The sequence below is a fragment of the Sporosarcina newyorkensis genome, from assembly GCF_900167515.1.
Classification (GTDB): Bacteria; Bacillota; Bacilli; order Bacillales_A; family Planococcaceae; genus Sporosarcina; species Sporosarcina newyorkensis.
In genome coordinates, this window is the sequence record NZ_FUYJ01000002.1 from 173,015 (window position 1) to 230,685 (window position 57,671).

Sequence of the window (57,671 nt, forward strand, 5' to 3'; positions counted from 1 at the left end):
TTATGATCGCTTGGGGTGTATGTATGAGCGACTGAGGGGCAGATATGATCGACCGTGGGGATTTATGAGCGTGTAAAGTTGTTTTATGATCGCGGGCAATCGAATGAGACAATAAATGTAGCTTTCGAGATGCAATTTTGTATAAATCCTAGACCTACGCGGGAAGTAGGTAGTTACGAATCAAGTGAAACAAGAAGTACTGGCATCATTTGTCATTACCAATTAACTAACAACGCTCACCTGAAATCGTTTATACTAGATAGAAGAAGGGGGAGTTTACCTTGAAAGCAATAAAAATACTCATCACAACAGTCGTCCTTATAGCTGCGATCGGCTATGGTGTATATTATTTCGGCAGCAAGCTCGTCGCGGATGAAGTGATGGATCAAGTGGAAGCAGAACTAGAAAGTAATGGTCAACTCGAAGCGATTAAGCAGGAAGTACGGAATGATCCCGAGCTCCAAGCATTTATCGCGGAAGGAAAAAATATAGATGATCGCAATTTGCCTTTTAAAACCAAAGATCAGGCGGTGCGTGTTTTAGTAAAGAAATTTAGTGTGAGCGAACTCGCTGAACTCCAATCCAAGATGAAAAGTGGCTTATCTGCGGAGGAAAAGCAAGAGTTGCTCTCTCGGTATGAAGATAGACTTTCCGAAGATGAATTATTGGCTTTGAAAGTGTTGGCTTACAAAGAGCTGGCGAATGAATAGTTTTAAATAGACCCCGACTTTGAAAGAGTTGGGGATTTTTTGTGCAAAATAATTGGATTTGTCGTTTGATGGTTGGGTATCCTGTTTTGAAGATTGTCGATTTGTTTTGGGCAGTTGAGTGTAGGTTATGACCGCAAAGTTGTAGAAGAGTTAAGAAGGTTCAAAGCTCTACATTTTACCTTAAACAACTTTAATGTTAAAATACTTTACGACGAAAAAAGATGGAAGAAGTGAGTGTAAATGAAACTGACTAAAAAAATGATCCTGACGAACACCTTACTATTCATCTTCATCCTTGGATTTGTTCTCGGTTTTGGTGCAGTGTTCGGCAGTGAAAATATTTTAATTGGTGTGTCGACGATTACCGCGATGTTGATGTTGCTGGAAAGAGATTTGACGAGCCATCCGATTAGAAATACCATGAAATTTGTTGTATTGAACCTTTTCATCGGTATAGCCGCATTCTTAACAGGTTTCAATATGTGGCTGGCGATTCCAATCAACTTCATAGCGATGTTTGTCATTAGCTATTCGTTGTTGTTTAATTTGAAAAATCCTCTCTACTTTCCTTTCTCCCTTCAATATGTATTCATTTTAGCCATGCCGGTAGCTGCAGATCAAATGCCTCTTCGACTGGCTTCTCTCGCTTTTGGTGCGCTTGCGATCATGGGTATGCAAATGCTGGCGAACAAAAACAGAATCACGAAGAGTGGCGATCAAAAAGTCCAGACGATCTGTACAGCCTTGATTGAAAAGATGAGGCTCTTGCAAAAAGGTGAACCGCTCGAAGAAATTACTGAACAAATCACCAGTGATATTAGCGGTTTGCGAGGTATTGTGTACGATAAAAGAGAAGAAAATTACTTTTTGACTGAAGAGGGACGTTTGAAATTAAATATTTCCGTTGCACTGGAAAAAATTGATATTCTGCTCGATGAAATTTCCGAGGAAGAAATGCGGGAAGTTATGCTGCAAGATATCATACAGTGTCTTGAATTGGCTATCGATGGCTTGCAAGATAAAGAAACGATGACTTTATTGGAAGATACCTTTGACCAAATGCTGCATAAATATAAAGCGGAACGTAATCATAATATAGTTGTGTTGCGCATGCTCAATCATATTGGTTTCTTAAAAGACAATTTGGCTGAATTAAGTAACTTAGGCAAAGAGCACTATAACGTTGTCAAAAGGTTAGAACAAATTCCGCAGAAATTCCAAAAGTTAACGATTAGTGAAACGCCAAGTCATACGAATTCAATCAAGCTGTCGTACGCGATTCGAATGGCGGTTGGAATCAGTCTTACAGGATTTATGATAGACTTTTTTGATCTAGTGGAAGGTCGCTGGATGATGTTCACGGTATTGTCTGTTATTATCCCTCTGTATGAACAATCTCAAAAGAAGATGCGCGACCGTATATTTGCGACGACAATTGGAGCTGTTGCCGTCACTATTTTATTTATGATATTTCAAAGCTATACAGCTCGTTCCGTCTTGCTTATGATGGCAGGTTACTTGATGAGCTATGTTAAAGCGTATCGATATAACACAATCCTCGTTACATTCTCTGCAATCGGCGCAGTGGCTTTGGTCACGGGTACGACAGAGGTGTTGACGTTGGAACGAGTTGCGTTCGTAGTGGCAGGAGTTATTTTGGCCTTGCTTATCAATAAGTTTATTCTGCCGTATAAACTGGAGGACGCGAATCGTGATTTATGGTCAATGTACAATGATACGGTCCATGAAATGTTAGTGGAAGCAAAAGAAAAAGTGAAGGGGGGCGGTGATCAGCATGCCATCAAAAATTTATTATTAATCACTACGATGGTTGAGGATCGACTGAAGCTGAATAATCAAGATACCCAAAGTACAGATGGAGTTGCATGGCTAAAGCATCAGCGGCGGGTTGCAAATACTCTTTATGAACTATATGGATGGATCGACCAACATGGCTTGCAGGAATCCAATATCCCAGCCGTCAATATGGGTCTGCAGGTCCTTTTAGAGGAGTCGATCCAGGAGACTGGTCTTCGACAGGCAATTGTAGAAATGGAACAAGTGATTCACTCCACTCCAAGAATAGAAGATCGAATGGTGCTGAGCATGATTTTGGAAGTGATGGAGGAAAAGTACTCCGCTATGCTGACAAGGTCAATAGTTTTACAATGTTTATAAACTTTTCTAACATCGAATTGAATGAAAATCCCCCGGCGTAAACAGTTCATCTGTCCATGCCGGGGGATTTTATTTTGCTTATTACTCTTTCAAATCTTCAATTGAATCAATTTCCATATAGGTTGGTACGACTAGACCGATTTTCACATCTTCCATGCTTACACCGATATCGTCCAGTTTGTCTTCAAACTTTTCCATATATGTTGCATGTGTGATTGGCAACCAGCCTGCAAGCAATACATCTGCACTGCCATCAGCAACTGCTGTGTACATTGGACCTGCTTCGACTTGTGACATTTCAACTTTATAACCCAAGTCTTCCAATACAAGAGCCATCATATTCGTGCTTGCAACTGTACTGTCCCAAGCTACGTATACAAATTTAATCGTATCGCCGTCTACTTTTTCTACACCGTCTGTCCACTCAGCAACTTTGTCTTCATTGGCATCGATCCAGTTTTGAGCTGCTACTTTTGGATCTTCTCCGTCAATGATTTCCACCATGATTTCAGCCATATCTTCTTCTGTCCAGTGGAAGTTTTTCAGAACTTGGTAAGCTTCCGGTAAGTCTTCTTCTAGACCAAGACGTCCGATTGTGTGAATTTCTTCCGCCCCACCGTAAGAACCTTCTGGATCTTCAAGGTATTTAAGATCATATTTTGCAAATTTCCAGTGTGGAGACCATCCTGTTACGATGATTGGCTCTTCTTTGTCATACGCTTTTTTCAATGCTGCCGTCATGGCTGCGCCTGAACCTGTAACAACGTCCCACTTTTCTAAGTTGTAATCTTCAAGTGCACGGTCCGTTGCTTCCATGATTCCCGCGCCTGGGTCGATTCCTGTAATCTTGTAGTCTACTGCTTTACCGATGGATTCTGTTGCGCCTGTTGCGTCTTTGTCTCCGTCAGTTTTTGATGTGTCCTCATTTTTGTCGCCGCCACATGCAGCAAGACCTACTGCTAATAGAGCGACTGAGCTGAATCCTAGAACTTTCTTTTTAAATGACACGATACAGTTCCTCCTTGTATTTGGTTGCAAGTGAGATGGACGTTTTGTTGTCCAACGTCTGTATAGTATGTACAACCTTTTTGTTTCCGCTATCATAGCGAACCTTTACTAGTATAACTGTAATATGTTTGCAATACAACCGTTTTACCTATATTTATTGTATGTACAGTTTTTACTGTACAAAGTGTCTGATCTATTTAATCGAAAAATTCATTCGTCAAATCACCATTCATTCCGATCGCTGCCGCGCTGCCTGTGCCCGCTGCAATAATTAATTGAGATGGGACAATATGTGCTGCGTCGCCTGCTGCATAGACGTTCCATACACTGGTGCGTCCATATTCATCGGTTGAAATTCCTCCATATTCATTACGCTCACAGCCTAGTTCTGCTGCAAATTGGTTAGGGTGGCTCCAGAGTGGGGAGGCGAATCCGCCGGTGCGGTCGATGAGTGTGCCGTCTTCCAGTCGAATGCTTTCAAGTTGTCCGTTTTTTCCTTCCAGTCCTGCGATCATGTCGTCTATGATTTGTATTCCTTTCGCATTAAGTTTTTTGCATTCTTCCGCTGTAAGCTGACCTTCGCCGTTTGTAAAGACGATCAAATCACGGCTCCATGTATAGACTTCTGCTGCAATTTTGAAGACATTCTTATCCGCAATAACGGCAAGAGGCTGATCGCGAAGTTCCCAGCCGTCACAGTAAGGGCAGCTGAATATGGATGTTCCGTAGAAGCGTTCAATATCCGGGATATTTGGTTGTTCGTCCTGTAAACCGACTGCCAATAAAATTTTCTGACTGCGAAAGATTTTTCCGCCCGCCGTCCTTAATTCATAATGTGTCTCGTTTATTCTCTCAATAGAAGCAATTCGCTCATTGTGAAACTCAACGGAAGGGTAATTCGCAATTTCCTCTCGGGCGAGTTGTCTTAATTCAGCAGGCTGGATGCCGTCTCTTGTTAAAAAACCATGTGCTTCCCGTGTCACTCGATTCCGCGCATGGTCGTCATCAAATATAACCGTTTTTCGTCTCGCCCGACCGAGTACCAGGGCTGCGCTCAATCCAGCGGGTCCACCGCCAATAATTGCACATTCATAAAGCATATCGTCACTCATTCCTTTTCTTGTCATTATGCTTCTTTAATTCCCCGATATACATGCAGCAAACTAAGAGAGGTGGATGGAGGTACTGCATTTCTCAATGAAGGGGTCAAATGATAGGTAATGTTCAGTGGGCATTCAGGCACTTTCGATAAATTAGGAAAACGCTATACTATGAGAAAACTGGTTTAGGAGGAAGAAGAATGAAAAGTATTAGTAGATTACTGATGTTAGTTCTTTCCGCCATCGTACTCAGCGCTTGTGCTGAATCGGCAGATAACCTGACGATGCAAGAAGTCCAAACACGTCTGGATCAATCACCGGAAGAATTGAAGAGTTATGAAATCGACATGGCGTTGACGGTGCTTGCGAAAGATATGGCAAAGGGAGAGCAGAAACAGGTTAACAAAGGGAAAATACAATACGTCGACAAGGAGTCGCCTGATTTCCATGCATCGTACGTAACAACAACGGATGGTCAGCCGAACGATACGAAAGCAGAAGTTTATAAAAAAGCAGAAGTTGTATTGGCTAATGAAAACGGAGGAAGGTGGGAAGATGTTTCAGGTCAATATACAGAAGAAGAATTGTTAAATGTCCAATACGAAAAAGTGATCGATCGACTCGGAGAAGTCAAAGAAGAATTGGCAATGAAAGAGAAGGACAATGAATATATTTTTACATACGACGGAAATGACCAAGACTTTTATAAAGTATTTCAGGAACTATTTAATATGTCGTTTAAAGGTGTCGATTCATCGAATATCGCTTCAAAGCTCGAAGTAAAGATTGCGAAAGATCATATGAGATTAAAAGAGTTTCATTATGAAGCAGAAGGGAAAAATCCTACGCAGTCTGTAACGATTTCCGTGGATTTGAATTATGGGAAGGTGAATGAGGCGGAGGAAATCATGCTGCCTGAGGTGGAGTAAATGGGATATTGAACAAGTAGCTTTTGCTTCCTACACCACATGATATGTATAAAGGAGTGATTAAGCATTCCACTTACCATAAAACGGTAGTGGAATGCTTTTTATTATTTGAAAACCGCAAAAGCCTAAGCTCTCACGGTCATTTACCCTCTTGTATATCGTCTTTTCGTGGTACCAGATCAAAAATATCATGATCTTCAAATGCATCGACCAGACGATCTAGCCATTCATAATAATCTTGAACGTATCGAAGCTTCTCTATGTCTCTTTCTACCATTAGTTTCAAATCATCTGTAATGGATGGATCGGCTGCCAGCTTGTTTAACTCGTTCAATGACTTACGGATGGTGGTGGAATAAAGAGAGATGGAGCGCCGCCATTTGATAGAGAATAAGTCGATGAAGCTTTGATACCAATCGTCTTTGACTTGGTATAAGTCTTTACGGACGCCTCGTTTCCATGCGCGTTCCACTAACTTCAAATCAGATAGGGCGCGGACGGATGTACTCATGCTGGTTTTACTCATCCCGAGTTCTTCTGTCATGTCATCCAATGTCAACGGATCGTCATGGAAAAACATCGTGCCATATTGTCTGCCTGCAGATGGAGTCAGGCCGTATAGATGTATGTTTTGCGCGATTGTTTCGATAATTCGCTCGCGTGATTTTTCAAGTTGTTCTTTACCGTCCATAAAGTGTACCTCCATTAAAATACTGGGGATGGATTTCTCCCCGATTGCTAATATAGCGTATTATATTTGACGTGTAAAAGCAATATTTAGATGAAAGTTTGTACAGTTTTTACTGTATAAACAATTAATTTAGGTTAAACTGTTGTATTGCAAAACTGTTACGTCTATAATAATAAAGTCAAGTTTTTAGAAAGCTAGGGAGTTGTCCACATGAGTGATCAAGAAATGACAAAGAAAATTGAAGTACAAGGTACGACGAAAATATTCGGAAAGAATACGAAACGTGCCGCGCAATTACTGAACGAGGGGAAGTCCAAGAAGGAAATTTTACAAGCGACTGGCGCGACGGTCGGTGTAAAAAATGCTTCATTTGACGTCTATGATGGAGAAATCTTCGTTATCATGGGCTTGTCAGGAAGTGGGAAATCGACACTTGTACGCATGTTGAATCGTTTGATCGATCCGACGATGGGGAAGATATTGATCGATGGAAAAGATATTGTGGAGATGAATAAGGAGCAGTTGCGTGAAGTTCGCAGGAAAAAAATCGGCATGGTGTTCCAGAACTTTGCATTGTTTCCGCATAAGACGATACAGGAAAATACAGAATATGGATTAGAAATTCAAGGCATCGCAAAGGAGACGCGACAAGAAAAGGCGAAAGAATCCTTGCGATTGGTAGGTTTGGCAGGTTATGAAGAACAATATCCGAATCAACTCAGTGGCGGGATGCAGCAACGGGTAGGTCTAGCTCGTGCGCTTGCAAATGACCCGGACGTATTGCTAATGGACGAAGCGTTTAGTGCGCTTGATCCGTTGATTCGTAAAGATATGCAAGACGAATTGTTGCAACTTCACCATGACATGGGGAAAACGATTATTTTCATTACGCATGATTTGGATGAAGCGTTGCGAATTGGAGATCGAATCGCACTCATGAAAGACGGCGATATCGTCCAGATCGGAACGCCGGAAGAAATTTTGATGAGTCCGTCCAATGAATATGTCGAGCGTTTTGTCGAAGACGTCGATTTATCGAAGGTATTGACAGCATGGCATATTATGAAGAAAGCGGACACAGTGCAAGTCGATCGAGGTGCCCGTGTAGCCTTGCGCTTGATGAAAAAGTTAAGCATTTCTTCTATTTATGTAGTGGATAAAGGGAACCGTTTGCTTGGTGCTGTCACTGCACAAGATGCACTTACAGCGACAGAAGAAGGAAAGCTCCTAGAAGATGTACTCATTCGCGACATTACGAAGGTTTCACAAGATACAGTATTGACAGATTTATTCGATACGGTTTCGACTGCCTCCGTTCCAGTTGCGGTAGTGGATGAAAGAGAACATCTGCAAGGAATCATTATCCGAGGTGCGTTAATTGGCGCGCTTGCTGGAAATGGACAGTTTATTAATAACGATCCTGTTGCAACGGGAGTAAACGAGGTGACGGATCATGAATAATTTATTACCAAGATTACCATTTGCTGATTGGATCGATGACGGAGTAGATTGGTTGGTCGACACGTTCGGCACAGTATTTGATGGTATTTCTGCTTTCCTAAAAGGTACCGTTGAAGGTGCGGTTACGCTAATGGATTTAGTACCTTCCATTTTGCTGGCAGTCATCTTTGCAGTGATTGCTTATTTCTTGTCGACACGTGGTATCGCGTTGTTTACATTGATTGGTTTGTTGTTCATTGACTATTTAGGTTACTGGTATCCAATGCTTCAAATGCTCGCTCTCGTTCTGACTTCGGTCGCGATTGCGTTACTCATCGGGATTCCGTTAGGTATTTGGGGTTCTCAACAAGCAACGGTGAAGAAAATCATCAATCCGATTCTCGACTTGATGCAGACAATGCCGGCATTCGTTTATTTATTGCCAGCGATTTTCTTCTTTAATATCGGTGTCGTGCCCGGGGTTGTGGCATCTGTCATTTTCTCCATGCCGCCGACAATTCGTTTGACGATGCTCGGAATCGAACAAGTGCCAAAAGATTTGATCGAAGCAACAGAAGCATTCGGTTCCAAAACATCACAGCGTTTACTGAAAGTGCAGATCCCATTGGCTAAATCTACGATCATGGCAGGAGTCAACCAAAGTATCATGTTGTCTCTATCGATGGTCGTCATCGCGTCCATGGTTGGTGCACCGGGTCTCGGAGAAGAAGTGTATCGTTCCGTTACTCAGTTGAAAACCGGTAAAGGTTTCGAAACAGGATTGTCAATCGTCATTGTTGCGATCATCCTGGACCGGATTACCCAACACGCAGGTAATCGGAAGAATAAAAAAGTAGCGAAATAATATGTGAGAATAGCTGTCCGGAAAGTCTTTGAAACAAGACTTTCTGTGGCAGCTTTTTTCATGTCTAGTTTTTGCTCATCGATCAAACGGCGTTAAGCTCGAAACAGGAAGTGTTTGGCTCGTTGCAGGCACTTAGTATTTAAATTGAGACTTGCTAGCTTCGAACTAATCTAGTATACTCTGAATTAATATTCTGAACATACCAACTGGTCAGTATAGAAAGGGAGGCAAGACTCAATGAATTTTTCGTATTCAGAAAAAGTAGTACAGCTGCAGGAACAAGTGAGTCAATTCATGGAGGACTATATTTATCCAAATGAACATGTGTTTCGGAGTCAGCTTGTTGGTCAATCCAATAGATGGAGTGCAGTCCCACCTATAGTGGAAGAATTAAAAGTGAATGCTAAGGAGCAGGGCTTGTGGAATCTGTTTCTTCCAGATCACGAACAAGGTGCGGGTCTGACCAATTTGGAATACGCTCCGCTGTGTGAAATTATGGGAAGGTCTTTTTTAGCGCCTGAAATTTTTAATTGCAGTGCACCTGACACAGGCAATATGGAAGTGTTGGCGCGCTATGGTTCGGATGAGCAAAAGAAGCAGTGGCTGGAACCTTTATTGACAGGGGAAATTCGTTCTGCCTTCGCAATGACGGAAAAAGAAGTTGCTTCGAGTGATGCGACGAATATTGAGTCACGAATTGAGCGAGACGGCGATCAGTATATTTTAAGCGGAAGAAAATGGTGGACATCAGGTGCAGGTGATCCACGTTGTAAAGTGATGATTTTTATGGGGAAAAGTAATCCGGATGCCCCTAAGCATGAACAGCAGTCAATGATTTTAGTGCCAATGGATGCAGAAGGTGTAACTGTCAAAAGAATGCTTCCTGTTTTTGGTTACGATGATGCACCGCATGGTCACGCTGAAATTCATTTTGATAATGTCAGGGTCCCCGTAACGAATATGTTGTGGGGGGAAGGAAAAGGATTCGCTATTGCGCAGGGCAGATTGGGACCAGGCAGAATCCATCATTGCATGCGTTTGATCGGAGCAGCTGAACGCGCAATTGAATTAATGTGTAAACGGGCGTCAGAACGAGAAACGTTTGGCAGAAAGATTGCCGACCATGGTGTAGTGCAACAATGGATTGCGGAATCCCGTATGGATATTGAGCAGGCACGTTTGTTGACGTTAAAGGCGGCTTATATGATGGATACGGTTGGAAACAAAGTCGCAAAAGCAGAGATTGCCATGATCAAAGTGGTAGCGCCAAATATGGCTTTGCGAGTCATCGATCGTGCGATTCAAGCATTTGGCGGAGCAGGAGTCAGTGATGATTTCCCGCTCGCTTACCAGTATGCGGGTGCGCGAACACTGCGGATCGCAGACGGTCCGGATGAAGTGCATGCGCGACAGATTGCACGATTGGAATTGAAAAAGTACAGACAAAGGGGAGAAGAACTATGAGCATTTTGGATTTATTCGCATTGACAGGTAAAACAGCGATTGTCACTGGAGGAGCTCGCGGGTTAGGCGCCCAGATTGCAGAGGCATTTGCAGAAGCGGGAGCTAATGTGATCATTTGTTCACGTAACGCCGAAGCGTGTGATGAGATGAGTAAGAAGTTAAAAGGGATGGGCGTCGATTCCATCGCGTTGCCGTGCGATGTGACACAGCCTGAAGATGTAAAGAGAGTAGTGGAGCAGACTGTCAGACATTTTGGCACGATTGATATTCTGGTTAATAATAGCGGGGCAAGCTGGGCGGCACCGACTGAGGATATGCCGTTGGAAGCTTGGCGAAAGGTGATGGATGTTAATGTCACAGGAACTTTCCTGATGAGTCAAGAAGTGGGGAAAGTCATGATTGGTCAGCGAAGTGGAAAAATTATTAATATCGCTTCGATTGCAGGGTTTGGAGGAACGCCGCCGTTTATGCAGACGATTGGTTATAATACGAGTAAAGGCGCGATCATGACGCTGACGAAAGATATGGCGGTCAAATGGGGACAGCATCAAGTGAATGTCAATGCGATCGCACCAGGGTTTTTCCCGACAAAAATGTCGAAGGTTTTGATTGAGCATGGAGAGAAAATGATCATGCAAAGTACGCCACTCGGCAGGCTTGGAAATGATTCAGACTTAAAAGGTGCTGCACTGTTTCTGGCATCCAAAGCGTCTGATTATGTAACGGGCGATATTTTGACAGTTGATGGCGGAGCACATGCTTTTTGACTTTTATCCTCATTCGCCCCGTCCCGATAAAGGAAGATTTGCATCAAAATAATGTGCTATAGTATGTAAAAACGACATTATGAGGACTGGGGAATTGAAATGAAAGAAAAAATTACGCAAGCAAGTATTTTATTATTTGAGCAAAAAGGATTCAGCCAAACGTCGATTCAAGACATTGTGGATTCGATCGGTGTGACAAAAGGAACGTTCTACTACTATTTTACAAGTAAAGAACAATTATTGATGGAAATTCATTTAGATTATATTTCAGACTTGTTGAATCGGCAACAGTCGATCATGGAAAATGAGAAATTAACCTACCAAGAGAAATTAGAAAAAGTGATCGTTTTATTGATCGCAGATATTCAAGATAAAGGTCCGAGCGGGCGGGTCTTTTTCCGTGAGATGCGGCATCTTGTAGAAGAAAATGTAGAAACGATTGACAAACAGCGGGATTTATTTCGCTTGAATATTGAACAGTTGGTTGCGAATGGGATACAAGCCGGTGAATTCCGTCCAGAGTTACGCGCAGATATTGTGGCATTCGGAGTTCTTGGGATGGCGAATTATAGTTATAACTGGTTTAATCCTTCGGGCGAAATTTCCGCAGAGCAACTGAGCAAACTCTTTTCAATGATTTTATTCGATGGGATTAAGAAACCCTAAGCTGATTCTGTCAGCATGTAAGTAACATACCTACTGGTTAGTATGGAGGAGGAGTTAGTATGAGCGATGCTACTACAATTGAAGTTCGAACAGGGGAAGAATTGAACAGGGAATTGCTGCAGACATTTATTCAACAGCAAATTCCACAGGCTCCAAAAGGAGAGTTACAGATTCGCCAATTCAGTGCAGGGCATTCCAACTTAACGTATCTCCTGCAAATTGCGGATTGGGAAGCCGTGTTAAGAAGGCCGCCACTAGGACCGGTAGCACCGAAAGCTCATGATATGGAAAGGGAGTATACGATTTTATCCAGCTTGCATCCGTACTTCCAGCCAGCACCAAAGCCTTATCTGTTTTCAGATGATGAAAGTATTGTCGGCAGCCCGTTCTTCATCATGGAACGTAGGAAAGGAATCGTCCTGGATACCAAGTTTCCGAATGAGGTAACGTATACTCCTGAGCTCGGACGGAAAATATCACAACTCATGGTGGAACAGCTCGTTCATTTGCATCAAGTAGATTACAAGAAGACGAAACTTGCAGACATGGTGAAACCAGAAGGCTTTATGCAACGCCAATTGTCGGGGTGGATCGGACGGTATGAGCGAGCGAAAACAGATGAGGTTCGAGGTGTTGCGGAGTTGACGGACTACTTGACGAAAAATGTACCGAACTCTGCTGCACCGACAATTATTCACTATGATTATAAATTGAACAATGCGATGTTTTCGCACGACTTTTCAGAGATGACCGGGTTGTTTGATTGGGAAATGACAACGGTTGGTGATCCATTGGCAGATGTCGGTGCAGCGATGAGTTATTGGATTCAGCCAAACGATCCTGATCTTTTGAAGAAGGGGCTGGGGGCTCCTCCCGTTACTGTGCTGGATGGATTCTTTACGAGAGATGAGTTTATTCAAATGTATGCAGATAAAAGTGGCAGAGATGTGGGGTCGATCGACTATTACTTGACGTTCGCTTATTTCAAGTTGGCGGTGATTTGTCAGCAGATTTATTACAGGTACCGTAAAGGGCAGACGACTGATCAGCGCTTCGCCAAGTTTAATGTTTTTGTCGAGAATTTAATTCAGTATGCGCTGATCACTGCGAAAAAATAAGGGGCGAAATAGTGAAAGTTCACGTACTTTTGAAGAAGGAAGAACTGGACGAAGCGCTACTAGATGCTTCAAAAACAGTCGTCGTGTTCGATATTTTATTGGCAACATCCACGATATCTGCCTGTCTGTCTTTTGGCGCGCGTGCTGTCGTTCCCGCTGAAACAGCTGAAGAGGCGCAGCTGATTGCACAAAAACGACAAGATGAAGCGGTTTGTTTGGCCGGTGAATCGAACGGCTTACCGATTACAGGATTTGTCTACCCGCTTCCGCTGGCGCTTCAGCACGAAGTAAAAGGGAAAACGCTTATTTTAGTAACTACTAACGGAACGGTCGCGATTCGAAAAGCCGCGAAGGCGGGGAAAGTTTGGATTGCATCTTTGCTGAACAGTGAAACAGTGGCACGAAAAGTATCGGAAGAATACAAAGACGAAACAATTTTGCTCGTTTGTGCAGGGTCAAATAATAAGTTTTGTTTGGAGGACTTTTACGGTGCGGGTTATTTTCTGTCGCAGTTAGCCGTGAAAACGGGAGGAGCAGCACTTGAATTGACCGACAGTGCGCGGGCTGCAAATTTATTCTACGAAAGTCAAAGCAGCAATAGCCTGTCCATATTGAAAAACACCCGCGTTGGAGAGTCGTTGATGAATATGGAGTTCGAAAGGGAACTTCATTTCGTCAGTCAGAAGAGCCTGATAGAAACAGCACCTTATTTATTTGAAAATGAAATAGTTTGCGAAAGTTTTGTAAGCGCATACAGATCTTGAGGAGTGAAAAGAATGAAACATACCGCGCATTTTGACTATTGGCCGAAAAGAGTTGCGAAGACACTTACAGTTCCCGAGTCGACAATTTACGATAATTTGGCGATCACAGCGAAGAAGTATCCGAACAAATCAGCCTATGAATTTTATGGCGGATCTGCAACGTACGGTGAATTATTAGGTGAAGTGGATCAAGTCGCCGGTTATTTGGAACATCACTGCCAAGTAAAAAAAGGGGATCGGGTATTGCTGCTTATGCAAAATTCCCCTCAATTTCTGATCAGCCTATTTGCCATCCTGCGGGTACGGGCAGTCGCTGTGGCGATCAATCCGATGAGCACGACGGAAGATCTGCAGTTTTTCTTGGAAGACGGAGAAATCCATTTGGCGTTCGTCGGGCAAGAACTTTATCCGAAAATCGAGCCGCTTATCGGCACAACGATGCTTAAAACTGTGATAAGTACAGCCTACTCGGAGTATATAATAGAAGAAAGAGCCTTGGGTATCATCCCGGACGTGGTGAAGGCACCCGTACAGCAATTAGCGAAGACCATCTCCTGGAAAGCCGCATTGAATTCCGGAAGCACACCGTCAGCTTACAAGGGGAAAAGTGACGATATGGCGATGATCCCTTACACATCCGGAACGACGGGTACACCAAAAGGATGTATCCATACCAATCGTACCATTCAGGCTAATACGACGGGTTCTTATCACTGGATGACGATGAGCCCTGATACTGTGACGTTGACCAGTTTGCCTCTATTCCATGTCACGGGACTTACGCACAGTGCTTTGAATCCTATTTTAGCAGGCAGTGAGATGATTATTCTGACGAGATGGGACCGTGACTATGCAATCAAAGCCATGGAGCATTTCAAAATTAGTCACTGGATTAATATCAGTACGATGCTCATCGATTTCCTTGCGAATCCGAAGCTAGCGGAATATGATATTTCGTCATTGGAATTGGTTGGCGGGGGAGGAGCCACGCTGCCTGTTGCTGTCGGAGAAAAATTGCGGCAATGGACCGGGCTTGACTATGTGGAGGGGTATGGATTATCCGAGACCATGTCGCACACGCATTTTAATCCTCCAAACCGGCCGAAACTTCAGTGTCTTGGCATCCCTGCATTTGGGGTCGATGCCCGAATTATTGATCCGGCAACCGGTGCCGAACTCGGGGCAGACGAAGAAGGCGAGCTGGTGGTCAATGCACCTCAGTTATTTAAAGGTTATTATCACAGGAAGGAAGAGACAAAAGCCAGCCACATAGAGCTTGGCGGCCAACAGTTTTTCCGTACAGGCGATATTGTGCGTATGGACGACGAAGGCTACTTCTATATGGTAGATCGAGTCAAGCGGATGATTAACGCGGCAGGTTATAAAGTATGGCCCACGGAAGTAGAATCCATCCTCTACAAGCATCCGGCGATTCAACAGGCATGTGTAGTCCGCTATCCGGATGAAGTGCGCGGTGAAACAGTCAAGGCGTTGATCATTCTTAACGAAGAATACAAAGGAAAAGTCACGGACGATGAAATCATTGAGTGGTCAAAAACTCAGATGGCAAGCTATAAGTATCCGCGAATTATTGAATTCCGCGACAGCTTCCCTACCACAAGCAGCGGAAAAATTTTATGGAGACAGCTGCAGGAAGCGTGAGTATTATTGAAGAATTGTTGATATATTTTCAGGCCAGCCCCCAATCAAAAATTTGATTGGGGGCTGCTTTCATTGAAGCTGAATTGAAAAAGTAGACTGAGCCAAACCCGTGTCAGTCTAAGCCAAACACATATCATACCAAACCAACTTCGCACATCTATGCCACTCACCTAACAAATCCTGCAACTGACATTCAAAAATGTACCACTCACCCAAATCCGGCTGACGTTTTATTCGCCAGTTCGTATACTAAAAGTACAAAGAGTGAACGAATGGAGGAAAACATAATGACTGTGGTCGAGGCGCAAGACGTTCGAAAATCATTTGGATCATATGACGTATTGAAGGGAGTAGACTTTCAGGCAAATGAAGGGGAAATTGTGGCGGTCATTGGGAAAAACGGAGCGGGGAAGTCGACTTTTTTAGAGATGCTTATGACGATTCAAACACCGGACGCAGGAGGCATTCATCTATTCGGCAAGGAGTTGCATTGTCTTTCCATCAATGAAAAAGAGCAGCTGAGAAAACAAATTTCTGTCGTACTGCAGCCAACACAGTTTTATAAAACGATGAAAGTCTATGAACTGCTGAAACTATTTCAGTCCTATTATGATTCCACTAAAGATGTCAATCAGGTATTGGCGGAGTTTCATCTTGAACCGTATCGTCGAACCTATTTCGATAAGCTTTCGGGTGGGTGGAAGCAAATTGTCAGTTTGGCGATTGCGTTCATGTCGCAGCCTAGGCTGTTGATTTTGGATGAACCGACAACAGGGTTGGACCCTCATATGCGCAATATGCTGTGGAATTACATTACGGACTACAATAAAAGGATGGGTGGAACGGTCATTTTAACAACTCATAATATGGATGAAGTGGAGTTGTACTGTGATAAGGTGATGTTGCTTAACAATGGCATAGCAGAGGTGCTTGATACCACGGAACGGATTTTGGAGCGCGGTTATCGCTCAATTCATGAGTTTTATTTACAAAATGTGACGGTTTAAGGGGGAGATTAGACATGTTAGCTACACAACTAAAATACGATTTATTAATGTTTTGGAGAGAAATTTTCTATGTGGTGTTTACGATTGTCGTGCCGCCCGTATCGTATCTTTTCATGGGACAGTTATTCGGAGAAGCTACTTATGATGGAAGTTTGAATTATGCGGAGACTTATACACCATCATTCATTCTACTCATCGCGTTTGGAGTTATTTTTTTCGCTTTCGGATTTGAACAAGTAACGCACCGGACAACAGGCATCGAAAAGCGGATTACACTGACACCCGTGCCGAAGCGTATGCTTTTGTTGTCTGCTATTTTGAAATCCATTATTTTAACGAGTCTCGGCTATTTCCTTGTATTTTCTATTGGCGCATTGGTATATGATCTGCAATTTCATTTGATAGGCTTTCTTGCTTCTTATGGATTTTTCATTGCAATGAACGCAGTACTTCTCGTCTTATCTTCAGCTATTTATTCATTTTTCACAAATCAAAATAGTGCACTTGTCTTCTCTATCGTTATTTTTCAACTAGTCATGATTTCAGGAGGCTTTACGATGCCGATAGAGTTGATGCCGAAATTCGTGCAAACAATTGCAGATTTCAATGTGATCTATCATATGAATCAACTTTTTATTGCGATATGGAATGGGCAGCTGGAATGGACAGGGGAAACGATTCTATCAGGTAGCTTCATTGCCATTGTCTTCGTACTCAGCTTGTGTATTCTTCGTCTGCAGCAATCGAAATAGTACAGACAATTTGGAAAGAAACGTTTACACTATTGTCGGGAGGGGTTTCTCGAAATGAAAGTTTTCTTGAATATCGATAGTGCAAATAAAGGGACAACAGTCACCATTGAATGCGAAGAAATGAATCAATCGATCCAAGAAGTTTTGGACTTTTTAAAAGGACAGGAACTGGATTTTATCATAGGTAAGGATGGAGAGATGCAGCATATCTTAAAGCCGGCGGACATCCATTATTTTCACGCAACGTCATCTGGAGTTGCTGCCGTCACTGCAAATGGTTCCTTTCTAGTGAAAGAAAAACTATATGAATTGGAAGCCGTTTTACCATCAAGTCGTTTTATTCGGCTCTCTAAATCGGTCATTGCCAATCTCCATGAATTGAGCCGTTTCGAAGCTTCTTTTAACGGGACACTGGCAGTATACTTTAAATCTGGGACGAAAGAATATGTTTCAAGAACATACGTCAACGGGATCAAGGAAGCGCTTAAAATGAAAAGGAGGAGTAAGGAATGAACTCTTTTTTATTCCGCAGTATGATTGGTATTTTCTTTGGTGGTTTCCTGGCAGTCGTCATTACAAGTTTGGCCATATATGCAAGCGATCTTGAAACACTAAAAGCAGATGTGTTCGTCAAGAACGCTCTAGGCACAATTTTTTGTGGCTGGTTTTTCAGTGTCACCCCACTTTATTTTGAAAATGAAAGTTGGTCACTGCTGAAACAGACTTTGTATCACTTCATTACCGTGCTGATTCTTTACTTTATCACTGCTTTCGGTATCGGCTGGTTTACTTTTACGGCTAAGAGCTTTTTGACATTTACAGGTCTGTTTTTAGGACTGTACATTGCCAGCTGGATTGGATTTTATTTGTATTATGCAAATGAAGCGAAAAAGCTGAATGAAGAGTTGAAAGAGTGGTAAGCGTCTAATGAGCTGGTCTATGCTAAAATAATGGAAAATCGGTAGAAGGAGCGACTTATGAATATTTATCAATTCGAAGAGCATGTGAATCAGAAGATTGTGACCCGTGGTTGGAACTATTTTTGTGATGGTCGTGTCAGTTCTTCCCGTAAACGACAAGAAGGAACGTATACTTTCTTTATTTAGGGCAGTGAAAAATATGAAGTAACTGTAACCATAGGTGATGAGGGAACGATTTTGTTTTCATCATGCAACTGTCCGTATGACTATAGTTCTGTTTGTAAGCATGAGGTGGCAGCTTATTTTGAGCTGGCGGAACAATTGGATGGTAAGACTCCGCCTTCTGCCACACAATGGGTGGAAGTGACGGATGATCCTTTCACAGAAATGCTTCAGACGTTATCGAATGAAGTATTGATTGAGATCGTGAGAGATTTAACAGAACGAGATGAGGTATTGAAACGACGCTTATTGGCTGTTTATTCGAAGGGAGAGGGAGACGTCTAAGAGGGATTAAACAATTAGTGGATTCAATTATTGAGTTGTATGCGGGATGATCCAACGGCTCGGCGGGATAGCAAGCAACCTGAAAAACAAGCACTAATCCAAGACCTACTTATAATATATCCGAATAAACCAGCTTTTGAAGCCGAGTTAAGCAAGATTATATAACTTTAAATTCGGAATTATTAGTGCAATACATAATCTTATAATGATATACTATTCTTCATGACAAAGAAAAAGGGGTGTGTCATTTGCCGAATGGAATGGAAGAAATCAAGATTTCAGCGCCGGTGGATAGAGTGTGGAGATTTTTGGATGATATGAATCAATGGGCTCCGCTAATCCCGGGGTATATCGAACACGAAGTAGCCAATGAAAAGCAGTTCACCTGGAAGTTTCGTGCGGACCTTGGGATGATCCAAAAAAATATCGAGATGCAGGTTGATATTGCGGAACGGTCAGAGAACTCAAAAGTTGCTTTTAAACTCGAAGGACTGAATGAAAACTTGGAAGGCAACGGCTACTTTCAGCTGAATGAAGTTGATCGAGAGACGACAGATCTTATAGGCTACCTTGATATTTCGGGCAAGGGTATGATGGGGTCGGTTATGAATTCGATGATGAAAAGCTATGTGCCGCAAACTGTGCGCGATTTGACGGTGGCTGTAGGGGAAAAACTGCAAAATAGTTAACGATGATAGAAGAGGTTGTTGTGAAAGTCAGTGGCATCTGACTTTTATGACGACCTTTTTCTTTTAAGGGGGATCGTTGGTCTTAACCGCATCATAGCGTATCGGGGCAAATTATCATCTTGACCTTTACGTTAACGTAAATGCTACTATTTAGAAAATGATAGAAAGGAGGAGGTGAAGTGAAAACGATTCGGGAGACAGCGGATCTGTTTGATGTATCCACGCGGACGATCCGATACTACGAAGAGATTGGTTTGCTTTCGCCTGCCCGGTCAGAAGGAAATCAGCGCCTATATCCAGCTTCTGAACTTGTCAAATTAAAATTGATTGTTCGTGGAAAGAAATATGGCTTTTCATTGGAAGAGATTAAAGAAATGGTGTTGTTATTCGATAAAGACCGAACCGGGCGCAAACAGTTGGAACGGACAATTCAATACGGTAGACGGCGAATCGAAGAAGTTGAGTTGAAAATTCAGGAATTGGAAGAAATGAAGCGCGAAATGGAGCAGCTGCTTGTTGTATTCAATAGCAAATTGGAAAAATCGAAAGGGGATGAAGGGAATGAATAGTTCACAATTATTGTCTCGTAATGCACGGAAGTATCCGAAACACGAGGCAGTTGTCAGTAGGGAAAAGCAAATTACGTACAAAGAGCTGGATCGGCTTGTTAATCAATTTGGGAATGCGTTGCGGACACAAGGCGTAAAGAAAGGAGAAAAAGTAGCGTTGTTTTTACCGAACGTAGAAGAATTTGTGATCTCGTATTTTGCAGCACAGCGAATCGAGGCGATTGTAGTGCCGATTAACGTGAAGTTGACAGCACGGGAATTGGAATACATTCTTGAGCACGCGGACGTAAAAGTATTGATTGCACATGATTTAGTGTTTGAAGCAGCAAGTAAAATGAAAGCGCCTTCACTGAAGATTAAGACAGGTGGCGCAGTGGATGGTTGGTTTGATTTTCAAGATGTGCTGTCTCAAGGGGAAGAAACTACAATTTCGTGTAATTTGAAAGAAGACGATGAGTCCACCATTTTATATACATCCGGGACGACAGGTAGCCCGAAAGGTGTGTTATTTAGCTACCGAAATATCTTGACAGTTGCTTCAATGATTGCTGTGGAAATGGAATTCAAACCGGAGAGTCGCATCTTGCTGATGATGCCGCTCAGTCACTCAGCACCGCTTCACTTGTTTTTGATGGCAGGTATGCTTGTGGGATCCACACTTGTTATAACACCGACATTTACTCCGGATTTATTGATTGAAATGGTGGAACGAGAACGAACAACACACTTTTTTGGTGCACCTGTTGCATATATACTGACCGCAAGCAATCCAAAATTACAAGATGCAGACCTATCATCCATGAAATGGTGGGTATATGGTGGGGCTCCGCTGTCGGCTGAAGAAGTGAAAAAAGTGAAAATTGCATTCCGCTCGGACAATCTGGTCTGTGTTTATGGACTGACAGAGGCGGGACCGAGCGGGGCATTACTGCTGGCTGCTGAACATGATGCGAAGGCGGGAAGTATCGGGCGGCGTGCTCCGCTGCACACAGAGCTGCGAATTGTAGATGAATCAGGAAAAGATGTAATACCAGGTGAAGTAGGTGAGATCGTTCTCTTTGGTGAAGGAAATATGCTTGGCTATTACAAAAATGAGGAAGCGATACGGGAGACCTATTTTGACGGCTGGTTGCGGACTGGTGATATGGCGATGGAAGATGAAGATGGATTTTATTGGATTATTGGTCGAAAGAAAGATGTGATTTTATCAGGCGGGGTCAACATCTATCCGCAAGAAATTGAAGAACAAATCGTTCAATTTCCTAATATGAAGGAAGTTGCGGTAGTTGGTGTACCGCATCCTGAGTGGGGTGAGACGGTGAAGGTCGTATTTGCCGCTTCTGAAAGAATTGATGAGGAAGCGCTTAAAGGTTATTTGAAAGAACATTTGGCTTCATTCAAAATTCCGCGGATTTATGAACAAGTCGATGCGCTGCCTCGAAATGCTTCTGGGAAGATTCTAAAACAACCGTTGCGAGAAGGAGGAACTGTCGGATGAGAGTATTGGAGGAAACTGAACGTTATGAAGTGGAAAACTTTTTTGTTGGTGATGAAACATTGGAACTAATTTTACGTGAGCGACTGGATGGTCCGTTTCTTAAGTATGCATTACGTGAACTTCATTCATTCGGTGAAGCATGTGCGAATGATATTGAGCGAAGAGCTGTGCATACGGACAGAGAAGGGGAACCGCGTCTAATTCGTTACAATAAGTTTGGTGAAGAAGTATCGGAAGTGTGGGTCAATGAAGGGTATCGACAAACCGTACAGGAAACGTATGATACAGGGATTGTCGGCTATGTCCATAAAGAGATTCCCGAACTTGGACATAAGGGGAATTATACGTATAGCTTTGCACAAGGATTTCTGTTGTCTCATGCAGAGCCTGGTTTCTATTGTCCTGTAACGCTGACGATGGCAACTGCGTATTTATTGGATCATTTCGCGGATGACGAGGTAAAACAACTGTTTTTACCCCGTGTTTGCGCAACGGGTGAAATGCCTTTATTCGAAGGTGCTACATTTTTGACGGAGCGGCAAGGTGGGTCCGATTTAGGTGCAAATGTTGTCCGCGCGGTGAAAGAAGGAGAGCAATATCGATTGTATGGAGAAAAGTATTTTGCTTCGAATGCCGGAATGGCAGGCGTGGTGATGGTCTTGGCTCGTATGGAAGGTACGCCTGAAGGGTCAAAAGGTTTGACGTTGTTTGCGGTACCTTGGCGCAAGAAAAACGGGGAGTTAAACGGAGTTCGTATTCGCAGACTCAAAGATAAACTGGGTGTGCGCGCTGTGCCGTCAGGTGAGGTGGAATTTGACGGGGCGATTGCCTATGTTGTAGGTGATCCGACGAAAGGTTTGGCTTATATGCTCGAAGCGCTTAATTTATCAAGAATCTGCAATGCGATTGCATCTCTAGGCATCATGCGCAGAGCATTGCTGGAATCCAAGAGCTATGCAAGTCGTAGAAATGCATTCGGTCAACGTTTGACGGGTTATCCAATGGTGCGTGATACATTAGGAAAAATGTCGGCAAAATTACATGCGGAAACAATAACCGTTTTTGATTTCATTAAACTATATGAAAAAGTTACAGATGGAGAAGCGGATGAACGCGAGCAAGTGCTGAATCGACTTTTTATTGCATTGATTAAAAAGGAAACAGCGGAACAGGCAATTCACTTCTCTCATGAAGCAATCGAAATGCACGGCGGCAATGGCTATATAGAAGATTTTGTTACGCCGAGATTGCTACGGGATGCACAAGTGTTAACCGTTTGGGAAGGGACGGCAAATATTTTAGCGTTGGAATTGATTCGTTTGGTCACGAAATTCAAAGCTCATGACTTGTTTGTCGATGAGATGAAGAACCGTTTGTCTGCATTAGAGGAATGCGGATTGACGCAAGTACTAGATAGAGAAATTGATAGTGTGCAGGAAGGATTGACTGCCTTTGCTTCCTATGATTATTCTTTGCAAACATTTGAAGCGAAAAGATGGATGAAACGCATGTCGGACGTATATGAAAGCGTCGTGAGTTTGGAGTGGGCTGCAAAGTATGGTAGGAAGTATGAGAAGTTAGCAGAGGTGTTCATGGAAGATACATGGGGGTTGCGTAAGTCAGGCGAACCGATGAAAACAGTGGAATGCTTTGAGGAATTAATCTGAAAAGCAAGACTGTATAAATGGAGGGCTGTCCAGGGAGTGATCTCCTGAACTGCCCTTCTTCCATGTGCGTCATTTTGCTGTTGAAGATCATAAAGTGTCTATACGCGATCATAAAGGGGTTTCTTATGGTGATTTAGGAGAGTGAAAGGTGGAATAATCTCTTATGGCTGCTAGTTTTAGTCTCATCGAACGACACCGTGTTGGATTCTGAAATTCCTTGTATCAGCTATATCTTATCGTGCAAATGTCAGCCAAGGCGAATTCTTGGACATCTGCATCTCCGAACGGTTGAAAATGGATAACTCGATTGTTTTTGTTGAATTCTAAGTAATAGCCATTATGCTGAATATTTTTTGAGTGTTTCAAGGTGATTTCGATAGGATCTCCCATCATTAAATCGACGAGTATATGAATTAATTTCTTTTCGTCATAACATCTAGTCTCCCGATTCGATACATGAGAAGAGTCACAGCCGCTGCAAGGTCTAAACTTTCTTGATGACATAAAATATGCACCTCCTTCTCTCTTAGTGTATGTCGAAAAACGTGAGAGAACTGTGCCGTTTCATTTGATGAATTCAACGCAAAGGAGGTGCTATCTAATATACGCTTGATCTACAAATCAACCATGCAAAAAGTCAGGAAATGACTCTATCAATCCATCACCAATCCGCCATCCACTACGAGATTTTGTCCTGTGACGGCACGGCTGGAAGGAGAAGCGAAGAAGACAACCACATCAGCTACTTCTTCTGGAGTGACGACTCGCCCAATCGGTGTGTTGGCTTTAATGATATCGAACACAGCATCCGGCGTTGCGGCGCTAGCATCTGTTTTCAGTAAAAGCCCACCTGACACCATATTGACGGTGATACCATCAGGTCCTAATTCTTTTGCCATGCTCCGCGTCATACCGAGCAAAGCGGCCTTGCTCGTATTGTAATCGTGATAAGGTACGACAGGATTCTGCACCAAGTTTGTTCCGATATTGATGATTCGACCAAACTGCAATTGTGTCATGCCTTCCCGAGCTGCTTGAAGCGTATTTAGCGTTGCCCCCACAGAACCTTCCAGCTGTTTATGATAATCCTGCCATTCAATCGCATTCAACTGTTTCCGATCATCACCATTGAATGAAAAGTCGATTAACGCATTGTTGACGATTGTCGTAATTGGCTGTCCGAAATGGTGGTTAGCCTGTTCTACTAATAACTGCAGGTCATCTGGATTCCGCACGTCTGCCCGCAGTGCTATGGCCCGGTCACTGCCGATTTCATTCACAACTTGCTGAGCTTTATCGCTATTTTGAAAGTAATTTACGATAACTTTTGCACCTGCTTCGCCAAAAGCCTTCGCAGTTGCCGCGCCCAACCCTCTGCTTGCACCAGTCACCAATACTACTTGATCTTTCAATTCCAATCCATCCAGCTCCTTTTTTCATAGGTTTATACAAAAAAAGACCACTGAAAGTTAGTGGCCGCTGAAAAAAATGCCACTTCCCTCCGTCGGTATCAACCGAATCAGGTTCAAAGGGTCGGAGTTTTCTCCTCTCAGCCAATAGGCACCCCCAGTGATTTTGTTATGTATGTGTCTGTGAAGTATAGCATTAGGGACATTTTAATACTATGAATTACCATTCTTTTTCATAGTTTCATGCAAATATCTGAATCATTTGTTAAAATAAAATAAGGGTGAAGCACTGGCAAAGAACAGGAGGAGAAACGTATGAAAACGATCTACTCAACAAATTTGCAAGCGGTTTCAACTATTCAAGATGGAGCGACGTTAATGGTTGGCGGATTCGGACTGGTTGGGATACCTGAGCAGCTGATTCTGGCATTGGCGGAAACTGAAGTGAAAGATTTAACGATCATATCAAATAATTGTGGCGTGGATAATTGGGGACTTGGCTTGTTGCTGCAAAAGAAGCAGATCAAGAAAATGATTGGATCGTATGTTGGGGAGAATAAGGAATTTGAACGCCAGGTATTGGCAGGGGAAATTGAAGTCGAGCTGACACCGCAAGGAACGTTGGCTGAAAAGATACGTGCAGGCGGCGCGGGGATACCGGCTTTCTATACGCCTGCTGGAGTCGGGACACAGATTGCAGAAGGAAAAGAAGTGCGGGTCTTTGATGGCAAGGAGTATTTATTGGAGGAAGCTTTGAATGCAGATTTCGCATTGATTCGCGCAGCGAAAGCCGATCAATTGGGAAACTTGATCTACAATAAAACGGCACAAAACTTTAACCCACTTATGGCGGCGGCAGCTAAATTTACAATTGCTGAGGCGGAAGAGATTGTAGATGTTGGAGAACTAGATCCTGCCCACATTCATACCCCAAGCATTTATGTGCAAGGCTTATTGGAGGCAAAACAAGAAAAACGAATTGAGCGGCTGACGACTCGGCAGAAAGGGGAGGGAGCTTAATGAAACCAATTCATTTTAGAGAGCGCATTGCGAAAAGGGCAGGGCAGGAAATTAAAGACGGCAACTATGTCAATTTAGGAATTGGTATGCCAACGCTTGTAGCGAACTATATTTCAGCTGATAAAACAGTCATTTTACAGTCGGAAAATGGATTATTGGGCATTGGGCCGTATCCTTTAGAAGAAGATGTCGACCCTGATTTGATCAATGCTGGAAAAGAAACGGTCACAACGGTTCCCGGCTCTGCTTTCTTCTCGAGTGCCGAATCATTTGCGATGATTCGCGGCGGCCATGTGGATGTCGCGATTTTAGGGGCAATGGAAGTGTCTGAAACAGGAGACTTGGCCAATTGGATGATTCCAGGGAAAGTGATCAAAGGGATGGGTGGCGCGATGGATTTAGTGCACGGTGCCAAAAAAGTGATCGTCATAATGGACCATGTTTCGAAAACCGGTGAACCAAAAATTAAAAAGCGCTGTACGCTGCCGCTTACCGGAAAAGGAGTTGTCGATAAGATCATTACCGAAAGAGCATTAATTGAAGTGACTCCAAAAGGTTTAGTGCTGAAAGAAGTATTTGACGGCTTTACGGCAGAGGAAGTTATTGAATCAACAGAAGCTGATTTGATTCGGGGAGACAATTGAATGTAGAGTATATGGCTCTGTCATAAGTAGACAGAGCTTTTTTGTGTGATTTTACATAAGAGTGAGTCTTTTATAGTGATTTTTATGGTATTATTTAACGTATACATAGTTGCATATAACTAACAATATTAGGTGCTAATAGAAGGGGGAGTGAATTGCATGTTCTGTTCAAAATGCGGTCATAAAAATACAGACAATGGGAAGTTTTGTGCGGGCTGCGGCACGGAAATGAGTAAATCGTCTGGCAGTAAATGGGTACCTGCTATTGTTCTTACCTGCTTCATTGTCTTGGCAGGGACAGGTGGAGTATTTGGCTATGCGACAGACTGGAGTTTTAAAATTCCGAAGAAGACTAATGCATTGCCTGATACAGAAGCGGTGGCTGCAGCGGAAGGTGAAAATGGCATTAAAATCCAAACTACTCCTGCGGTTGCAAAGCAGTCGAAGCAACAGTCGAAAGACAAAACCGTACTTATAAAAGAGTCATTACCCAGCGTGTTTACAGTCTTGACCGGTTCGGGCTCTGGTTCAGGTTTTCTTTATAAAAAGGGCGGATATATTGTTACGAATGCTCACGTGGTAGTAGGCTATACAGATGTGGTTGTCCGAAATTCCAAAGGGGAAGATATGGGAGGCAGAGTTGTAGGGATTTCCGATAAATATGATATAGCCTTGATTAAATCCGAAGCAAATAAAAATGTGAAGCCATTCGTGATCGAGCAAAAAGAAACGCCGATCGGTACGGAAGTCATCGCGATTGGCAGTCCGAACGGCTTTGAAAATACCGCGTCAATCGGCTATTTGACTGGATTGAACCGTGACATGCAAAAAGATTTCATCTATGAAAAAGTCTATCAGATCGATGCGCAAATTGACCACGGCAGCAGCGGAGGCCCTCTTCTCGATGCTAATACGGGTTATGTCATCGGCATTAATTCCTTACTATATAAAGATAACACCGTGTTTGGCTTCTCGATTCCGATGTACAGTATGCAAAATCTAGTCGATAAATGGATCAATCAGCCGATGAGCGGCAAACAAGTAGCGGCGCTGTTCGATGTCTACGATGACTATATCCCAGAACAATACTATAATCAGGATGAACACTCTGAGGACTACGAGGAATTCTATCAAGAAACACCGGACGAGTATGATACGGAAGAAGCAGAAGTCACGGATGAAGAAGTCGTAGATTTTATAAAAGAATTCCGCAATCAATACGAAGTTGCCTTGACCAATGAAGATTACAGTTACATCGATCACTATGTCGCTTCTGGCAGCTCAGCCGGAACCGAACTTCTTGACTACATGGACGACATGTCGGGGCACAATGTCTACTTCGAATTCATCGAAAACACTGTAACGGATGTTATCTACTACGAAGACTCCTTAGAGGCCTACACCTACGAAACATTCTATTTTACCGACATCAGCGGAAACAGAGACTTTATAGAAAAGAGAAAAATTTATTCGATCATAGTGGATGAGTATGGAAATTATCAAATCATAAAAATAGCGAATCAATGATTAGAAGCCTCTTGAGCAAAACTGCTTGAGAGGTTTTGTCTTGACCTTGACCTTACCTTTGTTTAGTAACTCAGTCAGTGAATGATGCCAATTTTGTACTCTGACTGTGAAGACCCTTCTTAGATCTTGAAAAGCTACACTAAGTTCTATATGTTCTTTTATGTGCTAACTAAGGATTGGAGCGGAAGACGGTCGACTCCTGGGGGATCAGCGTGCGTCTTGAGACCCCGCAGGAGCGAAGCGAACGAGGAGGCTCAAGGCCACGCCCCCCGGAAAGCGTACCGTCTGGAGCGGAAATCCCGGACCACTTACTACGTGCTCTCTCAACGCAATTCCCATAATATAATGCTACAATACATAACAACAATGCATCGAGGTGAACGACAAATGAAAATATTGCTCCTTATAAAAGACCCATTAGAAGCACAAGGCTTAAAATGGCTGCTGACATCACAATGGAACGACGTGGCGGTCGAAATAACAGACCAACCAAACGTACTGCGCACATTTCAAGACGCTTACTTATACATCATCGACATGGACTTCATCAGCAAAGAAGACGTCGACTTGCCTGCTCATGCACTCTGGCTTGGCATTTCTTCAGACCGCACATTTCAGACGGTCTATCAGGCACTTACGCTAAAAGCCGAAGACGTGCTGTTCCGTCCGTTCCCACCTGAACGCCTGCTGAAACAAGTCCAGCAAATCCGTTTTCATTGGCGCAATGAAAAAACGGATCGTGAACAGCCGCTTGCACAGCAGCAAAACAGTGTATCCTATGAGGATTTACTCATCCGAGACACGATACCACAACAGCCGATTTGTATGAGCCTGCTTGCGATATCCGATTTAGAAGCGTTGGATATCCTCGTTGAAAAATTGAAGCGCTATGATTTTCCGGCGGCATTTCAAGTGTTTCCGTTTTCGGATCATGTACTGGTCATTCATCGGTTGAGCGAAATGCAGCCATTGCATGAAGCGTATCGAGTGTTTTTTTCACAATGGAAGGGTCAATCGGAAGCTTTGCTGACGATTTATCTATATATAGCGGATGAAGAAATAAGCTATCGTGCGTTCTACAAAAAAATGCGCCTGTTCCATGAGCGAATTTTCTATGACGGCTATGATATTCTTACGCAAGTTGAAGAAGATTTTCAATGGAAGGAACTCGACCCATTTTTGTCGCCGATTGATCAGCAAAAGTGGATTGAAATGCTGGAGAAGCAGCAACTGACGAATATTCGTGAATGGTTGGAGTACGACTTTCTGACTTTGGAACCGCCATATCCGAACCCTGGGATGGTGCGCGTGCGGCTAACGAGTATTTTAGCGCAGATGCGTCGGTATATGATGGCGAACTCCTTACAGTCTTCAAAATTAGAACAGGCATATCATGCTCTGTTTAATAAAACGATTCAAGAACCGGTTATGTATCATATTATTCAATCCTTCATTACGTTTAGCGGCGAATTGATTCGGACATCCAGTGACCTGTACACTTCTCAAGACTTCGATGAGAAGGTAAGAGAGCGGATTTTAATGAATTATTGGGATTCTTCTTGGAACTTAGCTGCCTGCGCGGAAGAAATGAAAATCCATAAAAGTACGCTCAGCCGGAAATATGCGAAAGAAGCAGGACAGTCGTTCCGAGATACATTGCTTGGCATCCGAATTGAACAAGCGCAGCGTTTATTGAAAGAAACGGATTTAACCATCTCTGAAGTAGCGGAAACATCAGGCTTTTCTCATCCTGCTTACTTTAGTAAACGTTTTAAAGAAGCGGTAGGCCGAACGCCTAATGAATACCGCCAATCATAGGAATGCTCAAAGAATATTGAAAATTAATTATATGAGGCAACAATAAAATGCAATTGAAAACGGTTTCCTTTAAATATTGTAAATATAATATAAAATAATCAATAAAATATAACGTAATTAACGTTTTACAGCTAGTATACTAAGAGTAACTTATGAGGAGGTATTTAAAATGACAAGTACACAAACAAATATAGCAGCAGAAAAAGTGATTCAATATACAGGTACTGAACTTAATACGAAAGGATGGCAGCAAGAGGCAGCTCTTCGCATGCTGATGAACAACTTGCACCCAGATGTGGCAGAACATCCCGACAAATTGGTCGTTTACGGAGGAATCGGTAAAGCGGCGCGTAACTGGGAGAGCTTTGATGCGATCGTTCGTTCATTGAAAGAATTAGAGAATGACGAAACGTTGCTTGTTCAATCAGGTAAGCCTGTAGTTGTTTTCAAAACTCATGAAAATGCACCTCGCGTATTGATCGCAAACTCTAATATCGTACCAGCGTATGCAAACTGGGATACATTCCACGAGCTAGATAAAAAAGGCTTGATGATGTATGGACAGATGACAGCGGGCAGCTGGATTTATATTGGTTCTCAAGGAATTGTTCAAGGAACATATGAAACATTTGCTGAGCTTGCAAACCAACACTTTGGCGGCTCACTGAAAGGAACGATTACGTTGACTGCCGGTCTAGGCGGCATGGGTGGTGCTCAGCCTCTAGCAGTTACAATGGCTGGCGGAGTTTGTATCGGAATCGATGTAGACGAAACACGTATCGATCGCCGTATCGAAACTCGTTACACAGACGTGAAGACAGATTCATTGGATGAAGCGATTCGTATTGCAGAAGAAGCGAAAGCAGAAGGCAAAGCACTTTCTATCGGTCTAGTAGGAAATGCAGCCGATCTATTACCAGAAATGCTTTCTCGTGGATTTATTCCTGAAGTATTGACTGACCAAACATCTGCTCACGATCCACTGAACGGCTATGTTCCATCTAAAATGTCTATGGAGGATGCAGCGAAACTTCGTGAATCTGATCCAGAAGAATATGTACGTCTATCGAAAAAAGCTATGGCTCAGCACGTAGCAGCTATGGTTGAGATGATGGATAAAGGTGCAATTACATTTGATTATGGTAACAATATTCGCCAGGTGGCAAAAGATGAAGGCGTTGAACGCGCATTTGACTTCCCAGGATTCGTTCCGGCGTATATCCGTCCGCAATTCTGCGAAGGTAAAGGGCCTTTCCGCTGGGTAGCTCTATCTGGAGATCCAGAAGATATCCGCAAAACAGACGAAGTGATCTTGCGTGAATTCAGCTACAATAAGCATCTTTGCAATTGGATCAAAATGGCACAAGAAAAGATTCAATTCCAAGGACTGCCTTCCCGTATTTGCTGGTTGGGTTACGGAGAACGTGCTCGTTTCGGTAAAATCATCAATGACATGGTGGCAAGCGGCGAATTAAGCGCACCGATCGTTATCGGCCGTGACCACTTGGATTCAGGTTCTGTAGCTTCACCAAACCGTGAAACAGAGTCAATGAAAGATGGTTCAGACGTAGTATCTGACTGGCCAATCCTTAACGCTATGATCAATGCTGTCGGCGGGGCAACTTGGGTTTCTCTTCACCACGGCGGTGGCGTAGGTATGGGTTATTCCCAGCACTCCGGAGTGGTTATCGTAGCGGACGGAACGAAAGAAGCAGAAGCACGTCTAGAGCGCGTATTGACAACGGATCCAGGAATGGGTGTAGTACGTCACGCGGATGCAGGCTATGATATCGCAATTCAAACAGCAAAGGAAAAAGGAATCAAAATCCCGATGTTGGAAGGTGGAAATTAATTGAAACCTGTATGGATTAAACATGCAAAAGAACTAGCAACAATTTCAGGTGAAAATGGACCGCGTAAAGGGAAAGACATGTCGAATCTTTCCATCATTGAGGATGGAAGCGTGTGGATTGAAGATGGCAAAATCGCGGCTGTCGGTACAACGGAAGAGTTGGAAAAACAGTATGCAAGTCGTGCAAATGAAGCAGATATTGTGGATGCAACGGGACGCCTGGTTACGCCAGGCCTCGTCGATCCTCATACACATATTGTCTATGGCGGAAGCCGTGAAAAGGAATTTGAAATGCGTCTTGAAGGTGCAACATATATGGACATCATGAATGCCGGTGGTGGGATTCACGCTACTTCCCGCATGACACGTGAAGCGACAGAAGATGAACTGGTGGAACAAGCATCCCGTCGTTTGGATTCATTCGCAAAGCATGGAGTTACGACGGTTGAAGGAAAAAGTGGATACGGACTCGATTTAGAGACGGAACTGAAGCAATTGCGTGCAGCGAAACGTCTCAATGAACAGCATGCGCTGGAAATCGTGCCTACTTTCATGGGCGCTCACGCCGTGCCAAGAGAGTATAAAGGCAATGAAGATGCATTCGTTGATTTAGTCATTGATGAAATGCTTCCTGTTGTCGCAGAAGAAAAATTGGCAGTATTCAATGATGTGTTCTGTGAAAAGGATGTTTTCACTCCGGAGCAATCTGAACGAATTTTAGAAGCCGGTAAAAAGCACGGCTTAACTCCTAAAATTCATGCGGATGAAATTGCATCATACGGCGGCGCAGAACTGGCTGCAAAAGTCGGAGCTATTTCCGCGGAGCATTTATTGAAAGCTTCCGATCAAGGAATTGAAGATATGGCGAAGGCTGGAGTGATTGCGTGCCTGCTACCTGCAACTGCATTATTCCTTCGTGAAGAAGCAGCAAAAGGACGACAGATGATCGACTCGGGGATGGCAGTCGCCATTTCCACTGATTGCAATCCGGGATCCTCTCCGACCACTTCCATGCCACTTGTTATGAACTTGGCTTGCATTTCGATGCGCATGACGCCTGCAGAAGCGTTAGTTGCCGCAACGATCAACGCAGCGAGCGCGATTAAAGTAGAAGACCGTGCGGGTTCATTGGAAGTTGGCAAACAAGGCGATGTCGTGATGTGGGATATTGGGAGCTATCAGGAGTTGCAATATCTATTCGGTGTGAATCATGTAGATAAAGTATGGAAAAAAGGTCAATTAATCGTTGGCTGACTTATAGAAACTGTGAAAGAACGTCTCAACACGACGTTCTTTTACAACGTTTCTGAGTGCATAGACATCTTAGAGGGGTGAACAGAATGGAGCAATTGAAGGAAAGAGCAACGAGTAAAACAAATACAGGTATTTGGAAGTTTTTTGTCTATAGTGCGATTGGTGCGTTTATGTTTTTTGTGCCTGTAACAATCAACGGCAACAATTCGATTATGCTGGACCATATCGTGACTTGGTTTCAGACGAATGTAAGCGCTGTCCTACCGTATTATGCATTACTCATTTTGATTGCTGGAGCCGCTTATCCGTTTATTTCAGGAACGTGGAAGAAATCAACAGTGGATATCGTATTTTCGTTCTTTAAAGTAATCGGACTTGTAGTAGGTATTCTTCTCATATTCAATATTGGACCAGCCTGGTTATTCGAACCGGATATGGGCCCCTTCCTATTGAATAAACTCGTGATTCCAGTTGGATTGCTAGTTCCAATTGGAGCGGCGTTTCTTGCGTTGCTTGTTAGTTATGGATTGTTGGAGTTTATTGGTGTGCTGATGCAGCCAGTTATGCGTCCGCTTTGGAGAACACCAGGACGTTCCGCAGTCGACGCTGTTGCTTCATTTGTAGGTTCATACTCACTCGGACTGCTCATTACGAATCGTGTATATAAAGAGGGGAAATATACTGCGAAAGAAGCGGCGATTATTGCGACAGGATTCTCCACGGTGTCTGCGACATTCATGGTAGTCGTAGCAAAAACACTCGACATTATGAGCATGTGGAATTTATATTTCTGGCTTACGCTTGTCGTCACTTTCATCGTAACAGGGATTACGGTGCGTATTTGGCCGCTTGCTTCCATGAAGGATGAGTATTATGAAGGTTCTACACCGCAACCAGAGATGAAACCGGAAGGCAGTCGTTTCGCAGCAGCTTGGGACGAAGCAATGGAAACGGTTTCTTCAGCTCCTGGACTCGTAAAAAATATCTGGATTAATGTGAAGGACGGATTGATGATGGCGATGGCGATTTTGCCTTCCATTCTATCTATAGGGCTATTAGGTCTTGTGCTAGCGGAATATACACCGGTATTTGACTGGATCGGTTATATTTTCTATCCGTTCACTTATTTAATGCAAGTTCCTGAACCGATGTTAGTTGCAAAAGCAAGTGCACTTGGAATTGCCGAAATGTTCTTACCGGCATCGCTCGTTGTACAGTCTGCTTTGATTTCAAAGTTCATTGTAGGCGTTGTGTCGGTGTCTGGGATCATCTTCTTCTCTGCGCTTGTTCCTTGTATCGTCGCGACTGAGATTCCGATTTCCATTCCCAAGTTGGTTATCATTTGGATTCAGCGTGTTATTTTAACAATCATCATTGTCACGCCGCTTGCGTTTTTACTACTATAAATAAAATAGAGCCCCTTCATCATTATGATGGAGGGGTTGATTTTGTATTTTTGGAAAACCGTCATGAAGTTGGTCGTTGTTCCATGTTTAGGAAGAAATGAAGTGGGTAGGCAGGGTTTAAGGGATAAAATCTGCCCTATCTTTATAAGTAGGAAGGAGGTGTGATGTTGGAAAAATGGAAAATAGTTTTTATGACATTATTTTTAATTGGAATGGCACCTATTGTAATGCATGCCGAAGAAAATGAAGCAGAACAGGAACCGAAGCAAAGAAAAGGGATCATATCGGGTGTTGTGGATGTGGTGGCAGATACGGTATCCTCTGCCGGTAATGTGGTAAATGAAACAGTCGAGATGACAGGTAAAACCGTCCAACAAACGGTTGAATTTACAGAAGATACTGTTAAAAGTGTAGCGGAACCACCTGCTGAAAAGCCTGTAAAGCAAATCGTTGAAAGGACTGCAGAGTTTGTACAGGGCACTGTGGAAAATACGATACCAGTTGTGAATCAAACAACTGAAACTGTCCGAGAGACTGCTGGAAACGTGACTGAGATCACTGAAGAAGTACCCATCGTTTCACATGCTAATCCTGTGGTAGAAGAGACAGTCGATTTTACCTCAACTACAGCAGACCGTACAGTCAATCTCGTGAACGAATCGGTCAACACAGTGACAGCATCAACTGACAAACCCATTAAGCGGGTAGTGGAAGATACCGCCGACTTTATAAGCGAAACGGTCAACGGTACAGTACCGATTGTAGAGGAAACAACGGAAATGGTACAAGGAATCGTACAAGACGTTGCGCGAGTAACGGAAGAGTTGCCGGAGTTGCCTGTTGTGACACCTGTCGTCGACCAAACGACAGAACTAGTGAAGGATACCGTCGATACTGTTAAAGGTACAACGGATCAAACAGTCTCTGAAACAGTCGATGCAGTGGTTGGTACAATACAGAAACCAGATGAAATTGTAATGGAGAAAGAGCCTGAATTTCCTTCTGAAGTGATAACCTCCGAAAAGCAGAATACGGAGATTGCGAGAGTTCCGTCCGTTCCTTTGAATAAGTCTAATTTTAATTCGAAAAAAGAGCCTGATGATCTTGAACTAGAAGTAGAATCTGAAGATATTCAGAAGGAAGCGATCAATTCATCTTTGAAATCTGATGGGTTGCACGAGGCGTCCAAAGCTGCAGATTTAATGCACAAACTATATGTATCTAGGCAATTCATGGAACAACAAGAACGCACGCCTGTTGGTTCAAACTCTTCATATAAGATGAACTTGCCTGGACAGTATGAGGGAAACGGCAAAAATTTGAATCGATCTGTGACAAAGAATGTGAAAGCAGCACCTTTTGAAGCTTTCATTACGACGGGTTCTTCATCAATCACCACAACATCTTCTTCTGTAAGTAGTTCACATGTAAATATAAGTGCAGACTTGTCGAGCGAATACTTAGTGAATGTTCAATTGGTCAGCAATCGCTGGTATTTGGAAAGCACAATCGGTAAATTGCAATGGGTCCATGAACCACCTGGGCAACCGCCCAAACAGCTCCTTTTTTATACGTTAGCGTTTAACTAATAAAAAAGGAGAGAATTATTATGAAAACAAATTGGATGAAACAAGTCGGAATCACATTCGTTGTCGGAGCATCGATATATTTATTCCCATCTGCAGGACAGGCAAATGAAACAGACGAATCTACGGACACTGCCTTAGAGGTCAATGATCAGAATGAAGCAAAGCCGCTCCTTGACGTTCATTTAGAAGATGTACCAGTTGTCGGTGATGTGAAAGTTCAAATTCCTTCGTCTGAAACAGGTGAACAATCTGTTGCGAAAGTACAGGTTAGCGAAGGTATCGTTGATAATCTGGAAGTGGATGTAGCACCTGTGAAAAATGTTGACCAACAGGAAACAACGCAAGCAAAGAAGGCTGTTGCTACTGTGAATTTGTCGACACCTGTTACAGATGATGTAGAGGTTGACGTAATCGCTGAAGAAAAAACACAGCAATTAGATACGTCTGAAACCTCTACTGCAATCACGAATGTCACTGCGGATGATTTGCCAATCGTTGGAGAAACGGAAGTTGGCATAGCAGAGAAGAAACACCAAACGACAGATGAAGCCACTTCATACGATGGCGGTGTAGTGGAAGTGAATATCGAAAAGGTACCCGTAGCGGAGGAAACGCATGTCGGCGTGCTCGACAAACATGTGGAGAAGACGGATGATTCCTATACAGAAAAAGGAGGGGTAGTGCAGGCGGATTTAGAAGCACCCGGTTTACTGGATGACACCCATGTAGGGATCTTGGATTCCCACGTTGTAAAAGGTGAAGACTCATCTATCTATAATGGTGGTGTATTAGAAGCGACAATCGAAAAAGCTCCGGTCTTAGACGAAACACATGTAGGAGTTTTAGACCAACATGTGAAGCAGACTGAAGACGGCATCACAAGTGATCGTGGAGTAGTCGAAGCAGATGTAGCGACGCCAGGTTTGCTGGACGACACCCATGTAGGGGTCTTGGATTCTCATGTTGTAAAAGCTGAAAACTCATCTTCATTCGATCGCGGCATAGTGGAGGCGACGATCGAAAAAGCTCCAATCTTGGATGAAACGCATGTAGGAGTGTTAGATCAGCATGTGAAAAAAGATGAAGATTCCTTTTCACTTGATCAGGGCATTGTGAACACTATTGTGACGAACCTTCCAATTGTCGGCGATCTGTCTATCGGTGTTTTAGACTATCACGAAAGAGAAATGGAAAACCAATCTTCTCTTTCCACAGGCTTAGCTCAGATTGGGTTAAATGGTACGCTTTTAAAAGATACGGCTGTAAATATTCTAAGAAAACAAGAACAAACGACAGAAGACGGAACCTATACAAAACAAAGCGGCATCACGTTGGGCGTAACTTTACCTATTCTAGGTGAAGTGCAAGCAGATATCTTGTCTAATGAAACGTTCACATCAATAGCTATCGTTTCCCCAACCACTCAGCCTGGAACAAATCCTGATGAAAGTCCAAACGACGACAGTAACGGTACAACGGAACCTGATGATAATGATGGACAGCCAGGAACGTCTCCAGAAGATAGAGATGAAAATCCAGCTCTCCCTGTGGTGGATAACGAAGAAAATGACGGCACCAATTCGAATGAAGGGAATGGAGAAACTACTCCAATCCGGGATTCGAACGATACCACGCCGCCGATTGTAGACGTTCCTGAAGAAAACGGGAATTCCAAGCAAGAGAATAACAACTTCGATTCGAATAGTGAAGAACAGCCGAATGGTATGTGGGGAGACAATGGTTCGGTTAAACAGCCAAACGCCGACAATTCTGATGGATCAGTGAATCCGAATCATCTGAATGCTGCTGGATGGTTGGCACAGACGCCTGCAAAACACAATCAATTATTCGACGCCAATATAGTTGGAACAAATGATAGATCCAACCAATTAGCCGGACAGCCAGTTGCATCTAATTCATTTGAACAATTGCCAACAACAGGAGGATTTTTGGATCCTGCCCTTACAGCTATCTTGGCTCTGTTCTTAATGATCGGCGGTTTTACAGCACGACAATGGGCGCTGAGCAAAAATGAGTGAGCGTGGAGCAATAAAGAAAGGCTCATTTGTCAAATGGATAGCAAACATCTTGATTATTGCGGGAGCGGCGACTTTGTTACTGCTCATTTCGGGAGTACATTCAAATAAAAAGCAGCAATCAGAACGATTAAATGCTTTTGCTGCGATGAAAGCGGAAGCAGCGAATTCTTCCGACATACATCCTGCATTACCAAATGGTACTTTGGATCCGAAACTTGAAGGAATCGAAGGCATTTTGGATATCCCGCAAATCGACTTGGAAGCCCCCGTGCTGTTAGGAGCTGATGAGCAGACATTGTCAGAAGGTTTAGGTGCTATTGAAAACATGGATCAACCAGGCGTGATCGACGGCAGTTATGCGATTGCAGGCCATCAATCGCATGTATTCGGAAAGTACTTCAACCGGCTTCATGAAATGGAAGCGGGTCAGGAGTTCACTTATGAAACTTTGGACGGAATACAGCGTTACAAAGTATTTGACATTCAAATTGTCAAGCCGGAGAAGGTGGAAATTTTAGATAGTCAAAATGGAATTGCATTGTTGTCATTAATCACGTGCTACCCAGAACGATCCAATGAATATCGGCTTATTGTGCAAGCGAAACGTATACAATAACAATCGGAAAATCCTTCAATCTATTATGGTTGAAGGATTTTCTGTATGTTGACCACTCAGTTAAACTTGTATATCTGTCTGTCTTCAAAAGACTCAGGAAATTAATAGATTATGATATACTTTGCCTAGAATAGAAAGGGGGAAGTAGGATGACGCCTAAAAACTCAGACCGTTTTATCGTCGCGTATAATCGTATTGATAAGTCCTTAGTAAAACTAACAGGCATGCCAAATCATTTTTCGTTTTCCCGAAGAATTGACAAAGCAAAAGAGAAAAATGCGCTGATTCGACATTATGAAGAGGAGTTGCGGGAGTTCGGGAGTTTGCGGAATGCAATTATACATAATCGGACAGGGTTGAATTATGCGATTGCGGAGCCCCATGACGTGATCGTAGAAATGATTGAAATGATCGAGAAAAAATTGTCTAATCCTATGACAGTGAAGGATCTCTTCAGTAGAAAAGTACATACGTTACAAGCGAAGGAGTCGTTGGCAACGGGGTTAAAGATGGTAAGAGAGAAGAAATTCAACCAAATACCGATCTATCAAAAAGGCAGGTTCATCGGGTTGATTACCGCTAATGGAATTATGAATTGGCTGGCGGATCAAAAACACGAAGACATTTCCCGGGAAATACCGACATTATACGATGTTTATAATCACGAAAAACGTAAAAACACGTATCGTTTTGTAAAAAGTACATTATCTGTTTATGAAGCAGAAGAGTTTTTTAAGAAGTCGATTCTTCGAGGAAATCGTTTGGAAGCATTGCTCATTACGGAGCATGGAGGAAAAGATGAAAAATTGATCGGCATTATAACACCATTGGATTTATTGAAGCTGGATTGACGATATGGGAAAAGGTGATTAGGTTGAAATCTGAAACTACAACTAGGTTATATGAACCTGCAATCCACTTTCAAAAAGTCTCGTATAAAGTGAAAGATACTGAAATTCTCAAAGAAGTGACTGGTTCATTTCCTAAACATAGAATTACTACGCTCGTCGGACCTTCAGGAGCAGGGAAAACGACGTTATTGAAAATGTGTAATGGATTGTTAAGCCCTACAAGCGGAGAAGTTTATGTGGAAGGACTGCCTCTTCAAGACATTTCACCAATACAATTGCGTCGACAAGCAGGGATGGTTCTGCAGAATTCCCCAGTGATGGACGGCAGTGTTTACGATAATTTGTCATTGCCATTACGTCTGCAAGGCAAGGAATTAAGTGAAGAAAAAGCGACCGATATATTGAATCAAGTAGGGCTTGATCGAAAATACTTACGTCGCAATAGCCGCAACTTGTCAGGAGGACAGCAACAAAAAGTTTCGATTGCGCGTACATTGCTGAATGAATCCAATATCCTTTTGCTTGATGAAATCACTTCTGCACTCGATCCTTCATCATTACGCGAAGTAGAGGAATTGATTCGCAAGCTTAACGAAGTCCATCAAATTACGGTTGTATGGATTACACATAATTTAGAACAGGCAAAGAGAATGGGGCATTACGCTTGGATTATGATCGACGGCCAACTTGTGCAGACAGGGAATACTTCTGCGTTACAACATTCAGATGATCCATCTGTAGAACGCTTTTTGAGAGGGGAATTCAAATGAGTACGACGGCCCTCCTGCTGACGTTAATCTTCGTTTTCATTCCAATCATTCTATCCAAAACACTTGGATTGCAACTGGAAAAAGACACGGTTATTGCTACGGTACGCTCTACAGTTCAATTGTTGCTAGTTGGTTTTGTATTAAAATTCGTCTTTGATTCGGAAAGTTATTTGTTCATCTTTTTGATGGTTTCCCTGATGATTGGCGCTGCTGTTCAGAACGCCCGTAAAAAAGGCCAGCAAATAAAAGGGATCACATGGAAGCTGATCGTAACTTTTGTTCTATTAGAAGTTTTGACACAAGGTATTTTGCTGGGATTCAAGATTGTTCCCGCGACGGCTCAATACATTATTTCATTGACGGGTATGGTGATTGGAAATTCAATGGTCCTGTCTATACTTTTCCTTAACCGCTTCGTAGCGGAAGTGGAAACCCATCGTTCAGAAAGCGAGTTGATTTTATCCCTTGGAGGTACTCCCAAACAAGCCATTCATCGACAATTGATCCGCTCTATACAAGCGAGCATGATTCCTACAATTGAGAGCCAAAAAACAATCGGCCTTGTGCAATTACCCGGTATGATGAGCGGGCAAATCATTGCAGGCGCAGATCCTTTGGAGGCTGTACAATTTCAAATCTTGGTCGTGTTCTTGTTATTAACTACAGCTGCTTTAACAAGTGTCTGCCTAGGCTTGCTTTCGTATCCTACGTTGTTCAATGAACGGATGCAGATGATCCAAAGAGGAAATGATAGTTCAGATGAATAAATGAACAAATATTCATATGGATTCAGCGAGAAAAAAACCTGCACTACTGCTGAATCCGTCATGTTTTTGACAGCTGTATTATTCTTCGTGTGGATTGAAGCAAAACACATAATCATCGTTTTAAATTATGCGATCACCGAACCAAACTATATCCTTCCCGCACTAAACAACGTGATCACAAAAACAAACTACATCATCCCTATACCACCCCCTAACCAATTAAACCTACCAAACTATCCGTAGTTCAAACGAATCATAATCATAAATCTATTTGACAATGATTCTCATTATCACTTATGATGATTGCAATGAGAAACGTTCTCATTAAAATAAGGGGGGTATGGAGAGAGATGAAGAAACTAGTAAGTGTAGCAGGTCTTCTCCTGTTGCTATTGGTCTTAGGAGCATGTGGTGCAGAAGAAGATCAAGCAGCAGATAAACTGGCTGCGGCTCCTATAAAGGCTGAAGAGCCAGAAGTGACAGGCAATCCAAGTATTGAAGTAACCGATCTGACAGGTCAGACATTGACTTTTGATAAAACTCCATCTTCTGTCGCCACATTAAGTTCAGGCGATTTAGATGTGTTACTGGCACTGGGAATTGAAGTAGCAGGACGCCCGACTGTGCAGGGACCTTCAGTAGAAGGACTTGAACAAGTTGCAGAAATCGGGAATCCACATCAGCCAAATTTTGAGAAGATTGCAGAAATAAATCCGGAAGTCCTGATTGCTGCACCAAGCTTCAAACAGCATGAAGAAAACATGGAGCGTCAAGGAACGAAAATAGTTTATACTGCGGCTAATTCCGTTGAAGATATTCAAAATACAATCGAATTGTTTGGAACAATATTCGATAAAGAAAAAGAAGCACAAACAATTCAAGATAAGATTGCAAGTGAAATCCAGAAAAACACTGAACAGAAAGCAGATCCTGTCAGAACACTGCTTGTCTATGGAGCACCCGGTACATACTTGGCAGCCCTTCCAAACTCTTTATCCGGTAACTTATTGGAACTGGCAGGCGGCGAAAATATCGCAAGTGATTTCCCGAACGAAGAGAAATATCCACAATATGCAAGCTTAAGTGTCGAGAAAATCATTGAACGCAATCCAGAAATGGTCATGTTGATTACGCATGGTGAGCCGGAAGCTGTCAAGACAGCGTTCGAAGGCGAAATGTTGAAGAACCCTGCATGGAAAAACTTAGATGCAGTCAAAACGGGAAATGTTGTCGTCCTACCTTCCCATTTATTTGGCACGAATCCCGGAACGAAAGTAGTCGAAGCACTTGAAGTAATGAAAGAAAGTTTAGGCCAGGTTAAATAAGATGATTGCTGTACACGAACGAACAAAAAAAGATCAGCACCCGCTTGCAAGAAAACGTCTCATCGTGTTAGTGACGAGCGGCAGTTTACTGATGGTCGCAGCTATCGCCAGTTTGATGATCGGACCTGTTTCGTTCTCTTTGCAAGAGATTTGGAATGGCATCTTTCAATCAACGGATACGATGGAACGGCGAATCGTTTGGGAACTTCGTTTTCCACGCGTTTTAGTCGGCATGATTGTCGGAACCAGCTTAGCGGCATCCGGGGCGATATTACAAGGAATCATGCGTAACCCGCTCGCAGATCCGGGAATTATCGGCGTATCTTCTGGCGCTGGACTAGCAGCGACAACCATCATGATCATCTTTCCGGCATACATTATGTTCTTACCGCTCGCTGCCTTTTTAGGTGCATTCGTGACGGCTCTCGTTATTTACGCATTATCTTGGAGAGGCGGGGCATCACCGCTGCGAATCATTCTTGTCGGTGTCGCTATCAATGCCGTTATTGGTGCTTTCATGAGTGCGCTCATGCTGCTGTACAGCGATCGGGTTCAATCGGTCCTGCCATGGCTTGCCGGTGGAATAGCGGGTGTCGGTTGGGTGCAATTTGAGATGATTATTTATTACGTAATTGCCGCGCTTGTGTTAGCAATCTTTTCAATCAAGCATATTCGGATTTTACGGTTAGGAGACGAAGTAGCCAAATTACTCGGTCATAACGTGGAACGAAGTCGATTTTTCTTAATTGTTTTGAGTACATTGCTTGCTGGATTGGCGGTAAGCGTTTCGGGCTTGATCGGTTTTGTCGGTTTGGTCGTACCGCATATTATGCGCTCGATTGTTGGAGGCGATTATCGGTTCCTTCTGCCAGCTTCGGCATTAGGCGGTGGATTGCTTGTTGTGGTGGCGGATACGATCGCCCGTAGTGCTTTTAATCCGATCGAGTTGCCTGTTGGTATTTTATTGTCTTTCCTAGGCGGTCCATTCTTCTTGTACTTAATTCAAAAACGGAGGGATTCATTTGCTGGTAACTGAAGAACTTTCCTATCGTCATTCGGATTCATTCGGATTATCGTCTATCGATCTTCATATTAAACAAGGAGAAATCGTCAGTCTGATCGGTCCGAATGGTTCAGGCAAGTCTACTTTTTTGAGGCTGATCTCGCGGCTGATTACGCCAGGTAGCGGTGAAGTTTTGCTGAACGGAGAACGTCTGAAGCGAATGAAGTCGCAGGAAGTGGCGAGGAATTTGGCGATGCTTCCGCAAATGCAAGATCACCAATTGGATGTGACGGTGGGAGAGCTAGTGGAATTCGGCAGACATCCTCATCGTACTGCGTATGGAAAGCTTAGCCAGGAGGATCAGGAGATCATTGATTGGGCGATTGAAGTAACGAATTTAGGTGCTTATAAAAATCGTCTATTGCATTCATTGTCTGGGGGGGAACGGCAACGTGCCTGGATTGCCATGGCGATTGCCCAGCGTCCGAAAATTTTGTTGCTCGATGAACCAACCACGTATTTGGATATTTCACATCAGCTGGAAGTGATGGAGCTTGTGGCGGAACTGAATGAGTCGTACGGCATGACCATTGTCATGGTGCTCCATGATATCAATCAAGCAGCCAGTTATAGTGACCGCATGATCGTATTGAAAGATGGAAGGGTACGGTTCGATGGTATTCCACAATGTGTTTTGTGCAAAGACATGTTCCATTCGATTTTTGAAATTGATGCGGAAATTTTCATGAAGAATGGGAAATGTTTTTTCACACCTAGTAAATTACGAAAGGGAGAATGTCATGAGAGCAGAGGGAGAAAAGAAACAGCCAATTGACCAAGGACTTGTACGGCAATATTTAATTGCGACACATGGCAATTTTGAGAAAGTACAGAAGTTGATTGAAAAGGAACCTGATTTGGTTCATGCTGTGATGAACTGGGGTGGCGATGACTGGGAGAGCGGGTTGGGGGCTGCTGCGCATACTGGAAACCGGGATATTGCGGAGTATTTAGTAGCAAAAGGAGCACGTATGGATATTTTTGCAGCCGCTATGCTGGGTGAATTGGAAATTGTCCAATCAATGCTGAAGTGGTATCCGGACTGGCGAGAATTAAAAGGTCCGCATGGTATTCCATTATTGCGGCATGCGGTAGTAGGCGGTGACCAAGCGCAACATGTAGTAGACTATTTACAGACGATGAAAGAGGAGGCAGTGCAATGCAAATGATGACAGCAGTGAATACGATTTTTGTGGAAAAAGGAAAAGGGGAACAGGTGACTGCACGTTTTCAACGAGCGAAAACAGTCCACACATTTGAAGGATTCATTCGAATGGAAGTTCTATTGAAGCAGGATGCTGAAGATCAGGATGAAGTGAAAGTTTGCACGACTTGGGAAGACGAGAAGTATTTTCAAAACTGGCTGAATAGCCGAGAGAATGCAAAGTCTCACGAATCGAAAGCACCATCAACTGAACCAAGTCCGATTTTGGGGAATAAGTTGACGAAATTTGCTGTGAAAGTACAACATTTACCAGCCGAAATTAGTGAAGTGAAGTAATTTTTTGACGTAGCGGCGGCAGATAGGATGCTAGAACTGCCGCTCTATCAAAGTCCGAATGCGATCTATACAGAGACCTGACTGTATAGATGGCTTTCGGGATACCGTCAGCATAACTGTACATCGCGGAAACACTTGGAAGCCGATGTCGCAAAGTCTCACCTAATCGCAACCCTCCCTTACTTGCGGACATTCTAAGGATTTAAAGACATTGTTGCTTTCAAGATGTTCATTTGGCTGCCTTTCTTAACTGAAAGGCAGTTTTTTTATTTTTATTCATCAGGCGGGATTGTTTGAGAAAGAGTTTTCCTATGTCAATTTGAGCGGTTCTTGTTTTTTTATGGGAAAGTTTTTGTCTTATGGGGCAGTGGTTATGGCAATAGAAATGTGCGTTGCGCTGGTAGTTTGGTGCGTGTTGGTTATACATTGGTTCGGTCTGGCCTAACAAATGTGAGGATAGAAGAGTATTAGCTCGGTCTGATGAAACTATGGTTCGGTGCAATGATGGTTTGGTTCGTTCCCGCTAATTTCATTGTCCTATTACGCATAAAAGCTGTCACGGAAAGTCATTTCTGACTTTCTGTGACAGCTCTATAAGTGCAATTGATTTTATGTGAAGGAATATTTCCCTTTTCTTATACTTTGCCCACAAACCAAAATAATAAATGTGCAATACCTGCTATAATCGGTAATGCGATAATGGTGCGAAGCAAGAAAATGATTAGTAAATCAAAAATGTTCAAAGGAATTTTCGTTCCTAAAATCAATCCGCCGACTTCAGACATATAAATGAGCTGTACGACTGATACTGCTGCGATGGTAAATAATGTGACAGGCGAAGTGATGACGCCTTCTGCCAAAATAACGGGTAAAAACATATCCGCAAATCCGACGACCATCGTCTGTGCTGCATCTGCTGCTTCGGGTATTCTCAAAAACTCCAGAATGTATTCGAATGGTTTACCCAGGATTCGGAAGATGCTCGTATATTCCGCAAGCATCAAAGCTACTGTCCCGAAAGCCATGACTACTGGTGCGACTCCAAACCACATGTCAAGTACGTTTTGAAAACCCATTTTGACGGTTTTTCCAATGGAGCGTTGTTTTGAAGCCGTCTGTAATGCAGTATCCAAGCCTAATGCAAATACATTCGTTCCTTCAGGCAATTTTTCATCTTCAAGTGAAAACTCCCGATCGTCGATATACGTATTCTTAATAGAACGTAAAGGATAGATCCGCGGCATGACGAGAGCCAAAATCAATCCGGTTAAAACTACTGTTCCGTAAAATGGAAGGAAGTAATCTGCCATTCCGACCGTATCGATGATGACCAATGAAAATGTAATCGATACAACAGAAAATGTGGTAGATATAATGGCAGCTTCACGCTGTGTATAATGGCCTTCTTCATACTGTTTACTCGTTAATAAAACACCAATTGTTCCGTCTCCAATCCACGAAGCAAGTGCATCAATGGAAGAGCGTCCTGGTAGATTGAATAAAGGCCGCATGATCTTGACCATCAGCGTTCCGAAAAACTCTAGTAATCCGAAGTTCAGCAAAAGCGGAAGCAAAAGTCCCGCGAAGAAGAAAATACTGAACAAAAAGGATACAAGTCCGTCACTTGCCAATAGTAAGCCACCTGTATTTTCACTCCAAATGGCTTCAGGTCCTACTTTAAAGACGACCATGACAGAGAACACTGCACCAATTACGCGAGTGATCGTCCAGAAAGGTGTCACTTTGAATAAATTTACAAAAAATGAAGGACGCTGAGGATCCTTTCTTACGAATGAAAATAGGATGGAGCCTAATGCAGAGAGTATGATCATCACCATCATCAACTGCGAGATAACGGGTTCCAGCGATCCTGCCATTAAGTCGGCTAGTTTGGCGATCGGTACTTTCCAGCCATCCTGAAATGGCAATGGAATCATAAATAGCATAATCCCGAGAAGGGAAGGAATCAAAAATACAAACCACGTACTAGCGGTATATTTCTTCAAGGTAGTTCTCTCCTTGTCTTTGATGTATAAAGTGAATATTTATACATTATACTGTTTATCCGTCCAATGTAAACACTTTAAGCTAAAGTGCGATTTTTCAGTTAGCGGGCAGACTTTAATTGATAAAAAGCTCGCTTGGAATAACTTCCAGAGAAGTGTTGAATTTGCATCTCAATATGTTCCGAATGAAGTGCATTACGCAACGGCTGGATCCTGAAAGAAGTTCGCCAAAATGTCCGGTCATCAGATTTCACCTTTACTTTGAGCTTTCTTTGTATACATGCTATTGCCTTTTTTACCAATTTAGAAACCAATACAAATGTACACTTTTGCAAGAGTTCAAAGAGCATTCGAAATCCATGAATTTTCTTCATTATTACAAGTATGAAATATAACCGTTCCCTCTTTAAATCTGATAGGAAAAAGCGTATGCTATTTCAATAGTAATGATTATGAGGAAGAAATGGAGGAGGATGTTGGTGGTTTTTGGAGAAAACATCAAAGTCCGTAAACGCATCTTACAGTTGATCGACGGCTTAACAGATGAGGAATTTAACGGAACGCCCTCATGCGGCGGCTGGTCTCCCAAGCAGATCGTAGAACATTTAGCATTAATGGAGTGCCGAGTTGCTACAAACATTGCCAAAGAATTGAAAAACCCTGACAGTCCGCGGGTTTTCAAAAAACCGATCAGTGTATCGGCCAGTCCTCTAATCAAGGCTTATTTATTGGAATACACAGAACCGACGGATACGTATCTCTCGATTTCAGAGACTAAAGAACGTCTACATCAGTCTCGAAATTTTCTATTGGATATCTACGACTCGGCAACTGAAGAAGAGTTACGCAGCAAGTCCATCAAGCACCCGGTCTTCGGGTACGTACCGTTAATCCAGTGGTTCCGTTTCGTCGGTTTCCACGAAAAACGCCATTTGAGACAATTGAAAAGAGCAGTGGATCTTGCGAAATCAAATCCCACGCCGCTTTATGAATCGTCTAAATAATAGATAGGAAAGAACTTGACCCCACTCGGCTCAAGTTCTTTTCTTTTGTCAGGTTTTCGTTGTCCCCTATAGAAGTGTTTTTCAGCTATACTAGGAATAGCAGCTTGAAGATAGGATGTGGGGTTATGAGTCATTTAGTTGTAGAAAAATTAACCAAAACGGTTGGGGATAAAACCTTGTTTAAAGATGTAGAATTTGCCATTACAAGCGGTGAGAAGATCGGGTTAATCGGCATCAACGGAACCGGTAAATCTACTTTATTATCCATACTGGCAGGACAAGAGGAAGCGGATTCTTATGCAGCGGATCATCCGAATAAATTCCGTATCGCCTTTCTTCCTCAGGAGCCAGTTGTGGATCCTGAATTGACAGTCATGGAGACAGTTTTTAAGAGTGATGCACCGATCATTCAGCTGAATCTTCATTATGAGCATGCTTTGCAAGAACTTTCATCAGATTCATCAAACCCTGAGCTTCAAGAACGTTTTACGCGTTTGCAAAATGAAATGGACGCAACAGGTGGGTGGGATTTGAATGCCCAGGCACGAACGATTCTCATGAAGCTTGGAATTGATATGTTTGATCGGAAGATGGGCGAACTTTCAGGAGGCCAGCAAAAACGGGTAGCTTTAGCGAAAGTGCTAATCGAGCCGGCAGATCTATTGTTGCTGGATGAGCCGACAAACCATTTGGATGTGGAATCCATTCGTTGGTTGCAAGACTTCCTGCAAAATATTCAAGGCGCCGTTATGTTCATCACGCACGATCGGTACTTTTTAGATCAAGTAGCAACCCATATATATGAATTGGCGAATCAAACATTGTATTCGCATACAGGAAACTACGCCGACTACTTGGAATCCAAAGCATTGCGCGAAGAAATGGCCGCTGCGTCTGAGCAGAAAGACCGCAATCGTTATCGTAATGAATTAAAATGGATACGCAGAGGTGCCAAGGCGCGTTCTACCAAACAAAAAGCACGAATCGGTCGTTTCGAAGAACTTGAAGAAAAAGTGAAACAGACAGACTCCTCATTAGATTTAGAAATGGATCTGCAAACTTCACGTCTAGGTAGGAAAGTTCTGGAAATAAATGATATTACCAAAAGGTTTGGACAAAAAGTGATTTTGCATCCGTTCTCCGCAATTTTACAGGCAAAAGACAGAATTGCCATCGTCGGTCCGAATGGTGTTGGTAAGTCAACACTTCTTAAGATGTTGGAAGGCACCATTGCACCAGATACTGGTAATATCGAAAGAGGAGCGACGGTGAAGATTGCGCATTTTCATCAGCATATTCCGCCAATGGATGAAAATCAGCGAATTATTGAATATATCCGTGAAACATCCAATGATATAGAAGATGGAAGCGGCGCACGATTATCAGCTACACAAATGTTGGAGCGATTTTTATTTCCGGCTTCTTCACATGGTACGCCAATTGGGAAGCTTTCTGGCGGCGAGCGAAAACGGCTCTATTTGTTGAAGCTTTTGATGGAGCAGCCGAATGTCCTGCTGCTAGATGAACCGACGAATGACTTAGATCTTGAGACACTGTCTGTCTTAGAATCCTTTATCGATACGTTTACTGGCGTCGTCGTTACCATCTCGCATGATCGCTTTTTCCTCGATCGTATATCACGAAAGCTTTGGGTATTGGATGGGACAGGAGACATAAATGTATGGCTCGGTCTGTATTCCGACTTCTTGGAGGAGACTCCATTGAAAGAGGAAAAAGCACCGAAGAAAATAGAAGTGCAGCCTCAAGAAGAATTAAAACAGAAAAAGAAGATGACCTATTCGGAGAAGAAGCAATGGGAAACCATTGAGTCGGATATAGAAGTACTTGAAGAAAAAATCACAGCGACCGAACAAGAAATGGCAGGAACGGGATCTGATTACGATCGGCTTCGCTTACTCGATGAACAGTTGACAGAGCTCAATACACAATATGAAGAGCTGATCGAACGCTGGTCGTATTTACAGGAATTAGCCGACTAAGAAAGAAAGAGTAGATGGAGGAGATTTCGTTGAAAATAAAAGCAATTGAACCGACACCTAGTCCCAATTCGATGAAAATCATCATGGATACTGCATTACCTGAAGGGAAGAGTCATAATTATAAAAAGAAAGATGAAACTGAAGCACCTGAACCGATCCGTTCACTCTTGGCAATCCAAGGTGTGAAAGGAATTTATCATGTGTTGGATTTCATGGCAGTCGAGCGGATCGGCAATGTCCCTTGGGAGTCTATACTCGCAGAAGTACGCGCTGTTTTAAATGAAGAAGGCGATGTAATGGAACAATCGGAAGACATGGAAATAGATGAACACTATGGGGAAGTATATGTTCATGTACAAACGTATAAGGACATCCCATTGCAAGTCAAAGTTTTCAACAGCGATGCGGAAGTGCGTTTCGGTTTGAGTGAACGCTTCGTCAACGCAATGGAAGCTGTACACCACTCCGAAGTGGAGAATTATATTTTATTGAGAAAATGGGCGGACTATGGCATTCGTTACGGTGAACTGCAAGAAGTGGGAGACCAAGTCGCGCAGGAACTGGAAGCAGCTTATCCAGAAAAACGTCTGCAAGAACTGGTAGAAAAAGCTGAAAAAGCCGATGATGAAACAAAAGTTAGAGGCCAAAAAGTAACGCTCGCTGAGTTCACTGTTCCTGAATGGGAAAAACGTTTCCAGCTATTAGACCAAATGCCGGACCCGGATGCGTCCGATTATCCAGTATTGTCCGTTGCACTTGAAGACGAGAAAATGTCAATCCGTCGTCTCGCTACGGTTTATCTCGGAATGATTGAAGATGAATCGGTTATTCCGTTTATCGAAAAAGCATTAGAAGACAAAAGCTGGGCGGTTCGCCGTACGGCAGCAGACTGTATGAGCGACCTAGGATATGTTGGGTTCGAACCTGCGGCGATTCGTTTATTGAAAGATAAAAACAAACTCGTCCGCTGGCGTGCAGCAATGTTCTTATATGAAACTGGTACGGAGGACGCATTGCCTGCTTTACATGAAGCGGAAAATGATCCGGAATTTGAAGTGAAGCTGCAAGTGCGCATGGCGATTGCCCGCATTGAAGAAGGCGAGGAAGCTAAAGGTTCTATTTGGCGCCAGATGACGGAACGAAATTAAGGAATAAAGGGCTGTCCAGAAAATTTCTGGCAGCTCATTTTTTGTATGAGAGAGCGTTTTGTTCATCTATTTTTACTAGGTTGACAGGATTGTGCGGTACTCAGCTGGTTTGGATGGTTCCTCTGCTACTTTTGCCTATTCTTTTTAAAATTTGACTATTCATCCCTTTCTTTTAACAAGGACTAAAGGTATACTGTAATAATACTGTATATTTACCTAGGAGGTCCTAATAAAGTGAAAAAATCTAGAAGTATTGCGATGCGGCTGTCAGGGTTAATCATTGCATTATTTTTATTATTGTTTTTAGTGTATTCGGTCGTCACAAGTGTCATGTTACATAAGCAAAGCCTGCGTGATGCGGAAGAATTTGCAATGGAAAGCACAAATAAGAGTTCGCTTGCTTTGAGTGAAAAGCTAAAGGAAACGAATGAAATGCTGCGAACAACTAAACATATTTTGGAAACCCAGCGAGCAGAAGGAGATCTTCATGCGGATGAAGTCATTCGAATCATCAAGAACAACCTTCAAAATAATGAGGATGCAACAGGAATGGCAGCTGTCATCAATCAAGCAGCCATTGCGAATAAAGATGCAATACCACAGGATCTACTGGATGATGATCAACAATTCATTCCGTATACCTTTAAAGAAGGGTCAACAATCGGTGTCGAGCCTCTAAGCGGGATGGACGATCCGGAAGCCAACTTATGGTATACAGTGCCGAAATCAGAACAGCGTGCGATTCTGACGGAACCTTATGCATACGATACAAACGGACAAACGATTCTTATGACAACTATTTCTGTGCCATTACTTGATTCAGCAGGTACTTATTTCGGTCTGTTGACGACCGATTTATCCATTGATTTCTTAACAGATTTGGTAAATTCGATTAAACCTGACGGAGGCTATGCATCGGTTATTACAGACAATGGCGATGTAACAGCAAATAGCCTGAAAGAAGAAATGAACGGCGCCAATATGCAGGATTCCATTGATTGGGCTAGTGTCAAAGAAGTTATGGACAAAGGCGAACTTTCGAATCTATACGTTGATTCGCAGAGTTTAGGCGAAACTGCCTTCAACGCGTTTGCGCCTATTACTTTAAAGGATATTGATGAAACATGGACAGTGCAGACAGTAACACCTAAATCGAAAATCTTGGAAACGTTCAATTCAATTTTGTGGATCACGATTATTTCGGCAGTCGTCATTGTGTTGCTCATGGCAGCGGCTTCTACCGCTTTCATTTATCGACAATTACGTCCATTGCGGGAATTGCAGCATTCAATGGAAACAGCAGCGGCTGGAGATTTGACGGTGCTCGTCGATGAAAATTCGGTACGGCAAGATGAAATTGGTGCCGTTTCATTGGCTTATAACGATATGCTGCAACGAACGAATGAAGCGATACGAACAGTGCAACAGTCATCTACCCAATTGAGTGACTCATCTTCTCAAGTAACACACGCATTTGAAGAGCTTGTAGCTGCGAATCAGGAAGTTTCAGTAGCGACCGATGAAATTGCGCAAGGTGCGTCACGTCAGTCTGAAGATACAGAGCAAACGAGTCTTCGTATATCCGACTTGGCTGATCGTATGGAACACTTGAATGAAATGTTCCATACTATGAACAATTTATCTGGACAAGCTTCTGATGCTACGGAAGATGGTATTGGTGAAGTGAAGAAATTACGCGACCATAATACATCCGCCAATGATATGAATCACAAAGTTCAACTTCAGATTGAAACGCTATCTACTAAGATATCGTCGATCAATCAAGTAATCCAAACTTTACATGATATTACGGCAAGTACTAACTTGCTCGCACTCAATGCAAGTATTGAGGCAGCAAGAGCAGGAGAGAGCGGGAAAGGTTTTGCGGTCGTAGCGGATGAAGTTCGGAAGCTGGCGGAACAATCACGTGTTGAAACCGAGGTAATTCAAGAAACCGTAAAAGAGATTTTAGTAGAGTCTGAACAAACGGTGGAAGTGATTGACAAGAGCATGGAATTGATGGAAGGTCAGAATCAATCCGTTTCGGATACGGAAGAATCATTTATCCGAAATGCTAAGATCACGAAGCAAATCCGTGAAGCGATTGCGGAGTTGTCAGAAGAGCTGACCGAAATGATGGAGCATAAAGACGAAGCAATCCTCGCCATTCAAAATGTATCTGCTATTTCAGAACAAACAGCGGCTTCAGCTGAAGAAGTGAGTGCATCGTCCGCGGCACAACAACACGAACTCGAGCAAGTGGCGAATTCGACAACTCAAATGAATAAAATTGCTGGAGAACTCCAAGGCGTTGTGGAGCGATTTAAGCTATCTTAAGTTATGTAAAGCAGAGACGGAAAAATTCCGTCTCTGCTTTTTTTGACTAAATCTGTTAATAAGTCGGAATTAAATTATATTGCAGGAAGTTGGGATTGGAATAGAATAGGTGGTGGGTGTATGGTAAAATGAACAACTTATATAGTGAAAAGTATTTAGAGTGATATTTCTGAAGAAGGGGTTATAAATGGCATGGTGTATTTATTTAAGAAAGATAAACGTAAGGCAGAAGTAATAGCGAGGGGAACTAAATTGGATTGTATTACTGGAGTTATTCAATTGGATCATTCTCCTTCTGTGAAAAAGCAAATGGATATGATTAATTTCACGGAGTATGACCTTGGATTCCTTCTGTCTATTAAAGATCAAGTTCAACCTATCCTGCCTGTTATGGTAGATGCTTTTTATAAAGCCTTGGATGCAGAACCGAAATTGAATAAGATTATCTCCAATCATAGCAGCAGAGAGCGTTTGAAAGCGTCATTGAACAGACATTTACTGTCGATATTCGATGGTCGGATTGATGAAGCTTATTTGGAACAGCGGAAAACCATCGCGAAGGTTCATGTGCATATCGGCCTTGAATCGAAGTGGTACTTGGCTGCCTTTGATGTAATTTGCGATGAGTTTTTTACCTTCATTGAACAGCTGGACATACCGAGGGAAAGGCAATTTCGGACATTGCGTGCATTCATGAAGATATTGAATTTTGAACAGCAATTGGTGTTGGATGCTTACGAAGATGTAAATAAGGAAAATCGACAAAAGGCTGAAGAATCGAAAATTATTGTTAAGGAAAAGGTATTGGGAACTGCCCAAGAGTTGGCAGCGGTCAGCGAGCAGACAAGTGCTTCTTCAGAAGAACTTTATAATAAAACGCAAATTCTTGAAAAAATGACGGTTCATAGCTTGTCGTTTATTACGGACACGGAAACGACTTCGCTTGCCAGCAAAGAATTGGTGAATCAGCAGTCACAAAAATTTGAACAGATAGTAGAGTTTACGGCAGATCTGATGGACCGCATGGAAGCACTATACAAGTCTACGGATCATATACGTGAGGTAGTAACGCTCATTACGTCCATTGCCGATCAAACGAACCTCCTTTCATTGAATGCGGCGATTGAAGCAGCAAGAGCCGGACAACATGGTAAAGGGTTTGCTGTGGTGGCGGCAGAAGTACGCAATTTATCTGTTGAGACAAAGAAAGCGATCAGTACTGTCACAGCTATGATTGAAGAAACAAATACGAATATGAACGACATGTCCAATTTTGTACAAGTAATGGAACGGTTGATTCAAGAAAGTTCTGCCGGCAATCTACAAGTGACAAATTCCTACAATGAAATTATACAAGCTGTTTCAGGTATGAAAGAGCAAAGTGAACAATCCAAGAATTCCGTTGAGAGTACTGTGCAAATTCTACAAGAAATCAATCAAGCGGTGGGAGCGATTGCTCACTCGTCAGATGATTTGATACAGTTGGCAGAAGATCTTTAAGAAAGTAACAGGACAAATTATTAAAGAATATGAAGAGCGGGATGAGAGATCTTTTCTTTCTATTAGGTATATAGCCTATCATTTGTTACACTGAACTGATAAAAAGACTCGTGAATGAAGGTAGGTGTTTGTATGGAAGAAGTAGCACTAATTAGTGTTGTGTCCATTTTAGCACTTGGAATTTTTTCTCAGTGGCTTGCATGGCGTATTCAATGGCCTTCTATATTTATAATGTCAATTGCCGGCTTGCTCATCGGTCCGCTGCTTGGCTTGGTCAATCCCGAACTGGCACTCGGTGAGCTCTATAGTCCGTTGATTTCGCTGGCAGTAGCTATCATTTTATTTGAAGGCAGTTCCAATTTGGATGTACGGGAGATTAAGGATATTTCTAAATCTGTCTTTCGAGTTGTCACAATGGGTGCATTTCTTGCATGGATTTTGGGGTCACTTACTGCGCACTTCATTGCAGGACTCACATGGGAAGTGTCATTCATTATAGGAGGTCTCTTTGTCGTGACAGGGCCGACCGTCATTATCCCGTTGTTGAGGAATGCGAAATTAAAAGCCCGGACTGCAGCGGTACTGAAGTGGGAAGGAATTATTGTCGATCCGGCCGGCCCATTGCTAGCATTATTTGCCTACGAAGTAATCAAGGTTTTGACGAATGAGAATTTATCACTAAATTACTTATTGAATTTCTTTGGTGGCGCCGGGCTTGCGGTCCTTCTCGGATTGGTGATGGGGACCTTGATCGGTATTATGGTGAATAAAGGTCAATTTCCGGAGTACTTAAAATCTCCCGTTATTCTGGCATTTGTCTTGCTTTGTTTTACGATGGCAGAAGTCATCATGCATGAAACGGGAATGCTTGCTGTGACGGTTATGGGTCTCGTATTAGGTCGGAGCAAGCGTTATGTTTCGTCAATTGGAAATGTCGGTCATTTTGTTGAGAATGTTTCCGTCATGCTGACATCGACAGTCTTTATTTTATTGACCGCATCCCTTGCGAGAGAAACAATTGCTCAGATTTTCACTTTGCCTATTATCGGGTTTGTGCTCGTTATGTTGTTCTTTGTACGCCCCGTGTCGATTTGGCTTTCCACCATAGGAACAGAATTGGTCTGGCGAGAGAAGCTGCTGATCGGATGGATTGCTCCTAGAGGGATTGTCGCCTTGACGGTTGCCGGGTATTTTGCTGCAACTCTGGCAGAGGATGGTTATGAAGAAGCCTCCTTGCTGACCGCACTGACGTTTGCTCTCGTATTCATCACAGTTTGTGCTCATGGTTTTACCCTCGGTCCGTTGGCAAAAAAGTTGAATCTGGCCAGCAATGAACCGCCGGGGGTATTGATCGTCGGAGCCAGCAGTTTTTCTATCGGATTGGCTGAACAATTGAAGGAAATGAACATTCCTGTATTAATTGTCGATCCTTCAGAGGGGCGTCTGCGTCCAGCTGTTGAAAAGGGAATCGCCACGTTTACCGGCCAGATTTTATCTGAACGTTCGAGATTTTCCATTGACTTGGCACCTTACGATACGATCTTATCGATGACAGGAGACGCTTCTTATAATGCGTTGATTACACAATCTTTTGCACCGGAGTTTGGTTTCAACAATACCTTTTCCCTGACTGCGGCACCTAGTCATCAAATGAGTAAGTCGGAACTTCCCATCTCATTAAAAGCACATCTATTATTTCAGGAGGGTGCGACGTTTCCCGAATTAAATCGCAAAATTAATACCGATTATGAGATCGGGGTACTTGATTGGCAAGTCCCTGAATCGGATATAGGGACCAAAGAAATCCTTCCTGAAAATACCACACCATTATTTATAATGAAAAGGAATAAAACGATTGTATTTTCCACTTTGCAAAGAAAGATTTCTTTAGATCCCGGTGATCAACTAGTTGCCCTGAAATTGAAGGAAAGTGTATTTGCAAATAGATAAGGGGTTTATACTCCACCGACTGTTTACTTCATGTTGGTGGAGTTTTTTTGATTTAAAACGGTAAGATCTTCATTGTTCTTCAATAAGTCAATAAACACTTGCAATGCTTTTGTCTGAAAAGGCGAATTGGTCACAATGGAAAAATTGCGTTTAAAAGGAGTGCCTTTGACAGGTAATGTTTTGAGCTCTCCGTGACGCAGTTCTTTTTGGATGGCCCATTGCGAAAGCAGACTGATGCCGAGTCCGGCTTCTACGGATTCTTTGATTGGCTGGGTACTGCTGAACTGCATGACGCGTGCCGGCCGAAATCCTGATTGTGAGAAGAATGTTTCGGCAGCTTCTCGTGTGCCTGACCCTTCCTCGCGCAGCAGCCATAGGTCATTTGATAATTCGCCGATGGATAGTCGCCCCTTTTTCCTGACTAGGGGATGAATAGGAGACGCGACGACGTACATGGCATCTTCTGCAAAGTTCTCGTTTTGTAAAGGTGTAGCTTCCTTGAAGTGACCTTCAATTAGTCCAACGTCCAGTTGGTGACTGATGACTAGCTCTGCAATATCTGCTGTGTTCCCGATTGTCACAGAAGGCTCGATGGAAGGATATTCTGCGACGAGCTTGGACAAGATATGGGGGAGGACGTACTCTCCAAAGGTGTAACTAGCTCCGATGGTTAATGATCCGCTCGCTTTATTGGCTAAATCATCAACTAGATTATGCATTTTGGAGTAGAGGCCGACTATTTCTTTTGCATGATGATAGGCGATTTCACCAGCCCGATTCAGGCGGACATATTTATTTGTGCGCTCGAGTAGCCGGACTCCGATCGACTCCTCGAAGGAGCGGATATATTGGCTGACAGCAGGTTGCGTCATGTGAAGATCTTCAGCCGCTCTAGAAAAATTCTTACGTTCCGCTACGGCAATGAATACTTGCAATTGATGGTCGATGGGTAGCAACTCCTTCTCATATATATAATTACTTATCATGATCATTATAAATAGTTATTTTTCTTATAGCGAGCATTTTCGTATACTGACTATAGGAGGTGTTGTCGACATGACTACTGCAAACGAGACTCAAAAGCAGCAAGCACCACAACAACCGTCAAAGTGGGTTGCCTGGCTAGGTGGAGTGGCATTTACATTTTTTATAGCACTTTTAGGATTTTTATTAGCAAAACTACCTGGTTTTGACCATATTGGCCAGTTAGCATGTGCGATCATCATTGCGGTGGCCTATCGCCAATTCTTTGGCTATCCGGAAGCAATACGTTCAGGGATTGCTTTTTCATCTAAGCGATTGCT

General features: G+C 42.9%; 53 protein-coding genes and 1 riboswitch (1 of these 54 cut by a window edge). Of the genes, 46 read left to right on the forward strand and 7 right to left on the reverse strand.

Annotated features, from left to right (window positions below; translation table 11 throughout):
* Window positions 1-281 precede the first annotated feature (281 nt).
* Entirely contained in the window at window positions 282-710 is a 429-nt protein-coding gene (locus tag B5D59_RS05170; RefSeq protein WP_078817149.1) for a hypothetical protein, read from the forward strand.
* 240 nt (window positions 711-950) lie between these two features.
* Complete coding sequence (locus B5D59_RS05175) at window positions 951-2,888, forward strand: FUSC family protein (RefSeq protein WP_078817150.1); 1,938 nt, start codon at window positions 951-953, stop codon at window positions 2,886-2,888.
* Between the two features lie 81 nt (window positions 2,889-2,969).
* Here B5D59_RS05175 and B5D59_RS05180 read toward each other — a convergent pair whose 3' ends face one another.
* Together B5D59_RS05180 and B5D59_RS05185 are read right to left on the reverse strand one after the other, a co-directional pair.
* Window positions 2,970-3,896 carry a glycine betaine ABC transporter substrate-binding protein gene (locus B5D59_RS05180; protein WP_078817151.1) on the reverse strand — a complete coding sequence of 309 codons (927 nt, stop codon included), beginning with the start codon at window positions 3,894-3,896 and terminating at the stop codon, window positions 2,970-2,972.
* 197 nt (window positions 3,897-4,093) lie between these two features.
* Window positions 4,094-5,023: an NAD(P)/FAD-dependent oxidoreductase gene (locus B5D59_RS05185; protein WP_078817152.1), complete on the reverse strand. Its 930-nt coding sequence runs from the start codon at window positions 5,021-5,023 to the stop codon at window positions 4,094-4,096.
* A gap of 173 nt (window positions 5,024-5,196) precedes the next feature.
* On the opposite strand from B5D59_RS05185, the gene B5D59_RS05190 reads away from it, so the two are divergent.
* Window positions 5,197-5,925, forward strand: a complete 729-nt coding sequence (locus B5D59_RS05190; RefSeq protein WP_078817153.1) for a DUF6612 family protein — start codon at window positions 5,197-5,199, stop codon at window positions 5,923-5,925.
* 139 nt (window positions 5,926-6,064) lie between these two features.
* On the opposite strand, the gene B5D59_RS05195 is transcribed toward B5D59_RS05190, so the two are convergent.
* Window positions 6,065-6,616: a GbsR/MarR family transcriptional regulator gene (locus tag B5D59_RS05195; protein ID WP_040758413.1), complete on the reverse strand. Its 552-nt coding sequence runs from the start codon at window positions 6,614-6,616 to the stop codon at window positions 6,065-6,067.
* Between the two features lie 210 nt (window positions 6,617-6,826).
* On the opposite strand from B5D59_RS05195, the gene B5D59_RS05200 reads away from it, so the two are divergent.
* From B5D59_RS05200 to B5D59_RS05280, 18 genes are all read left to right on the forward strand, one after another.
* Window positions 6,827-8,077 carry a quaternary amine ABC transporter ATP-binding protein gene (locus B5D59_RS05200; RefSeq protein WP_078817154.1) on the forward strand — a complete coding sequence of 417 codons (1,251 nt, stop codon included), beginning with the start codon at window positions 6,827-6,829 and terminating at the stop codon, window positions 8,075-8,077.
* A complete protein-coding gene (locus B5D59_RS05205; protein ID WP_009766010.1) occupies window positions 8,070-8,921 on the forward strand; it encodes an ABC transporter permease in 852 nt (283 codons plus the stop codon). Before B5D59_RS05200 ends, B5D59_RS05205 begins: the two co-directional genes overlap by 8 nt.
* 237 nt (window positions 8,922-9,158) lie before the next feature.
* A complete protein-coding gene (locus B5D59_RS05210; RefSeq protein WP_009766009.1) occupies window positions 9,159-10,385 on the forward strand; it encodes an acyl-CoA dehydrogenase in 1,227 nt (408 codons plus the stop codon).
* Window positions 10,382-11,152: an SDR family oxidoreductase gene (locus B5D59_RS05215; RefSeq protein ID WP_078817155.1), complete on the forward strand. Its 771-nt coding sequence runs from the start codon at window positions 10,382-10,384 to the stop codon at window positions 11,150-11,152. Before B5D59_RS05210 ends, B5D59_RS05215 begins: the two co-directional genes overlap by 4 nt.
* Window positions 11,153-11,251: 99 nt before the next feature.
* Complete coding sequence (locus B5D59_RS05220; protein ID WP_078817156.1) at window positions 11,252-11,818, forward strand: TetR/AcrR family transcriptional regulator; 567 nt, start codon at window positions 11,252-11,254, stop codon at window positions 11,816-11,818.
* Window positions 11,819-11,877: 59 nt separating this feature from the next.
* Window positions 11,878-12,936: a phosphotransferase family protein gene (locus B5D59_RS05225; RefSeq protein WP_078817157.1), complete on the forward strand. Its 1,059-nt coding sequence runs from the start codon at window positions 11,878-11,880 to the stop codon at window positions 12,934-12,936.
* 11 nt (window positions 12,937-12,947) lie between these two features.
* Entirely contained in the window at window positions 12,948-13,700 is a 753-nt protein-coding gene (locus B5D59_RS05230) for a 2-phosphosulfolactate phosphatase (RefSeq protein WP_176132509.1), read from the forward strand.
* Window positions 13,701-13,712: 12 nt separating this feature from the next.
* Complete coding sequence (locus tag B5D59_RS05235; RefSeq protein ID WP_078817159.1) at window positions 13,713-15,362, forward strand: long-chain-fatty-acid--CoA ligase; 1,650 nt, start codon at window positions 13,713-13,715, stop codon at window positions 15,360-15,362.
* A gap of 287 nt (window positions 15,363-15,649) precedes the next feature.
* On the forward strand, window positions 15,650-16,369 hold the full coding sequence (locus B5D59_RS05240; RefSeq protein ID WP_245799459.1) for an ABC transporter ATP-binding protein: 720 nt from the start codon (window positions 15,650-15,652) through the stop codon (window positions 16,367-16,369).
* Window positions 16,370-16,383: 14 nt separating this feature from the next.
* Entirely contained in the window at window positions 16,384-17,121 is a 738-nt protein-coding gene (locus tag B5D59_RS05245; protein ID WP_078817161.1) for an ABC transporter permease, read from the forward strand.
* Between the two features lie 54 nt (window positions 17,122-17,175).
* Window positions 17,176-17,634: a LytTR family DNA-binding domain-containing protein gene (locus B5D59_RS05250; RefSeq protein ID WP_078817162.1), complete on the forward strand. Its 459-nt coding sequence runs from the start codon at window positions 17,176-17,178 to the stop codon at window positions 17,632-17,634.
* Window positions 17,631-18,041: a DUF3021 domain-containing protein gene (locus B5D59_RS05255; protein WP_009766000.1), complete on the forward strand. Its 411-nt coding sequence runs from the start codon at window positions 17,631-17,633 to the stop codon at window positions 18,039-18,041. Before B5D59_RS05250 ends, B5D59_RS05255 begins: the two co-directional genes overlap by 4 nt.
* 57 nt (window positions 18,042-18,098) lie before the next feature.
* Window positions 18,099-18,227, forward strand: coding sequence for a hypothetical protein (locus B5D59_RS18525; RefSeq protein WP_281250646.1), 129 nt, complete (start codon window positions 18,099-18,101; stop codon window positions 18,225-18,227).
* Window positions 18,228-18,278: 51 nt separating this feature from the next.
* Window positions 18,279-18,548, forward strand: a complete 270-nt coding sequence (locus tag B5D59_RS05260) for an SWIM zinc finger family protein (protein WP_078817163.1) — start codon at window positions 18,279-18,281, stop codon at window positions 18,546-18,548.
* 239 nt (window positions 18,549-18,787) lie between these two features.
* Entirely contained in the window at window positions 18,788-19,237 is a 450-nt protein-coding gene (locus B5D59_RS05265) for an SRPBCC family protein (RefSeq protein WP_245799460.1), read from the forward strand.
* A 179-nt stretch (window positions 19,238-19,416) separates the two neighbouring features.
* The gene (locus B5D59_RS05270; protein WP_009765997.1) at window positions 19,417-19,806 is read left to right on the forward strand and encodes a MerR family transcriptional regulator; all 390 of its coding nucleotides are present in this window, start codon (window positions 19,417-19,419) and stop codon (window positions 19,804-19,806) included.
* A complete protein-coding gene (locus tag B5D59_RS05275) occupies window positions 19,799-21,304 on the forward strand; it encodes a class I adenylate-forming enzyme family protein (protein WP_078817165.1) in 1,506 nt (501 codons plus the stop codon). Before B5D59_RS05270 ends, B5D59_RS05275 begins: the two co-directional genes overlap by 8 nt.
* Window positions 21,301-22,971, forward strand: a complete 1,671-nt coding sequence (locus tag B5D59_RS05280; RefSeq protein ID WP_078817166.1) for an acyl-CoA dehydrogenase family protein — start codon at window positions 21,301-21,303, stop codon at window positions 22,969-22,971. The genes B5D59_RS05275 and B5D59_RS05280 overlap by 4 nt, the downstream gene beginning before the upstream one ends.
* Window positions 22,972-23,193: 222 nt before the next feature.
* Here the strand turns inward: B5D59_RS05280 and B5D59_RS05285 are convergent, their stop codons facing one another.
* Both B5D59_RS05285 and B5D59_RS05290 read right to left on the reverse strand, forming a co-directional pair.
* The gene (locus B5D59_RS05285) at window positions 23,194-23,475 is read right to left on the reverse strand and encodes a hypothetical protein (protein ID WP_040758404.1); all 282 of its coding nucleotides are present in this window, start codon (window positions 23,473-23,475) and stop codon (window positions 23,194-23,196) included.
* A 149-nt stretch (window positions 23,476-23,624) separates the two neighbouring features.
* Entirely contained in the window at window positions 23,625-24,389 is a 765-nt protein-coding gene (locus B5D59_RS05290) for a 3-oxoacyl-ACP reductase (protein WP_009765993.1), read from the reverse strand.
* A 61-nt stretch (window positions 24,390-24,450) separates the two neighbouring features.
* Window positions 24,451-24,549, reverse strand: a riboswitch (TPP riboswitch).
* A gap of 146 nt (window positions 24,550-24,695) precedes the next feature.
* Between B5D59_RS05290 and B5D59_RS05295 the strand changes: the two genes are divergently transcribed.
* From B5D59_RS05295 to B5D59_RS05385, 18 genes are all read left to right on the forward strand, one after another.
* Window positions 24,696-25,400, forward strand: a complete 705-nt coding sequence (locus B5D59_RS05295) for a CoA transferase subunit A (RefSeq protein ID WP_009765992.1) — start codon at window positions 24,696-24,698, stop codon at window positions 25,398-25,400.
* Complete coding sequence (locus B5D59_RS05300; RefSeq protein ID WP_009765991.1) at window positions 25,400-26,044, forward strand: 3-oxoacid CoA-transferase subunit B; 645 nt, start codon at window positions 25,400-25,402, stop codon at window positions 26,042-26,044. The genes B5D59_RS05295 and B5D59_RS05300 overlap by 1 nt, the downstream gene beginning before the upstream one ends.
* A gap of 159 nt (window positions 26,045-26,203) precedes the next feature.
* On the forward strand, window positions 26,204-27,571 hold the full coding sequence (locus tag B5D59_RS05305) for a trypsin-like peptidase domain-containing protein (protein WP_009765990.1): 1,368 nt from the start codon (window positions 26,204-26,206) through the stop codon (window positions 27,569-27,571).
* Window positions 27,572-27,958: 387 nt separating this feature from the next.
* A complete protein-coding gene (locus B5D59_RS05310) occupies window positions 27,959-29,389 on the forward strand; it encodes a helix-turn-helix transcriptional regulator (protein ID WP_245799461.1) in 1,431 nt (476 codons plus the stop codon).
* Window positions 29,390-29,558: 169 nt separating this feature from the next.
* Window positions 29,559-31,241, forward strand: a complete 1,683-nt coding sequence (gene hutU / locus B5D59_RS05315; protein WP_078817167.1) for a urocanate hydratase — start codon at window positions 29,559-29,561, stop codon at window positions 31,239-31,241.
* Window positions 31,242-32,495: an imidazolonepropionase gene (gene hutI / locus B5D59_RS05320; RefSeq protein WP_009765987.1), complete on the forward strand. Its 1,254-nt coding sequence runs from the start codon at window positions 31,242-31,244 to the stop codon at window positions 32,493-32,495.
* Window positions 32,496-32,581: 86 nt separating this feature from the next.
* The gene (locus B5D59_RS05325; protein ID WP_078817168.1) at window positions 32,582-33,901 is read left to right on the forward strand and encodes a YjiH family protein; all 1,320 of its coding nucleotides are present in this window, start codon (window positions 32,582-32,584) and stop codon (window positions 33,899-33,901) included.
* A 167-nt stretch (window positions 33,902-34,068) separates the two neighbouring features.
* Window positions 34,069-35,490, forward strand: a complete 1,422-nt coding sequence (locus B5D59_RS05330) for a hypothetical protein (RefSeq protein ID WP_139365949.1) — start codon at window positions 34,069-34,071, stop codon at window positions 35,488-35,490.
* Window positions 35,491-35,510: 20 nt separating this feature from the next.
* Entirely contained in the window at window positions 35,511-37,529 is a 2,019-nt protein-coding gene (locus tag B5D59_RS05335) for a hypothetical protein (RefSeq protein ID WP_078817170.1), read from the forward strand.
* Window positions 37,522-38,145, forward strand: a complete 624-nt coding sequence (locus B5D59_RS05340; RefSeq protein ID WP_078817171.1) for a class D sortase — start codon at window positions 37,522-37,524, stop codon at window positions 38,143-38,145. The genes B5D59_RS05335 and B5D59_RS05340 overlap by 8 nt, the downstream gene beginning before the upstream one ends.
* 149 nt (window positions 38,146-38,294) lie before the next feature.
* Window positions 38,295-38,996, forward strand: coding sequence for a CBS domain-containing protein (locus tag B5D59_RS05345; protein WP_078817172.1), 702 nt, complete (start codon window positions 38,295-38,297; stop codon window positions 38,994-38,996).
* A gap of 23 nt (window positions 38,997-39,019) precedes the next feature.
* Entirely contained in the window at window positions 39,020-39,766 is a 747-nt protein-coding gene (locus B5D59_RS05350; protein WP_078817173.1) for an ABC transporter ATP-binding protein, read from the forward strand.
* Window positions 39,763-40,533 carry an ABC transporter permease gene (locus tag B5D59_RS05355; protein ID WP_078817174.1) on the forward strand — a complete coding sequence of 257 codons (771 nt, stop codon included), beginning with the start codon at window positions 39,763-39,765 and terminating at the stop codon, window positions 40,531-40,533. Before B5D59_RS05350 ends, B5D59_RS05355 begins: the two co-directional genes overlap by 4 nt.
* A 350-nt stretch (window positions 40,534-40,883) precedes the next feature.
* On the forward strand, window positions 40,884-41,858 hold the full coding sequence (locus tag B5D59_RS05365; protein ID WP_078817176.1) for an ABC transporter substrate-binding protein: 975 nt from the start codon (window positions 40,884-40,886) through the stop codon (window positions 41,856-41,858).
* Between the two features lie 4 nt (window positions 41,859-41,862).
* Window positions 41,863-42,894 carry a FecCD family ABC transporter permease gene (locus B5D59_RS05370; RefSeq protein ID WP_425441334.1) on the forward strand — a complete coding sequence of 344 codons (1,032 nt, stop codon included), beginning with the start codon at window positions 41,863-41,865 and terminating at the stop codon, window positions 42,892-42,894.
* Window positions 42,881-43,696, forward strand: a complete 816-nt coding sequence (locus tag B5D59_RS05375) for an ABC transporter ATP-binding protein (RefSeq protein WP_078817178.1) — start codon at window positions 42,881-42,883, stop codon at window positions 43,694-43,696. The genes B5D59_RS05370 and B5D59_RS05375 overlap by 14 nt, the downstream gene beginning before the upstream one ends.
* Window positions 43,662-44,090, forward strand: a complete 429-nt coding sequence (locus B5D59_RS05380) for an ankyrin repeat domain-containing protein (protein ID WP_078817179.1) — start codon at window positions 43,662-43,664, stop codon at window positions 44,088-44,090. Before B5D59_RS05375 ends, B5D59_RS05380 begins: the two co-directional genes overlap by 35 nt.
* Window positions 44,081-44,422, forward strand: coding sequence for an antibiotic biosynthesis monooxygenase (locus B5D59_RS05385; RefSeq protein WP_245799462.1), 342 nt, complete (start codon window positions 44,081-44,083; stop codon window positions 44,420-44,422). Before B5D59_RS05380 ends, B5D59_RS05385 begins: the two co-directional genes overlap by 10 nt.
* Before the next feature lie 635 nt (window positions 44,423-45,057).
* On the opposite strand, the gene B5D59_RS05390 is transcribed toward B5D59_RS05385, so the two are convergent.
* Window positions 45,058-46,428 (reverse strand): YjiH family protein, encoded by a 1,371-nt coding sequence (locus B5D59_RS05390; RefSeq protein WP_078817180.1) that lies wholly within the window; start codon window positions 46,426-46,428, stop codon window positions 45,058-45,060.
* Between the two features lie 473 nt (window positions 46,429-46,901).
* Here B5D59_RS05390 and B5D59_RS05400 point away from each other — a divergent pair, with 473 nt between their 5' ends.
* From B5D59_RS05400 to B5D59_RS05425, 6 genes are all read left to right on the forward strand, one after another.
* Window positions 46,902-47,432, forward strand: coding sequence for a DinB family protein (locus B5D59_RS05400; protein ID WP_245799463.1), 531 nt, complete (start codon window positions 46,902-46,904; stop codon window positions 47,430-47,432).
* 125 nt (window positions 47,433-47,557) lie between these two features.
* On the forward strand, window positions 47,558-49,432 hold the full coding sequence (locus B5D59_RS05405) for an ABC-F family ATP-binding cassette domain-containing protein (RefSeq protein ID WP_078817183.1): 1,875 nt from the start codon (window positions 47,558-47,560) through the stop codon (window positions 49,430-49,432).
* Window positions 49,433-49,461: 29 nt separating this feature from the next.
* Window positions 49,462-50,580, forward strand: coding sequence for a virulence factor (locus tag B5D59_RS05410; protein ID WP_078817184.1), 1,119 nt, complete (start codon window positions 49,462-49,464; stop codon window positions 50,578-50,580).
* Window positions 50,581-50,814: 234 nt separating this feature from the next.
* On the forward strand, window positions 50,815-52,917 hold the full coding sequence (locus B5D59_RS05415; RefSeq protein WP_078817185.1) for a methyl-accepting chemotaxis protein: 2,103 nt from the start codon (window positions 50,815-50,817) through the stop codon (window positions 52,915-52,917).
* Window positions 52,918-53,109: 192 nt separating this feature from the next.
* The gene (locus B5D59_RS05420; RefSeq protein ID WP_078817186.1) at window positions 53,110-54,417 is read left to right on the forward strand and encodes a globin-coupled sensor protein; all 1,308 of its coding nucleotides are present in this window, start codon (window positions 53,110-53,112) and stop codon (window positions 54,415-54,417) included.
* Between the two features lie 132 nt (window positions 54,418-54,549).
* Window positions 54,550-56,367, forward strand: coding sequence for a cation:proton antiporter (locus B5D59_RS05425; RefSeq protein ID WP_078817187.1), 1,818 nt, complete (start codon window positions 54,550-54,552; stop codon window positions 56,365-56,367).
* A 23-nt stretch (window positions 56,368-56,390) separates the two neighbouring features.
* Here the strand turns inward: B5D59_RS05425 and B5D59_RS05430 are convergent, their stop codons facing one another.
* Complete coding sequence (locus B5D59_RS05430) at window positions 56,391-57,314, reverse strand: LysR family transcriptional regulator (protein WP_078817366.1); 924 nt, start codon at window positions 57,312-57,314, stop codon at window positions 56,391-56,393.
* 109 nt (window positions 57,315-57,423) lie between these two features.
* On the opposite strand from B5D59_RS05430, the gene B5D59_RS05435 reads away from it, so the two are divergent.
* On the forward strand, window positions 57,424-57,671 hold the 5' end (the start) of the coding sequence (locus B5D59_RS05435) for a YeiH family protein (protein ID WP_040758394.1). It continues 790 nt past the right edge of the window; the window shows 248 of its 1,038 coding nt (coding positions 1-248); it begins with the start codon at window positions 57,424-57,426; the stop codon falls past the right edge of the window.

Bases quoted from the DNA above. Each gene is read 5' to 3' on its own strand.
- B5D59_RS05340 (WP_078817171.1), top strand. From the start codon at position 37,522: ATGAGTGAGCGTGGAGCAATAAAGAAAGGCTCATTTGTCAAATGGATA.
- B5D59_RS05225 (WP_078817157.1), top strand. From the start codon at position 11,878: ATGAGCGATGCTACTACAATTGAAGTTCGAACAGGGGAAGAATTGAAC.
- B5D59_RS05205 (WP_009766010.1), top strand. From the start codon at position 8,070: ATGAATAATTTATTACCAAGATTACCATTTGCTGATTGGATCGATGAC.
- B5D59_RS05385 (WP_245799462.1), top strand. From the start codon at position 44,081: ATGCAAATGATGACAGCAGTGAATACGATTTTTGTGGAAAAAGGAAAA.
- B5D59_RS05405 (WP_078817183.1), top strand. From the start codon at position 47,558: ATGAGTCATTTAGTTGTAGAAAAATTAACCAAAACGGTTGGGGATAAA.
- B5D59_RS05295 (WP_009765992.1), top strand. From the start codon at position 24,696: ATGAAAACGATCTACTCAACAAATTTGCAAGCGGTTTCAACTATTCAA.
- B5D59_RS05420 (WP_078817186.1), top strand. From the start codon at position 53,110: ATGGTGTATTTATTTAAGAAAGATAAACGTAAGGCAGAAGTAATAGCG.
- B5D59_RS05365 (WP_078817176.1), top strand. From the start codon at position 40,884: ATGAAGAAACTAGTAAGTGTAGCAGGTCTTCTCCTGTTGCTATTGGTC.
- hutU (WP_078817167.1), top strand. From the start codon at position 29,559: ATGACAAGTACACAAACAAATATAGCAGCAGAAAAAGTGATTCAATAT.
- B5D59_RS05280 (WP_078817166.1), top strand. From the start codon at position 21,301: ATGAGAGTATTGGAGGAAACTGAACGTTATGAAGTGGAAAACTTTTTT.
- B5D59_RS05200 (WP_078817154.1), top strand. From the start codon at position 6,827: ATGAGTGATCAAGAAATGACAAAGAAAATTGAAGTACAAGGTACGACG.
- B5D59_RS05220 (WP_078817156.1), top strand. From the start codon at position 11,252: ATGAAAGAAAAAATTACGCAAGCAAGTATTTTATTATTTGAGCAAAAA.
- B5D59_RS05380 (WP_078817179.1), top strand. From the start codon at position 43,662: ATGAGAGCAGAGGGAGAAAAGAAACAGCCAATTGACCAAGGACTTGTA.
- B5D59_RS05195 (WP_040758413.1), bottom strand. From the start codon at position 6,616: ATGGACGGTAAAGAACAACTTGAAAAATCACGCGAGCGAATTATCGAA.
- B5D59_RS05190 (WP_078817153.1), top strand. From the start codon at position 5,197: ATGAAAAGTATTAGTAGATTACTGATGTTAGTTCTTTCCGCCATCGTA.
- B5D59_RS05185 (WP_078817152.1), bottom strand. From the start codon at position 5,023: ATGACAAGAAAAGGAATGAGTGACGATATGCTTTATGAATGTGCAATT.
- B5D59_RS05285 (WP_040758404.1), bottom strand. From the start codon at position 23,475: ATGTCATCAAGAAAGTTTAGACCTTGCAGCGGCTGTGACTCTTCTCAT.
- B5D59_RS05335 (WP_078817170.1), top strand. From the start codon at position 35,511: ATGAAAACAAATTGGATGAAACAAGTCGGAATCACATTCGTTGTCGGA.
- B5D59_RS05235 (WP_078817159.1), top strand. From the start codon at position 13,713: ATGAAACATACCGCGCATTTTGACTATTGGCCGAAAAGAGTTGCGAAG.
- B5D59_RS05240 (WP_245799459.1), top strand. From the start codon at position 15,650: ATGACTGTGGTCGAGGCGCAAGACGTTCGAAAATCATTTGGATCATAT.
- B5D59_RS05245 (WP_078817161.1), top strand. From the start codon at position 16,384: ATGTTAGCTACACAACTAAAATACGATTTATTAATGTTTTGGAGAGAA.
- B5D59_RS05400 (WP_245799463.1), top strand. From the start codon at position 46,902: ATGTTGGTGGTTTTTGGAGAAAACATCAAAGTCCGTAAACGCATCTTA.
- B5D59_RS05310 (WP_245799461.1), top strand. From the start codon at position 27,959: ATGAAAATATTGCTCCTTATAAAAGACCCATTAGAAGCACAAGGCTTA.
- B5D59_RS05305 (WP_009765990.1), top strand. From the start codon at position 26,204: ATGTTCTGTTCAAAATGCGGTCATAAAAATACAGACAATGGGAAGTTT.
- B5D59_RS05300 (WP_009765991.1), top strand. From the start codon at position 25,400: ATGAAACCAATTCATTTTAGAGAGCGCATTGCGAAAAGGGCAGGGCAG.
- B5D59_RS18525 (WP_281250646.1), top strand. From the start codon at position 18,099: ATGAATATTTATCAATTCGAAGAGCATGTGAATCAGAAGATTGTGACC.
- B5D59_RS05210 (WP_009766009.1), top strand. From the start codon at position 9,159: ATGAATTTTTCGTATTCAGAAAAAGTAGTACAGCTGCAGGAACAAGTG.
- B5D59_RS05325 (WP_078817168.1), top strand. From the start codon at position 32,582: ATGGAGCAATTGAAGGAAAGAGCAACGAGTAAAACAAATACAGGTATT.
- B5D59_RS05425 (WP_078817187.1), top strand. From the start codon at position 54,550: ATGGAAGAAGTAGCACTAATTAGTGTTGTGTCCATTTTAGCACTTGGA.
- B5D59_RS05355 (WP_078817174.1), top strand. From the start codon at position 39,763: ATGAGTACGACGGCCCTCCTGCTGACGTTAATCTTCGTTTTCATTCCA.
- B5D59_RS05255 (WP_009766000.1), top strand. From the start codon at position 17,631: ATGAACTCTTTTTTATTCCGCAGTATGATTGGTATTTTCTTTGGTGGT.
- B5D59_RS05250 (WP_078817162.1), top strand. From the start codon at position 17,176: ATGAAAGTTTTCTTGAATATCGATAGTGCAAATAAAGGGACAACAGTC.
- B5D59_RS05175 (WP_078817150.1), top strand. From the start codon at position 951: ATGAAACTGACTAAAAAAATGATCCTGACGAACACCTTACTATTCATC.
- B5D59_RS05345 (WP_078817172.1), top strand. From the start codon at position 38,295: ATGACGCCTAAAAACTCAGACCGTTTTATCGTCGCGTATAATCGTATT.
- B5D59_RS05275 (WP_078817165.1), top strand. From the start codon at position 19,799: ATGAATAGTTCACAATTATTGTCTCGTAATGCACGGAAGTATCCGAAA.
- B5D59_RS05215 (WP_078817155.1), top strand. From the start codon at position 10,382: ATGAGCATTTTGGATTTATTCGCATTGACAGGTAAAACAGCGATTGTC.